At 62.2% G+C, this 49,407-nt stretch carries 51 protein-coding genes and 2 tRNA genes; 19 read left to right on the top strand and 34 right to left on the bottom strand.

The genetic code is table 11. The features are described 5' to 3' along the window. Positions 1-615: 615 nt before the first annotated feature. The 5 genes from DC522_RS21690 to DC522_RS21670 form a co-directional block, all read right to left on the bottom strand. Positions 616-1,839 carry a Wadjet anti-phage system protein JetD domain-containing protein gene (locus tag DC522_RS21690; protein ID WP_116530708.1) on the bottom strand — a complete coding sequence of 408 codons (1,224 nt, stop codon included), beginning with the start codon at positions 1,837-1,839 and terminating at the stop codon, positions 616-618. Between the two features lie 3 nt (positions 1,840-1,842). Then, positions 1,843-5,304, bottom strand: a complete 3,462-nt coding sequence (locus DC522_RS21685) for an SbcC/MukB-like Walker B domain-containing protein (RefSeq protein ID WP_245444409.1) — start codon at positions 5,302-5,304, stop codon at positions 1,843-1,845. Continuing rightward, positions 5,304-5,993, bottom strand: coding sequence for a DUF4194 domain-containing protein (locus tag DC522_RS21680; protein ID WP_116530706.1), 690 nt, complete (start codon positions 5,991-5,993; stop codon positions 5,304-5,306). The genes DC522_RS21685 and DC522_RS21680 overlap by 1 nt, the downstream gene beginning before the upstream one ends. A 1-nt stretch (position 5,994) precedes the next feature. Further along, the gene (locus DC522_RS21675; RefSeq protein ID WP_245444407.1) at positions 5,995-7,575 is read right to left on the bottom strand and encodes a Wadjet anti-phage system protein JetA family protein; all 1,581 of its coding nucleotides are present in this window, start codon (positions 7,573-7,575) and stop codon (positions 5,995-5,997) included. A 611-nt stretch (positions 7,576-8,186) separates the two neighbouring features. Further along, a tRNA-Ser gene (locus DC522_RS21670) sits at positions 8,187-8,276 on the bottom strand. Positions 8,277-8,552: 276 nt separating this feature from the next. Between DC522_RS21670 and rplU the strand changes: the two genes are divergently transcribed. From rplU to proB, 5 genes are all read left to right on the top strand, one after another. Then, positions 8,553-8,945: a 50S ribosomal protein L21 gene (rplU, locus tag DC522_RS21665; RefSeq protein WP_116530710.1), complete on the top strand. Its 393-nt coding sequence runs from the start codon at positions 8,553-8,555 to the stop codon at positions 8,943-8,945. A 36-nt stretch (positions 8,946-8,981) separates the two neighbouring features. Beyond that, positions 8,982-9,248, top strand: a complete 267-nt coding sequence (gene rpmA / locus DC522_RS21660; RefSeq protein WP_047191304.1) for a 50S ribosomal protein L27 — start codon at positions 8,982-8,984, stop codon at positions 9,246-9,248. Between the two features lie 177 nt (positions 9,249-9,425). Beyond that, complete coding sequence (locus DC522_RS21655; protein ID WP_116530705.1) at positions 9,426-10,076, top strand: GNAT family N-acetyltransferase; 651 nt, start codon at positions 9,426-9,428, stop codon at positions 10,074-10,076. A gap of 103 nt (positions 10,077-10,179) precedes the next feature. Then, entirely contained in the window at positions 10,180-11,217 is a 1,038-nt protein-coding gene (obgE, locus tag DC522_RS21650; protein WP_116530704.1) for a GTPase ObgE, read from the top strand. After that, the gene (gene proB, locus DC522_RS21645) at positions 11,214-12,329 is read left to right on the top strand and encodes a glutamate 5-kinase (RefSeq protein ID WP_116530709.1); all 1,116 of its coding nucleotides are present in this window, start codon (positions 11,214-11,216) and stop codon (positions 12,327-12,329) included. The genes obgE and proB overlap by 4 nt, the downstream gene beginning before the upstream one ends. Here proB and DC522_RS21640 read toward each other — a convergent pair. Next, positions 12,299-13,171 carry a DUF72 domain-containing protein gene (locus tag DC522_RS21640; protein ID WP_116530703.1) on the bottom strand — a complete coding sequence of 291 codons (873 nt, stop codon included), beginning with the start codon at positions 13,169-13,171 and terminating at the stop codon, positions 12,299-12,301. The two genes, proB and DC522_RS21640, sit on opposite strands and share 31 nt — an antisense overlap. Positions 13,172-13,265: 94 nt before the next feature. Between DC522_RS21640 and DC522_RS21635 the strand changes: the two genes are divergently transcribed. From DC522_RS21635 to DC522_RS21605, 7 genes are all read left to right on the top strand, one after another. Further along, positions 13,266-14,507 carry a glutamate-5-semialdehyde dehydrogenase gene (locus DC522_RS21635; protein WP_245444415.1) on the top strand — a complete coding sequence of 414 codons (1,242 nt, stop codon included), beginning with the start codon at positions 13,266-13,268 and terminating at the stop codon, positions 14,505-14,507. Then, the gene (locus DC522_RS21630) at positions 14,504-15,160 is read left to right on the top strand and encodes a nicotinate-nucleotide adenylyltransferase (RefSeq protein WP_116530701.1); all 657 of its coding nucleotides are present in this window, start codon (positions 14,504-14,506) and stop codon (positions 15,158-15,160) included. Before DC522_RS21635 ends, DC522_RS21630 begins: the two co-directional genes overlap by 4 nt. Positions 15,161-15,313: 153 nt before the next feature. Beyond that, complete coding sequence (rsfS, locus tag DC522_RS21625) at positions 15,314-15,643, top strand: ribosome silencing factor (protein ID WP_244470453.1); 330 nt, start codon at positions 15,314-15,316, stop codon at positions 15,641-15,643. A 15-nt stretch (positions 15,644-15,658) separates the two neighbouring features. Then, a complete protein-coding gene (gene rlmH / locus DC522_RS21620; RefSeq protein WP_116530699.1) occupies positions 15,659-16,153 on the top strand; it encodes a 23S rRNA (pseudouridine(1915)-N(3))-methyltransferase RlmH in 495 nt (164 codons plus the stop codon). Between the two features lie 3 nt (positions 16,154-16,156). Further along, complete coding sequence (locus tag DC522_RS21615) at positions 16,157-17,515, top strand: murein hydrolase activator EnvC (RefSeq protein ID WP_116530698.1); 1,359 nt, start codon at positions 16,157-16,159, stop codon at positions 17,513-17,515. Beyond that, the gene (locus DC522_RS21610) at positions 17,515-18,828 is read left to right on the top strand and encodes a S41 family peptidase (protein WP_116530697.1); all 1,314 of its coding nucleotides are present in this window, start codon (positions 17,515-17,517) and stop codon (positions 18,826-18,828) included. The genes DC522_RS21615 and DC522_RS21610 overlap by 1 nt, the downstream gene beginning before the upstream one ends. A 334-nt stretch (positions 18,829-19,162) precedes the next feature. Next, positions 19,163-19,702 carry an RNA pyrophosphohydrolase gene (locus tag DC522_RS21605; protein WP_116530696.1) on the top strand — a complete coding sequence of 180 codons (540 nt, stop codon included), beginning with the start codon at positions 19,163-19,165 and terminating at the stop codon, positions 19,700-19,702. A 549-nt stretch (positions 19,703-20,251) separates the two neighbouring features. Here the strand turns inward: DC522_RS21605 and DC522_RS21600 are convergent. Next, positions 20,252-20,443, bottom strand: coding sequence for a hypothetical protein (locus tag DC522_RS21600; protein ID WP_116530695.1), 192 nt, complete (start codon positions 20,441-20,443; stop codon positions 20,252-20,254). Positions 20,444-21,156: 713 nt separating this feature from the next. Here DC522_RS21600 and DC522_RS21595 point away from each other — a divergent pair. Continuing rightward, positions 21,157-21,420, top strand: a complete 264-nt coding sequence (locus tag DC522_RS21595) for a hypothetical protein (RefSeq protein ID WP_116530694.1) — start codon at positions 21,157-21,159, stop codon at positions 21,418-21,420. Between the two features lie 126 nt (positions 21,421-21,546). On the opposite strand, the gene DC522_RS21590 is transcribed toward DC522_RS21595, so the two are convergent. From DC522_RS21590 to DC522_RS21580, 4 genes are all read right to left on the bottom strand, one after another. After that, a complete protein-coding gene (locus tag DC522_RS21590) occupies positions 21,547-22,389 on the bottom strand; it encodes a DUF1194 domain-containing protein (RefSeq protein ID WP_116530693.1) in 843 nt (280 codons plus the stop codon). 51 nt (positions 22,390-22,440) lie between these two features. After that, a complete protein-coding gene (locus DC522_RS21585) occupies positions 22,441-22,881 on the bottom strand; it encodes a cytochrome c (protein WP_116530692.1) in 441 nt (146 codons plus the stop codon). A gap of 274 nt (positions 22,882-23,155) precedes the next feature. Continuing rightward, the gene (locus tag DC522_RS34340) at positions 23,156-23,659 is read right to left on the bottom strand and encodes a hypothetical protein (protein WP_133239336.1); all 504 of its coding nucleotides are present in this window, start codon (positions 23,657-23,659) and stop codon (positions 23,156-23,158) included. Positions 23,660-23,810: 151 nt separating this feature from the next. Further along, a tRNA-Leu gene (locus tag DC522_RS21580) sits at positions 23,811-23,895 on the bottom strand. A gap of 152 nt (positions 23,896-24,047) precedes the next feature. Between DC522_RS21580 and DC522_RS21575 the strand changes: the two genes are divergently transcribed. Together DC522_RS21575 and DC522_RS21570 are read left to right on the top strand one after the other, a co-directional pair. After that, entirely contained in the window at positions 24,048-24,629 is a 582-nt protein-coding gene (locus DC522_RS21575; protein ID WP_116530691.1) for a YqaA family protein, read from the top strand. Positions 24,630-24,641: 12 nt separating this feature from the next. Continuing rightward, complete coding sequence (locus DC522_RS21570) at positions 24,642-25,145, top strand: disulfide bond formation protein B (protein WP_116530690.1); 504 nt, start codon at positions 24,642-24,644, stop codon at positions 25,143-25,145. 7 nt (positions 25,146-25,152) lie between these two features. On the opposite strand, the gene DC522_RS21565 is transcribed toward DC522_RS21570, so the two are convergent. The 12 genes from DC522_RS21565 to DC522_RS34335 form a co-directional block, all read right to left on the bottom strand. After that, positions 25,153-25,722 carry an HNH endonuclease gene (locus DC522_RS21565; protein WP_116530689.1) on the bottom strand — a complete coding sequence of 190 codons (570 nt, stop codon included), beginning with the start codon at positions 25,720-25,722 and terminating at the stop codon, positions 25,153-25,155. Positions 25,723-25,857: 135 nt separating this feature from the next. Further along, positions 25,858-26,739, bottom strand: a complete 882-nt coding sequence (locus DC522_RS21560; RefSeq protein ID WP_116530688.1) for a 3-hydroxybutyryl-CoA dehydrogenase — start codon at positions 26,737-26,739, stop codon at positions 25,858-25,860. An 85-nt stretch (positions 26,740-26,824) separates the two neighbouring features. Beyond that, complete coding sequence (locus tag DC522_RS21555; RefSeq protein WP_116530687.1) at positions 26,825-27,766, bottom strand: electron transfer flavoprotein subunit alpha/FixB family protein; 942 nt, start codon at positions 27,764-27,766, stop codon at positions 26,825-26,827. 15 nt (positions 27,767-27,781) lie between these two features. Beyond that, a complete protein-coding gene (locus DC522_RS21550) occupies positions 27,782-28,531 on the bottom strand; it encodes an electron transfer flavoprotein subunit beta/FixA family protein (protein WP_116530686.1) in 750 nt (249 codons plus the stop codon). 236 nt (positions 28,532-28,767) lie between these two features. Further along, complete coding sequence (locus tag DC522_RS21545) at positions 28,768-29,517, bottom strand: rhomboid family intramembrane serine protease (protein ID WP_116530685.1); 750 nt, start codon at positions 29,515-29,517, stop codon at positions 28,768-28,770. Between the two features lie 122 nt (positions 29,518-29,639). Then, on the bottom strand, positions 29,640-30,215 hold the full coding sequence (locus DC522_RS21540; protein WP_116530684.1) for a cob(I)yrinic acid a,c-diamide adenosyltransferase: 576 nt from the start codon (positions 30,213-30,215) through the stop codon (positions 29,640-29,642). 26 nt (positions 30,216-30,241) lie between these two features. Then, a complete protein-coding gene (locus DC522_RS21535; RefSeq protein WP_116530683.1) occupies positions 30,242-30,832 on the bottom strand; it encodes an acyloxyacyl hydrolase in 591 nt (196 codons plus the stop codon). Positions 30,833-30,938: 106 nt separating this feature from the next. Continuing rightward, positions 30,939-31,130: a twin transmembrane helix small protein gene (locus tag DC522_RS21530; protein WP_116530682.1), complete on the bottom strand. Its 192-nt coding sequence runs from the start codon at positions 31,128-31,130 to the stop codon at positions 30,939-30,941. Between the two features lie 95 nt (positions 31,131-31,225). Further along, positions 31,226-33,790, bottom strand: coding sequence for a TIGR02302 family protein (locus DC522_RS21525; RefSeq protein WP_116530681.1), 2,565 nt, complete (start codon positions 33,788-33,790; stop codon positions 31,226-31,228). 177 nt (positions 33,791-33,967) lie between these two features. Continuing rightward, a complete protein-coding gene (gene lysA, locus DC522_RS21520; RefSeq protein WP_116530680.1) occupies positions 33,968-35,236 on the bottom strand; it encodes a diaminopimelate decarboxylase in 1,269 nt (422 codons plus the stop codon). 9 nt (positions 35,237-35,245) lie between these two features. Continuing rightward, positions 35,246-35,488 carry a lipoprotein gene (locus DC522_RS21515; protein WP_116530679.1) on the bottom strand — a complete coding sequence of 81 codons (243 nt, stop codon included), beginning with the start codon at positions 35,486-35,488 and terminating at the stop codon, positions 35,246-35,248. A 152-nt stretch (positions 35,489-35,640) separates the two neighbouring features. Beyond that, positions 35,641-35,895: a hypothetical protein gene (locus tag DC522_RS34335; RefSeq protein ID WP_133239335.1), complete on the bottom strand. Its 255-nt coding sequence runs from the start codon at positions 35,893-35,895 to the stop codon at positions 35,641-35,643. Between the two features lie 387 nt (positions 35,896-36,282). On the opposite strand from DC522_RS34335, the gene DC522_RS21510 reads away from it, so the two are divergent. Beyond that, positions 36,283-36,750, top strand: coding sequence for a TlpA family protein disulfide reductase (locus tag DC522_RS21510; RefSeq protein WP_371680169.1), 468 nt, complete (start codon positions 36,283-36,285; stop codon positions 36,748-36,750). Here DC522_RS21510 and DC522_RS21505 read toward each other — a convergent pair. The 8 genes from DC522_RS21505 to purC form a co-directional block, all read right to left on the bottom strand. Further along, positions 36,747-37,064, bottom strand: coding sequence for a hypothetical protein (locus tag DC522_RS21505; RefSeq protein WP_133239334.1), 318 nt, complete (start codon positions 37,062-37,064; stop codon positions 36,747-36,749). The two genes, DC522_RS21510 and DC522_RS21505, sit on opposite strands and share 4 nt — an antisense overlap. Before the next feature lie 204 nt (positions 37,065-37,268). Continuing rightward, on the bottom strand, positions 37,269-37,604 hold the full coding sequence (grxD, locus tag DC522_RS21500) for a Grx4 family monothiol glutaredoxin (protein WP_116530676.1): 336 nt from the start codon (positions 37,602-37,604) through the stop codon (positions 37,269-37,271). A 106-nt stretch (positions 37,605-37,710) separates the two neighbouring features. Further along, positions 37,711-37,947 carry a BolA family protein gene (locus DC522_RS21495; protein ID WP_116530675.1) on the bottom strand — a complete coding sequence of 79 codons (237 nt, stop codon included), beginning with the start codon at positions 37,945-37,947 and terminating at the stop codon, positions 37,711-37,713. 12 nt (positions 37,948-37,959) lie between these two features. Beyond that, the gene (gene purL / locus DC522_RS21490) at positions 37,960-40,170 is read right to left on the bottom strand and encodes a phosphoribosylformylglycinamidine synthase subunit PurL (RefSeq protein WP_116530674.1); all 2,211 of its coding nucleotides are present in this window, start codon (positions 40,168-40,170) and stop codon (positions 37,960-37,962) included. Positions 40,171-40,193: 23 nt separating this feature from the next. After that, complete coding sequence (gene purQ / locus DC522_RS21485; RefSeq protein ID WP_116530673.1) at positions 40,194-40,892, bottom strand: phosphoribosylformylglycinamidine synthase subunit PurQ; 699 nt, start codon at positions 40,890-40,892, stop codon at positions 40,194-40,196. Positions 40,893-41,017: 125 nt separating this feature from the next. Then, the gene (gene purS, locus DC522_RS21480; RefSeq protein WP_116530672.1) at positions 41,018-41,257 is read right to left on the bottom strand and encodes a phosphoribosylformylglycinamidine synthase subunit PurS; all 240 of its coding nucleotides are present in this window, start codon (positions 41,255-41,257) and stop codon (positions 41,018-41,020) included. Positions 41,258-41,383: 126 nt separating this feature from the next. Beyond that, positions 41,384-41,899 carry a hypothetical protein gene (locus DC522_RS21475; RefSeq protein ID WP_116530671.1) on the bottom strand — a complete coding sequence of 172 codons (516 nt, stop codon included), beginning with the start codon at positions 41,897-41,899 and terminating at the stop codon, positions 41,384-41,386. Between the two features lie 50 nt (positions 41,900-41,949). Next, a complete protein-coding gene (purC, locus tag DC522_RS21470; RefSeq protein WP_116530670.1) occupies positions 41,950-42,744 on the bottom strand; it encodes a phosphoribosylaminoimidazolesuccinocarboxamide synthase in 795 nt (264 codons plus the stop codon). Between the two features lie 239 nt (positions 42,745-42,983). Between purC and DC522_RS21465 the strand changes: the two genes are divergently transcribed. Continuing rightward, complete coding sequence (locus DC522_RS21465; RefSeq protein WP_116530669.1) at positions 42,984-43,307, top strand: DUF1476 domain-containing protein; 324 nt, start codon at positions 42,984-42,986, stop codon at positions 43,305-43,307. 64 nt (positions 43,308-43,371) lie between these two features. Further along, positions 43,372-44,145 (top strand): HpcH/HpaI aldolase/citrate lyase family protein, encoded by a 774-nt coding sequence (locus DC522_RS21460; RefSeq protein ID WP_116530668.1) that lies wholly within the window; start codon positions 43,372-43,374, stop codon positions 44,143-44,145. Between the two features lie 69 nt (positions 44,146-44,214). Here DC522_RS21460 and DC522_RS21455 read toward each other — a convergent pair whose 3' ends face one another. Then, a complete protein-coding gene (locus DC522_RS21455; RefSeq protein WP_116530667.1) occupies positions 44,215-44,862 on the bottom strand; it encodes a DNA-3-methyladenine glycosylase in 648 nt (215 codons plus the stop codon). 32 nt (positions 44,863-44,894) lie between these two features. On the opposite strand from DC522_RS21455, the gene gluQRS reads away from it, so the two are divergent. Then, complete coding sequence (gene gluQRS / locus DC522_RS21450) at positions 44,895-45,773, top strand: tRNA glutamyl-Q(34) synthetase GluQRS (protein ID WP_116530666.1); 879 nt, start codon at positions 44,895-44,897, stop codon at positions 45,771-45,773. Here the strand turns inward: gluQRS and DC522_RS21445 are convergent. Together DC522_RS21445 and DC522_RS21440 are read right to left on the bottom strand one after the other, a co-directional pair. After that, positions 45,770-46,687, bottom strand: a complete 918-nt coding sequence (locus DC522_RS21445) for an AEC family transporter (protein ID WP_116530665.1) — start codon at positions 46,685-46,687, stop codon at positions 45,770-45,772. The two genes, gluQRS and DC522_RS21445, sit on opposite strands and share 4 nt — an antisense overlap. 5 nt (positions 46,688-46,692) lie before the next feature. Beyond that, positions 46,693-48,732 (bottom strand): M23 family metallopeptidase, encoded by a 2,040-nt coding sequence (locus tag DC522_RS21440; RefSeq protein WP_116530664.1) that lies wholly within the window; start codon positions 48,730-48,732, stop codon positions 46,693-46,695. Positions 48,733-49,407: the final 675 nt, after the last annotated feature.

The following is a 49,407-nucleotide window of genomic DNA, read 5'->3' as shown; positions in this document are numbered from 1 at the left end:
CCAAAATGGCGTGCCGCCGCCCGGCAGGAGTGGCCGGCTTCCACAACCGCCACCACGCGCACCCGCAGATCGAGAGAATAGCTCTGGGTCATGATCCACCTCCCGTCCGAGAAAGTGAATCACAGCTCCGTCCCGCGCAGAAGCCCAGGAATCTAATTTTTAGTCCGATGCTCTAGCACGGCCCTTCGGGTCGCCTGAACGATGCTCTCATTGTAGGAGAAAGCATCGGATGGGTCCCAAAAGTGCAAGTCCACTTTTCACGTCCGAGGCTGTAAATCTTTGAAAACGCCGGATTATTACGTAGCCGCTTTCGCCGCTTCCAACTTATCCCTTATTCAAAGCCTTCGGGAGAAGGGAGGGCAGGGTTAGGCTCGCTTAAATCTCAAGAACCAAAAAGTATTCTGACGAGACCGTTCACACTGCAACGTACCGACCGGCGACCATCTACGCTGGGGCGAGGCGTGCGCTGAAACGCAAGGAGCATACCCGTTAAAAGCGAGCATTAATAGATACACCAAAAATCTATTCCTATATCTAGGAACGTGTCGCGCCCGCGATACCCGCTTCGTTCGTGACAGGTAGGGGCCCCAACGCAGCAGAACGCCTTGCGATGAATCAGAGCAAAGCCACGTCCTCAGAAGTGTCCGACTTAGCAACGGAATTCCGATGGTCTTCAGAATTAGGAAGCATTGGATCGACCTCTTCCTGTTCCATCACCTTGGCGTCCGGCCCGGCTAGATAGTCCACCAGATCGGAGATCATCGATCCTGCAGCCTCACCGACGCGCAACTGCGAGGCGCGGGATGGCTCTTCGCCATAGGCCTCAGCAAGTTCTCGGCACATGAGGTGGGGCCGAAGTGGCCGACCGGTGGCACGCTCGATAGTTCTGAAGATCCAGGTTCCGTCGGGATCGATATCGGACCAGTGGAGAAACGGGACCTCGCCGGGAAGTGCCGCTGCGACGGCATTGAGTGCGCGCTGGGTCGCGAGGGAGGGATAGCCCCCGACATAGATGGTCAGCCCTGTCCGGTCATGGTCGGCCTCAAGAACGTGTCGGTTGAAGCTCGCGAAGTTCTCGATCGTGAGGACATAGGATGGTGTTTGCTTGAACCCGACCCGCCCGATTTCTCCCGGTGGCACACCGAGATATGGCAACGACAGCGGGATTGGGATGCCATTGAGGGTGAGCGCACCGGCAAGGAGTAGCGGTGGGCCGAACCGTTCTAGCCCCAGGGTGGCCAGCGCGGCCCTCGGGCTCGCCGCCGCGGGAAGGTCGATGGCCGCCCCGACGAGCCTAAGGACTGCGGCTTCCAACCTCTCGAGCGCCTTGCTGTTCCCGGTCGTCTTGCGCGAGAAGGTCCGGTAGTCGAGCCCGAGATGGCGTCCGTCCACGATCGCCTGCGCGAGCACGACGGCCGTCCGCACCGCCTGCACGTCATCAGGCCCGAGATTGCACCAGGTCCGCTTGCGAGACCACGCATCCGGCGCTGCGAGAGCCGCGTCGCGGACCGCCGGATGAACATCGAGGTCTTTGAGCATTTCCGACCGTGCGCGGTCCGCCATCTCGTGGGACGGTTCGCGTCCAAGGTGCGCATACAGGGCATCTGCATCGGTCAGCCTGACCAGCTTGAGCTCGTCACGCCTCCGCCCAGTCCCATAGACAAGGGCCACACAGCCCGCACGCTCGGCAGCGGCAATGGCCTTCATGAACGCGTCGGCTGCGATCACGGTCGGGAACGCCGTATGGTCCGGATAGGCGAACGGGGCCTCGGTTCCGCCCTCCCGTCGGTCGAGCAGGTCGTGGAGCAGTGCCGCTGCGTCGGTGAACTTGCGGGCCACGGCCTATTCCGCCGCTATCAGGCCGGCGATCTGCTCGTCGGTCAGGTGCTCGGGATTCATGGCGAGGATCTCCTCGCGGGCCCGTCGGCCGACATGGATGACGTCCGTGGTCGACTGCTCCCCGATGCGGTCCACCTCCACGAGGGTTTCCATGTAGCCCATGATCGCGGCCTTCTTCTCGAGCGGGGCCGCAACAACCACCTGGAGCCCGAGATCCTCGTAGAAGGCCATCATTGCGCGCTGGTTCTTGCCGTCCATCTTCGAGAAGGCCTCGTCGAACAGCGCCGGCGACATCCCCTTCGGGCGTCCCCTAGCGTTCCCTCCGCTACCGTAGACGGCGGCGAGGGACGCCCCAATGGCCACATAGAGGGGAACCTGCTGCTCCGCACCCGAGCCTGTGCCCCGGCGCGTCTCCCAGCGGGTCCGGGCTTTTGTGTGGATGTCTTCCATGTGGATCTCGAAGGCGTAGAAGTTCCGGTAATCCTCGAAGGACGAGAAGTCCTTGTCTGGATCCTCCAGCAACTGTTCGACCGCCTTGATCGTATCCTTGTGCGGAAAGTCGTCGGGTACGTCGGCCCTGAACAGCATGTCCAGGGCATCGTCCGAGATTCGGCTGATCTCGATGACCTTCAGGACTGGGTGGAACTCGGCTTCGGCAGTCCGATGGAACGAGTATCGCTCGTTGTGGAAGGGGTGGTCACGAAGGCTCCGATTCAGCGCCTCGAGATCCCTTTCCATCTTCGACACGCGCATGTTCAGGGCATTCACGAATTCGCCGCGGAACAGGGTCGAGGCCCGCTCGGCTGCCTCGCGGGCTCTATCCTCGTAGCGGCGGAGCTCGTTGCCCTCAATGTCTTCAATGAGGAGGTCCATCCAGGGCTTCACCTCCTTGAGCAACGAACTCTCGGGGCCGACTTGGCCGCTTACGCCGAACTCGTTGAAGTAATCGCGCAGGGCTCCCCGGGCCGCTAGTTCGGCCCTATGATTTAGATCCCGCACCCGTTCGGATGCCTCGGCGGCTTCGTACGCCACCTTTCGGTGAACGGATGCCGCCTGCCGGGCGTACTCGGCGGGCGGAAGGACGGCATGTGCATTCCGCTTCCGCGCCGCTACCATCCGTTCGCGGTATGCGGCCGCGCCTTGGCAATAGGCAAACAGCTTGCGCTCTTCCCCGTAGAGCTTCTGAGCGAGCTTCAGGTTCATCTCGGATCCGTCGGTGGATTCCGCAGCCTTCAGGGTTCGCTCGCCGCTCAGGATCGCAACCTCGTATTCCCTGGTGCGGTCCTGGATGGCCTCCAACTGTGCCTTCTTGCGCCTCAGGAAGTCCTGCTGCACCTTAAGGCGCTCCCTCAGCCCACCATCGCCTTGGGCATCGATGGCATCGATCCTCTCGACGACGCCGATCCTTTCCTGCGTCCAACCATAAATCCTGACGAGCATGTCCGAGAGCCAAGTCCCATCTTCGTGCTGCGTTACGTCCGCTAAGGCACCCATGGCACGATCGAGGACCTTCTCTTCCTGCCGGAGTTTCGACAGCCTCTCCGCCTTTTCGGTGAAAGCATCTTGCATGTGGCGGAACCGATCCGCCTGCGCCGCCTTCCCGATTTTGTGGTCTCTCGCTTCGATGACTCGGTGGCTGCGGACGAGTCCGTCGTCGTAGAGGCCGTCCTGCATGAGGGCGCGGCCCGGTAGATTGAACTCGTCGAGCGTCCTGGCGAGGCGCACATTGCCGTAGCGCCGCTGGAGGAACGCCATGGCATCTGGGTCCTGCGTCCTGAACAGTGACGGGAACGTGCCAGGCTTGGGGACCTCGCGGAACTCCTCGAGCTTGTTCAGGCTGACCAGGGAGGCGCCCCGGTATTCGCGGCGACCCTCCCGGAAGACCGCCGTGGCATCCCTGATATGACGGCGCTCGACGAAGATCGCCTCACGATCGCGCCCGAGCAGGGCCTCGGCGGCCGCCACCCATTCGGGATCGATGATCTCGACAAGATCGCAGAGGGGTCGCGCATCCATTCCTGAGCTCTCGAGCCTGCGCATCAGGAGCCTAGTCTCGTTACCGAGATAGGCGGCCGAACCCCGTTCGCGGGCCTGCTCAAGCGCCTGTCGTAGCTCGGTGACTTCCTTATCCAGCGTGACGATCTCCGCGGAGATTTGCCGGCGGAGCGCCTCGATCCTTCCCAGAATGGCCGGAGCGACCTCCCGGACGGCGCGTTCGGCCTCGCGGAGCTTGCGCTGATCAGAATTCGGGACCGCTGCGGCTGCCGCATCGCAAAACGCCCCCAAGATATCCCCCTCGGGGACGACCCGAGTGAGTGGCACTAGGGCGGTCGCTAACTGAAGACGCCTGCGGATGTCCGCATGCGCCATCGCGCTCTGATCGTCGATGTGCTTCAGGTTCTGCTCCCACTGATCCCGGCCCGATTTCGCAGCATGCATCGCGATGGCGCTCATCAAGCGCTGGATCTCCTGGTCGGCCTCCCGGATGCCCTCAAGAGCAAGATCCTTATCCTCCCGCTCGGCCTCGATGTGCCACCTCGCCGCCGCGATCTCCTCGCGGACGGCCCGGTTGGCGGCGCGCGCCGCGAGCCACCGCGCCCTCCGCGCTAGCCAATCCTCGAGGGCCCTCCGGTCGAGGGTCTCCGCAAAGGTCGTGATGTGCTCCCGCAGCCCTTTCAGCGCTTCAAGCTTCCGGCGCATCGTGACGATGGTCGCGCTCACCCCACGGTAGGTCTCGATTGAGCTGCGCAGCTCGCCGATCCGGATCGGGTTGTCCTCGAGGATGAAACGGCGGACGAACTCAGTCGCCGAGTACCCCTGGTTCAGCGACATGGCGTTCACAACCGCCTTCAGCAGTGCGGCCGCACTCTGCTCCGCGTTCGGGAGGCTGGGCACGAGCCGCCGCATGTACTCCCGGACGAAGTCGGTCGCCTTCTCGCGGTGGTTGATGAAGTTGGCGGCACCGACGTCGGCGACGATGCGGGCCTTCACATCGTCCCATGCCGCCGTGTAACGGCCATCCGGCCGTTGCTCCGTGAAGTCGGTCGTGGTCAGGAGCTTCCCAGTCACGACGAAGCGTCCGAGCACCGTCTCCGAGGTGTCCGTGCTGCGGGCCTCCAGGGCCAGGCCGATCGTGATTGGCGGCCTAATCCCGTCCGGGTCCTCGAAGCCGAGCGCAACGTAGGTCAGGGCCTCCTGACGGCGGGTCTCGCCGTCGCCCAGGGTGCCGAGGCAGTAGCCGAGCACCGAGCGCTTCGAGGAGGAGCGCCCCCTGCCACTCTCACCCGCGACGGCGTTCAGGCGCAAGTAGGTGCGGCTCGCCCCGGAGAGTACGACCTGCACCATGTCGAGGATAGTCGACTTGCCCGAGCGGTTCTCGCCGAGGATCCCGAAGTTGCCCCAGACCTCAATGTCCTCCGCATCGAAGAGGTGCCAGTTCACCATCGTGAGACGTCGCAGCTCCATCACGCATCCTCCTCGTGGCCGGTATCCGTATCAGAGGAAAGGGCGGCCATCAGGGCGGCGCCCGATGGCCTGCGCACCAACGCCTCCTCGGCCTTTACGTAGCTCTCGAGGCGGTTCAGGGCGTCGGAGCCGCTCACGAGCTTGATCATCGGCCGGATCTCGACCTCACGGTCCTGGGCGTCGCGATCGAGATCCCCGATCGCGATTAGTTTCCGGGCCTCGGCCTCCCGCAACAGGTCGAGGAACCGCGCGGCCGGGATCGCAGGCTTGCCCGCCGCTTGAACCAAATCCCGATAACGTTCGTGCAGGACGTTGACCGTGGTGAGCGCCGTCGCCCGGTCGAGAAGATTGCCGAGGTCGGCTTCCTCCTGCCAGTGGCTGCCGAGGACCAGCACTACAATGGTCTCGTCCAGCTTCAGCCTCGGCACTGACGAGGGATCGTCGTCATCGAGGAGAATACCGACCCATTGCTCCTCGGCATTGCGGTGGACCCGGTATCCAAGGCTGTCAAACAGCTCGTCGGCAACGCGGCGGAAGCGGGCGTCGGTGAGCGTGTTGTAGACTGTGGCCGCGCCGCGGTCCCCGGAATACGCGAACTGGTTTCGCAGGAGATAGCGGCAGGCCTTGCGGAGATCGGTCGCCTTCTCGGCACCGAAGGTTGCCTCGACCTGCTCGAACTCACTCAGCATCTCAGTCCCTCTTACTCTGGCGGTCGCCGCGATGGCGGACCACGAAGTTGCTGCACCGGAGCCACTCGCTGTCGTGTGGCTCGGAACCAGGCAGGTACTCGAACTCGAATTCGCAGGAGAGGAGGGGAGGGACCTCCTTCGTCAGCGCGTAACGCCGTGCGGCATCAAAGGCCAGGAAGTCGTCGACGGTTTGGATCTCGATGAACCGGGCCTCGGTCGTGTGGTAGGGCAGCGTGACCCGCTCGAGAAAGCACTTCACGCGCTCCGGGGACGGCGAGACGCGCTCGAGGTAGTCGGCCCGCATGCGCTTGCGGAATTCATAGATGGGATCGTGGGGGCGCTTCGCGAGCGGCTTGGCCTCAATCGGCTGCCGGGCTTGGCGCTGCGGCGCGAGCTGTCGTTCCGACCAAGGCGTGGCGACGGGTTCGATCGTGACGGGCACGGTAGCGCGCGCGTAGCGGTCGGGACTAGCAAGCAGCAGCGACTCCATGCGGGTAACGAGGTCGCGTGCGCGGGAGGCGAAACCGCGCTCGCCCTGCTCCGCATACTTGACAGTGTTCCTCAACCTCGACTCGAGAGCGCGGCGGAACTGCGCGATACGCTCGAACATGTCGCCGACGGTCTCGAACGTACCCTCGATCGAGAGAAGATCGCTCACCGCTTCGTCCCGGGCGGCCTGCAGGTTGGACGAGACCCCGATCTCCACGTAGCCGTCCACGACGATGGCAAGCACGTCCTCGGTGTAGGCTATTCGGCGCGCTGTCGAGACGATCTGATCTCGGAAACGATAGGGATGGTTGAAGGTGAGGATTGCCTGGAAGTCCTTTAGGATCAACTCGCCTATGAATTCCTCGAAGTAGGTGTCCATCTTCTGACGCAAGTCCTGCGACTCCATCAGCGACTTCCGGATGCGCTTCAGGTCGGAGAGGATTGCGCGCAGAGTCTTCACGAACTGGTCGGCCTGCACCCTCGCCTCGCGAAGCGCATGGACGGCCGTCGATCTCTCCCTCTCAGAATTCCTCATCGCGGACAGCCTCTCCACGAGTTCGAGGCTGGTCTTGATGTGGACGACCAAGCCGCCGAACCGCTGCGAGACGTCGGACTTGAGGCTCGAGAGCCGCTGCACGACGAGCAACGCGCCCATCGGCATGTCGACCGTGACCTTGAGGCCGTACTCTTCCTCCTCAAGCCAGCCTGTTCGGACCAGCCCCTGGTAGACTTGGTTGGCCGCCCTGAGGACCCGGTCGCCCGTCTCGCCGCCGTTCCCGGCAAACCTCAGTCTGCGGCGGCCCTTCGAGACAACCTCGGGAAGGCCCTCGCCGGGATCCTCGCCGTCGAGAAGCAGCTCGGGCCGGCGCGCGACGAGGTCGTAGATGGCGTGCGTGACCTCCTGCGGGGTAGGGAAGACTGCACCGGACGAGAAGAAGCGCTCGTGCACCTCAAGCAGCGCCGCCTCGTAGAGGTAGCGGTGCTTGCGCGAGAAGATCAGGAACGCGTCGTCGCTGAGATAGCGGAAGAGCGACATGGGTTCTGTTGGCCGGGTGATGAGGCCTGCGGGTGAAAGCTCCTGCTCGTCCGGCATTCTTTCTGTTGACCCGCTCCGGCATACACTTCGCCGTGGCGCGGGAGGCGCAATCCGATGTCGGCGATATGTGCGGCTACCCGGGTCATATTGGAACAAATAGGAAACAAGGCCAAGCTTGTCAACTCGAGATCCACTACCCCTTTCGAGATCGGGCGGTGTCCCCAGGCGACACGGCTGAGGGCGGGATGCCACACGGGCAAGAGATCTAGAAAGAGGTGTGAACTTCGCAGGGAAGCCAAGCATCCAGACGATGTTCCCGGCTGAGATGGCGGTGAGCCAGACCCAATAACTGTTTACCTCGCCGCGCCGACCAGTCACGGCGAGCCTTTGTGCGGAGCGAGAGAAGCCGGAGACGAACCCAGAACGTCGCTTTTGGTACAAGACCGAAGTACGTTGAGCGTCCTTAATGCGGAGATAAGCAGAGTTTTTTCGCACCTCGGCGAATTTAGACCGTAGGGCGAACAAAACAGTCCATTGTCAGGCCGCCCACGTACGCGGTGTGAATCAACCCTCAGGAATGAATAGCCTCAAACCAAATTAGGGAAGGAGGGTTGTAGGGAGGGTAGGGGCTAAATGGGACAGACAAGTTACTGCCCGAACTAGGGATTTGGCGGAGAGGGGGAGATTCGAACTCCCGATACGGTTGCCCGTATGCCGCATTTCGAGTGCGGTGCATTCAACCACTCTGCCACCTCTCCGGGGTGCGAAGGCCTCGGGGCCCGCTGGTTGAGGCCGGGTGGATATCATGGGCTTGATGGCTCTTCAAGCACCTTGAAGGATGTTTTTGCGGCCTTTTTGGTTGACAAAGCTCGGGGCAACCCGTAGGTAAGCGTCCTCTATGAGCGGGTACGAGTGCCTGCTCGTATCCATGCGGCTGTGCCAAGCGGCCGTGAAACGAAGCCGGAAACTGCCAAAAAGCCAATCCTGCGGGCCGAAAGCCTCGTTGAGATTTGGGTTTGAACACGAGGATCAAGATGTTCGCAGTGATCAAGACCGGCGGCAAGCAGTATCGCGTTGCCGCCAACGACGTCATCACCGTCGCCACGCTCGCGGGCGAGCCGGGCACCGCCGTCACGTTCGACCAGGTTCTCATGGTCACCAACGACGGCACGACCCAGGTGGGCGCCCCCCTCGTCGAGGGCGTGACCGTGGCCGGCGAGGTGGTGGAGCACACCCGCGGCGAGAAGGTCATCTCCTTCAAGAAGCGCCGTCGGCAGAATTCGCGCCGCAAGCGCGGGCATCGCCAGGACTACACCGTGGTGCGGATCACCGAGATCCTCTCCGGTGGCGCGAAGCCCAAGAAGGCGGCCGCTAAGAAGACCACCAAGGCTGCGGCGGAAGACGCTGCGCCGGCCACCGCTGAATAAGCGTCGGCAACTGACACAGAACACGGGAGTAAACCTATGGCTCACAAAAAAGCAGGCGGTTCGTCTCGCAACGGTCGCGACTCCGAAGGCCGTCGTCTCGGCGTCAAGAAGTTCGGCGATCAACAGGTTGTCGCCGGCAACATCATCATTCGTCAGCGCGGCACGAAATGGCATGCGGGCGCCAACGTTGGCATGGGCAAAGATCACACGCTCTTTGCTACGGCTGACGGTCGCGTCCGATTCCTTACGCGTCAGGGCCGAGCATTCGTATCGGTCATTCCGGCCCAAGAGGCCGCAGAGTAAACGGCGAGAGCAAAACGAAGGAGCTCCCGCCGGCATCACACCGACCCGGCGGATCTAAAGCTCCAAACAGGCCCAAAAAGCCAAGCTCAGATCCGAGAACCAACAGGGGAGGTGGGATGTCCACCTCCCCTTCGTGTTTTCCGGGCCAAGGAGGCCCATTCGGATCGGAGCAAGAGCATGTTTCCCGACCTCACCCGTGACGATGTTTTCCGTCTCGAGACCCGCCGCCTGTGGCTGCGTTGGCCTCGCCTTGCGGATGCACAAGCCGTCGTACGCCTTGCCGGTGAGAAAGCTGTCGCGGACATGACGGCCCGAATTCCGCATCCGTACCACCCGGAACAGGCCGAAAGGTTCATCTTCCAGGCCCGGCGGTCCAATGCGAACGGCGAGGGCCTGCAGCTGGCGATCACCCCCAAGGGCAAGCCCAACAGCCTCATCGGCATGGTGGGCGTCGGCCCTGACCCCGAGACGGGCAAGCCCAACCTCGGCTATTGGCTCGGTATGCCCTCATGGGGCCAGGGCTATGCCACGGAAGCGGCCCGCGCGTTGATCGATGCTTTCTTCGCCTTTGGCGAGGGGGACCAGATCACGGCCTGCGCCCGGGTGATCAACCCGGCCTCCCGGCGCGTGCTGGAGAAGTGCGGCTTCGCCTATCAGGGCGCGGGGCTCACGGAGCTGCCCGCCCGGTGCGGCCTCTATCCGGTCGACCATTTCCGCCTCGACCGGCGGACCTGGGAGAGCCTGAAGGCCTGGGGCCATACGGGTTTCATCCCCGAGCCTGCCTCGGTCGAGGTCGAGATGGACCGCTCCATCTCGCTCGCGAGCTAAGCAGGGGCCATAAAATCCTGAGGCGCTCCCGGAAACCATTCGGGAGCGCTTCTCTTTTGTACGCGTTGCCCGCGACCATGTTGTCCCCTAAAGGATACGGGTTATGAAATTTCTCGACCAAGCCAAGATCTATATTCGCTCCGGCAATGGCGGCGCCGGCGCCGTGTCGTTCCGCCGTGAAAAGTTCATCGAGTTCGGCGGGCCGGACGGCGGCGATGGCGGCCGCGGCGGCGACGTATGGGCCAAATGCGTGGAGGGGCTGAACACCCTCATCGACTATCGCTATCAGCAGCATTTCAAAGCCAAGACCGGTGGTCACGGCATGGGCAAGAACCGCGCCGGCGCCAAGGGCGCCGATGTGGTGCTGAAAGTCCCGGCCGGCACGGAGATCCTGGAGGAGGATGGCGAGACGGTCATCGCCGACATGACCCATGTGGGCCAGAAGGTGCTGCTCGCCAAAGGCGGCAATGGCGGTTTCGGCAATGCCTATTTCACCACCTCCACCAATCGCGCGCCGCGCCGGGCCAATCCGGGACAGGAGGGCATCGAGCGCACGATCATCCTGCGCCTGAAGCTGATCGCGGATGCGGGCCTGGTGGGGTTGCCGAATGCAGGAAAGTCGACATTCCTCGCCACCGTCTCCTCGGCAAAGCCCAAGATCGCGGATTACCCATTTACGACGCTCCATCCGGGTCTCGGCGTCGTGCGCATCCATGGTCGCGAGTTCGTGCTGGCCGACATTCCGGGGCTCATCGAAGGCGCGTCGGAAGGCGTCGGCCTCGGCGATCGCTTCCTGAGCCACGTGGAGCGTTGCCGCGTGCTGCTGCATCTCGTCGAAGGGACGAGCGAGGATGCGGGCGAGGCCTACAAGACCGTGCGCCACGAGATCGAGGCCTATGGCCATGGGCTTGCCGACAAGCCTGAGATCGTGGCTCTCTCGAAGGCCGATGCGCTCGATGAAGAGACGCTGAAGGAGCAGCTCAAGAAGCTGAAGAAGGCCTGCAAGCGCACGCCTCTCGTGGTCTCCTCCGCATCGGGTCAGGGCGTGCAGGAGGTTCTGCAATCTCTGCTTGACGTAATCGACGAGGCGAAGGCCGAGGAGCAGGAAACCGTCGAGACCCAGGAAGAGTGGCATCCGTGAGTCCGCAACTCAGCCAGTTTCGCCGCGTCGTTCTGAAAGTCGGCTCCGCGCTTCTCGTCGATCGCGCACGCGGGCGTTTGAACCATGCGTGGCTTGCGGCACTTGCCGAGGACATTACCGATCTCCATGCGAAGGGTGCTGATGTTCTCGTCGTCTCCTCTGGCGCCATCGCCATGGGGCGTACGGTTCTGGGTCTCCCGTCCGGCCCCTTGAAACTGGAGGAGAGCCAGGCGGCTGCCGCCGTCGGTCAGATCGCGCTCGCGCGTACCTGGTCGGAGGTGCTCGCCCATCATGGCATCACGGCGGGCCAGATTCTGGTGACGCCCTCCGATACGGAGGAGCGGCGGCGCTATCTCAACGCGCGTGCAACCACGCTGAAGCTGCTCGACATGCGCGCCGTGCCTGTGATCAACGAGAACGACACGGTGGCGACCTCCGAAATCCGCTACGGCGACAATGATCGTCTGGCCGCGCGCGTCGCCACCATGATCGGTGCGGATCTCCTGGTGCTGTTCTCCGATATCGACGGGCTCTACACCGCGCCGCCTGCGTCCGATCCAAACGCTCAGCATATTCCGGTGGTCGAGCGCATCACGCCTGCCATCGAGGCGATGGCGGGAGGCGCTGCTTCCGAACTCTCGCGCGGCGGCATGCGCACGAAGATCGAAGCCGGCAAGATCGCGACCTCCGGCGGGACGCACATGATCATCGCCGATGGCCGCGCAAAGAATCCACTGAAGCGCGTGGCTGAGGGCGGACGCTGCACGTGGTTCCTCACGCCATCGAATCCAGTGACCGCGCGCAAGACCTGGATCGCCGGGGCGCTCGAGCCGCGCGGCACGCTGGTTGTCGATGAGGGCGCTGCGCGTGCCCTCAAGGGCGGTGCGAGTCTCCTGCCTGTCGGCGTGCGTCGCATCGAAGGGACGTTTCATCGCGGCGATGCGGTAACGATCCGCGACGAGAATCGCGTTCTCGGGTGTGGCCTTGTGGCTTACGATGCGGATGAAGCCGCGCGCATCATCGGTCGTCCGAGCCGTGAGATCGAGACGATCCTCGGCTATGTCGGACGCACCGAGATGGTTCACCGGGACGACATGGCGCTGAGCGACTGATCATCCCTCAGGGCTTTGAGCAAAGTTTGAGCGTCGCCGGGCGCGGCGCTTTTGATGTCATTGTCGAAATAGACGTAAACATCACGCCCGTTCTGCCGCCACTCTGCGATCTGGTGGGCCCAGTTCTGCAGCGTCGCTTCGCTGTAGCTTCCGGAATAGCGTCCATTGGTGCCGTGACCTCGCACATAGACGAAATCGGCTGTGACCACCCATGGCGCGGGCGCATCGGCGTGATCGGACAGGCAGAGCGCTGCGTTGTGGTCGCGCAAGATGCGAAAAGTCGTTTCCTCGTACCAGCTCGGATGGCGGAACTCGAAAGCGATGCGCCGATTGGATGGCACGAGCGACAGGCATTGCGCCACCCGCTCACGCGTCTCGTCATTGGCCTTGAGCATCGGCGGAAGCTGGAACAGGACGGGCCCGAAGGTGTCGCCCAGGCCCTCCATCCGGCCGAACACGAGATCGATGCTCTCCTCAATGTCCTTGAGCTTTTTCATATGCGTGATGAAGCGTGAGGCTTTCCAGGCGAAGAGAAAACCGTCGGGCACGCTCTCCCGCCATGCTTTGACGGCCGGTTCGGTCGGCAGCCGGTAGAAGGAATTGTTGATCTCCGCCGTATCGAATTGCCCGACGTAGTAGGACAGGAAATCCTTGATCTTTAAGTCTTTCGGGTAGAAAGGTCCGTGCCAGGATCGATAATGCCAGCCTGAGGTTCCCACCCGGATCTCGGGGTGTGGCGCATCGGGCCGTATGGAATAGCTTGGCCCCGGGGCGGTCCGGCGTGCTATGGATCGCGGATGGTAGGTTTCCCTCTGAAGATCAGAGGGTTGGGACTTGGACATGGATGACACTCAAGCCTCGAGCGCAAATTCGCTCGCTGAACACCTCAACGCGTCAGGTGCGGCTTCGGTTGGGAATCCGGACGTTCCGACTCTCATGGCCGATCTGGGCCGCCGCGCCCGTGAAGCCGCCCGGCGCGTCGCTCTGGCTTCGGACGAGCAGAAGAACACCGGCTTGTGCGCCATGGCTGCCAGCATCAGGGGGCGCGCATCAGCCATTCTTGCGGCGAATGCCGAGGATCTCGCCGAAGCAAAAGCCAAAGGGCAGACCTCTGCCTTCATCGACCGCCTCACCTTGAATCCTGAACGCTTGGAAGCCATCGCCGCTGCGGTGGAAAGCGTTGCCGCTTTACCTGATCCGGTTGGACGCGTGCTCGCGAAGTTCGAGCGTCCCAATGGATTGCAGATCGAGCGCGTGGCGACACCGCTGGGCGTGATCGGCGTGATCTTCGAGAGCCGCCCGAATGTCACGGCGGATGCGGGTGCGCTTTGTCTGAAAGCCGGCAATGCCGCAATCCTGCGTACGGGCTCTGAGAGCTTCCGTTCCGCGCTGGCCATTGCCGAGGCGATGAGCGAGGGCTTGGAGAAGGCAGGCTTGCCTGCCGATGCCATTTGCCTGGTGCCGACGCGAGATCGTGCGGCAGTGGGCGCGATGCTCTCGGGTCTCAATGGCAATATCGATGTCATCGTGCCTCGAGGCGGCAAAAGCCTCGTGGGGCGCGTGCAGGAAGAGGCGCGCGTGCCTGTCTTCGCGCATCTTGAAGGCATCTGCCATGTATTCGTGCACGAGAAGGCCGATCTCGAGATGGCCAAGAAGATCGTGCTGAATGCCAAGATGCGCCGCACCGGCGTATGCGGTTCAGCGGAGACGCTGCTCGTGGACCGCGCCTGCGCTCCAACGCATCTCAAGCCGCTCGTGTCGATGCTGCTCGATTCAGATTGCGCCGTGCGGGGTGATGATACCACGCAAACCATCGATCCACGCGTGACGGCTGCGACGGAAGAGGATTGGCGCACCGAATACCTCGATGCAATCATCTCCGTGCGCGTCGTTGACGGTGTGGATGAAGCCATCGCACATGTCGAGACCTACGGCTCGCATCACACCGATTCCATCGTGACGGATGATCCGGCAGCTGCGGAGCGCTTCCTGGCGGAGGTGGATTCCGCCATCGTGCTCCACAATGCCTCAACGCAGTTCGCCGATGGCGGCGAGTTCGGATTCGGCGCCGAGATCGGCATCGCCACGGGCCGCATGCATGCGCGCGGTCCCGTGGGCGTGGAGCAGCTGACCTCGTTCAAATATCGTATCCGCGGTTCGGGTCAGACGCGTCCGTGAGTTCTCCCCCCTCCCGTTTCCGAATCAGGCCGTCGGGTCTTGCTCGCCTGCCGCTGGCTGCACCCGGCATGCGCATCGGGCTTTATGGCGGCTCCTTCAATCCCGCCCATGCGGGGCACCGGCATGTGAGCCTGATGGCGCTCAAGCGCCTGCAGCTCGATCGCCTCTGGTGGATCGTGACGCCCGGCAATCCTTTGAAGGATACGGGAGAGCTTGCCTCCACCGCCATGCGCGTGAGGCAGGCAAAGGAGATGGCTGACGATCCGCGCATCGATGTGACGGCTTTCGAGGGGGAGATCGGCGCGCGCTACACCATCGATACGCTTAGCTATCTCAAGCGGCGTTTCCCGGGTGTGCATTTCGTGTGGGTCATGGGGGCCGACAATCTCGCGGGATTCCATCGCTGGCGCGGCTGGCGGCGCATCGCCCGTATGATGCCGATGGCCATCATCGACCGCCCCGGCTGGACCCTGAAGGCGACGCGCTCCCGTACTGCCGTTGCCCTCTCGGCAGGCCGAATCGACGAGGGCAGGGCACCGGCTCTGGCAGGCCTCGAGCCGCCCGCCTGGGTCTTCCTGCACGGGCCGCGCTCGCACCTTTCCTCCACCATGCTCCGGAGGGTGGGGCGAACTTCTCCTTCCGGGGGACGTTGAAAAATGGGGGCGTTCGATCTTATCTTAAGGGTCGGCGCCATCCTATGAGCGCTGCTTAGAAAGGGCTTGAACCTGAACCGACTGAACTCTGTCGAAGCGGACACGAACACGCTTCCCCCTCTCTCCGGAGCGACTGCTCCGCAGGATGAGGATATCCGGGCCGTCGCCCTGGCTTCCATCGAGGACATGAAGGCCGAAAACACGGTCGAGATCGACCTGGCCGGTAAGACCTCGCTTGCAGACACCATGATCGTCACATCGGGCCGTTCCCACCGTCACGTGGGCGCGATTGCCGACCGTCTGGTCAAGGACCTCAAGGACAAGGGGTTCGGCACTCCGCGCGTGGAAGGCCTGCCTGCCTGCGATTGGGTGCTGATCGACGCTGGCGACATTCTCGTTCACATTTTCCGTCCCGAGGTGCGTGGCTTCTACAACCTCGAGAAGATGTGGGGCGCCGATCGTCCTCAGGATCGCGCGAGCTAGAGAAGGCCTGCACCGTTGCGACTGAGCTTGCTGGCCGTGGGCCGTCTCAAGAGCGGCCCCGAACGGGAGCTGGTCGAGCGATACAGGCAGAGGGTCGAAGGCATGGGCCGGGCCTTGGGTCTGGCCGGGCTCGACATTGTCGAGCTGCCGGAGAGCCGAGCGCGCCGGGATGACGACCGCCGCGCGGAAGAGGCGGCTGCGCTTCTGGAAAAGGCCGGATCCTCCGTGCTGATCGTCTTCGACGAGCGCGGCAAGAGCCCCTCCAGCGAAGCTTTCGCCGAGCGAATCAGGCAATGGCGCGACGAGGGCCGCTCTGGTGTGGCCTGCGTCATCGGCGGGCCTGACGGGCTCGATCCCAAGATCCGCCAGCGGGCTGAACTGGTGGTTTCCTTCGGTGCGCTCACTATGCCGCACCAGATCGTCCGGGCGCTCGTGGCCGAGCAGCTTTATAGGGCGCTGACAATCATTGCCGGGCACCCTTATCATCGCGCCGGTCACGATGATTCCTGACGAATGATCCGTTCCCGAACCGTTCTCCCCCGCAGGGCCTTGGGTCTTGCCACATTATTGCTGGCTGTGTCCGCCCTGGGTCCCGTGCAGGCCCAGCAGGCGCCTGCGCCTGCGGCCGGGACGTCCCTGGTTGCGCCGGAAACGTTGGAGGAGAAGCAGAAGCGCCAGAACGACCTCAAGGTTCTGGAGGATGCGATGGCTGCGAACGCCGAGGCCCAAAAGCGCCTCCAGGCGGAAATCAACGAGATCAGGACGGACCGGGCGAAGCTCAATGCCACGTTGATCGAGACCGCCGGTCGGGTCCGGGACACGGAGGACCGCATTCGTGGCCTGGAGCAGCGGCTTCAGACCCTTACCGCATCGGAAACGGCGATCCGCCGCTCGCTGGAGAGCCGCCGGGGCGTGATCGTCGAGGTTCTGGCCTCCCTCCAGCGCATGGGACGCCGCCCGCCGCCCGCCGTCCTGGTGCGGCCGGAGGACATGCTCGAGGCGGTGCGGGCTTCCATCATGCTCGGGGCGGTGCTCCCGGAACTTCGGGTCGAGGCCGAGATTCTGGCCTCCGATCTTGCCGAGCTGGTGCGTCTGAAGGAGGCTATCGCCACAGACCGGTCCACCCTCAACACCGAACTCGGCGCTCTCAACGGCGAGCAGCAGCGCCTGACGGCTCTCATGGCCGCCCGCCAAAGCCGCATGGTTGAGGTGGAGCGCAGCATGGGGGCCGAGCGGGACAAGGCGGCGGAACTCGCCCGCCAAGCCGGCACTCTCAAAGAGTTGATCGACCGGATGGAGACGGAGATCGCAGGTGCCCAGAGGGCCGCCGAGGAGGCGCGCAAGGCCGCGGAGGCGCAGGAGCGCGAGGCCAAGGAGCGTTTCGCCCAGGCAGCCTTCCGCGATCCGGCGAGGCTTGCGCCGAAAATTCCGTTCTCCGAGGCCAAGGGCCTGCTGCCCAAGCCGGTCAGCGGTGAAATTGCGCTGGATTTCGGCGCGGCAGACGGCTACGGCGGAACGACGCGCGGCATTTCGATCACGACCCGTCCGAAGGCGGCTGTTGTATCACCGGCGGACGGCTGGGTGGCCTTCGCGGGGCCCTTCCGATCCTACGGTCGTCTCTTGATCATCAATGCGGGCGGGGGATATTATGTTCTTCTGGCCGGTATGGACCAAATCAACGTCGATGTCGGGCAATTCGTGCTCGCAGGTGAGCCAGTCGCAACCATGGGGGATGCTCCTCTCATGAGTTTGACCGGCGGTGCCATAGAAAAGAACAATCCCGTCCTCTATGTTGAGTTCAGGAAAGACGGCGGTTCGATCGACCCAGGTCCCTGGTGGGCGAAATCGCAAAGCGAAAAGGTTCGCGGATAATGCGCAAACTCTCCCTATTGATTCTCGGTGTGGCTATCGGCGCAGGCAGCGCGACCATGGTGTCGCAGACGAGCCTGATGTCCTCGGGTGCGGTTGCCGCCTCGGCCGATACGTACCGACAGCTGAGCCTTTTCGGAGACGTCTTCGAAAAGGTCCGCACGGATTATGTTGAAAAGCCTGAAGAAGCGAAGCTCATCGAGTCGGCCATCAACGGCATGCTGACCTCGCTCGATCCGCATTCGAGCTTCATGGATTCCAAGAGCTTCCGCGATATGCAGGTTCAGACCCGCGGTGAGTTCGGCGGTCTCGGCATCGAGGTCACCATGGAAGAAGGCCTCGTGAAGGTGGTGACGCCGATCGACGATACGCCTGCTTCCCGCGCCGGCGTTCTGGCGAATGACGTCATCACGCATATCGACAACGAGCCCGTTCAGGGTCTCAACCTGAATCAGGCTGTCGACAAGATGCGTGGCCCGGTCAATTCCTCGGTCACGCTGAAGATCCAGCGCAAGGAAGCCAAGGATCCGATCGAAGTGAAGCTCACCCGTGAGACCATCAAGGTTCGCCCGGTGCGTGCTCGCGTCGAGGGCGATATCGGTGTTCTGCGCGTCACGCAGTTCAACGAGCAGACTTATGAGGGCCTGCGCTCGGGCATCGAGAAGCTCACCCAGGATATCGGCGCCGACAAGGTGGCGGGCTTCGTCATCGACCTGCGCAACAATCCGGGTGGTCTGCTCGATCAGGCCATCATGGTGTCAGATGCCTTCCTCGATCGCGGCGAGATCGTCTCGACCCGCAGCCGCAATGCCGAGGACACGCAGCGCTTCAGCGCCAAGGCAGGCGATCTGGCAAAGGGCAAGCCTCTCGTCGTGCTCGTGAACGGCGGCTCGGCTTCCGCGTCCGAGATCGTGGCCGGTGCTCTCCAGGACCACAAGCGCGCGACGGTGCTCGGTACCCGCTCCTTCGGCAAGGGCTCGGTACAGACCATCATCCCACTCGGCGGCAACGGCGCCGTTCGCCTGACGACGGCGCGCTACTACACGCCGTCCGGCCGCTCGATCCAGGCCAAGGGCATCGATCCGGATGTCGAGGTGCTGCAGGATGTGCCTGAGGAGCTGAAGGGCAAGGACGAGACCAAGGGCGAAGCCGGTCTTCGCGGTCACCTCCAGAATGGTGGCGAGAAGGAAGAGCGCGGCGGTTCCTCCGCTTACGTTCCGCCGGATCCGGCCAAGGACAAGCAGCTGCTCGCTGCCTACGACCTGCTCCACGGTGTCCGCAAGGGTGCTGCCAACACCACGACGACCCCGAACTAAAGTTTGAAGGCTCTGCTGTTCTTCTCAGCAGCGTGACGGAAAAAAGAAGCCTGGCGGTCGATCACCGCCAGGCTTTTTCATTGAGCCTTTGACAACCGCGCGTAACGGCTTGTGCCGGCTCTTATGACGCGGCACTCCCCAGCGCATCGCGCGGAAAGTTGGACCCGGTTTTCGCGCGATGCGCTCGTTAAAAGAAAGCATCGGATAGATCCCGAAAGTGGGCTCCACTTTTAGGTCCGATGCTATAGCCTTGACCTTTGGAACCATCGACAAAAGCCGGCGATATTCCAGATGATCGGCAAACGTGGGGGCGAGGCAAGGGAGTGAGTGTCTGATGAGAAACGCCAAAAGCCCGCAGAGCAGGAAGGAATTGCCCTATCGCTCCTGCGTCGGCGTCATGCTGCTGAACAAGCAGGGCCAGGTTTTCATCGGACGCCGTCACTCCGATTCTGGCGATCATGTTGCCAATGGCTATGCGTGGCAGATGCCTCAAGGCGGGATCGATCCCGGCGAGGATCCTTATCGGGCAGCCCTGCGCGAGTTGTACGAAGAAACCAGCGTGCGCTCCGTCAGCCTCTTGGCGGAAGCGCCTGAATGGTACTCCTACGATCTGCCCTCCATAGTGGCAGGTCGCGCTTGGCGTGGCCGCTATCGGGGACAGATCCAGAAATGGTTCGCTTTTCGGTTCGAAGGCAACGACAGCGAGATCAACATCACTCAGCCCGGCGGTGGTCATCACAAGCCGGAATTCGACGAGTGGCGCTGGGAAGACATGCATCGTCTGCCGGAACTGATCATTCCCTTCAAGCGTGGTGTTTACGAGAGCGTGGTTGCAGCGTTCAGCCATCTGGCGGCGCAGGAAACGAAAGCCTGAGCATGGGTTGAGTTTGCAAAGATTCCCAGCCCCTTTGCAGGAACAGAGCCTGCGTGAAGCCGTTATTCCGACGCTTTTCCAGAACTGTCGAGCTCAGTCTTGCCGAAGCCGTCTTTCAATCCCGATCCGCGCAATCCTTTGATCAATGATTTCCGGATCTTTCTTGATCCCGGATTCCTCGTTGCATTGTTTCTCGGCTTGTTGCTGCTCGCTTGCGTGGGCGGCGTTATTCTTTACGCGAACATCAAATACGGAATCTCACCGTTCTAAGCATCGGGCCCAAGAGTGGAATGCACCTTTTGGGTCCGATGCTTTCTTTCAATGAGCGCATCGTTGTCAGTCATTCGGATCCTGCAAGGATTCCCTGAATGCCGCAATGAATCGTCCGCGATCAGGTGGTGATCGTGGAGCCCAAGACCCACCGGATTGTGACGGTACCGAGCGTCGCGGCTGACGTCTTTCGAAAGGGTTGATACAGCAGCGCCCGTGGCGGGATGTCGTCACGGGCGTTCTTCTATGGCAGCGAGAATTTTTGCTTATCTCGAAAAATCAGGCTGCGTACGGGAACTCGTGCTTGTGCACCTTCCGGGCTTCCGGTTCTTGCCGGGGCAGCATCGCAATGGCTGCGCGGGCATAACGGCGGAATTCCTCCTTCAGGATTTCGGGCTCGGCTTCCCAAATCAAGGCATCGTCCTCGGCTTCATAGAGGGCGCGAGCGACATATTCGACTTCTTGGTTCATGGTAATGCCCCTTGTAACAAGGTGATTGATTCTTGCGGCATCCCTGCAGCCTGCTTCTTGGTCTTGATGCTAGCAGGAGTCAGGGGCTTGGCCGTTCGACGGGGATCATTTGCGCCAAAGGTTCCCGATTTGGCAAAGGTGCAAAAGGGGTAGCTCAACAGTTCTAGGCCGTTCGCTCGGGGCACTCTCAGTCTCAGAACGAATTGGGTTTTTCGGATAGGAGCCCGCCGCTGATTCCGGTGGGCTCAAAAGCAGACGTGCTTCGAGCCAGAGATGATGATCGGGGCCTCACCTCAGAGAATGAGGTCCGGATTCTCGCCGAAGGCGAGTTAACAGGGCTATCCTCGTTGCCCTCTATACCGTCAGCCGGCGTAGTGCCAGCTAAACCAGGCGGCCCGGTAATGATCTGGTCAGGGCTCAGCTCCTCATCCTCAATCTGGACGCTGCTATTGAGGTCGAGCCTGAGCACGCCGCCATGGGATATGAAATGCCACGCTTTGTACCGCGGTCCGGTTGAACTCGCCTCAGCGTCGCAATGCCTTGTGCTGCCTCGGCGAAGGCTCGCACAGCATGCGGAACGCATGCGGGTCCTGCATGTTTGTTTCATGAGGCTTCCAAACAGGGGAGCCGGGTATGCAACGAACTTCGAGAATGACGCGAACATTTGGATAGAAGGCGGTTCGTGGCCTCCTGTCCGGCTCGGAGGTTCTCCCATGGCGAAGAAATCTCAGGACACGAAACCGCAAGAGGGCGCGGCATCGGAAAAAAACGCTACCGCGGTCGATTATGTACGCACGAAGCAGGAACTCGATGCGGCTGAGGCAAAGCGACGGGCGGAAGCGGACATCGCCGCGGCGCATCGAGCAGGAGCCGGTCCTTCGTCACCTGCGAAGAGTCATCCGAAAGTGCACAGGAACGAAGAGGAAGGACCGATAGAGGATACGTCCGGTGAACCTGTCGTCGAGGACGAGCCGTAGCGTCTTGCGGCCAGAGGGTCGGGTTAGAGAACGCTAACATCGCCTCTTCGCGGGTATTTGGAACGAGGCTGCAAGACGCATCACGAATGCGGCCCCGCTACTCATGAGCGCAAGCGTAACGCTCACCTACAATTCCTGTCCGATGCCGGTTACGGGTGGGTGAGGCTCAGGGGCCAGCTCATCCCAGAGACTGTCACTGGTGTCGCAGTCGGTTCGCGGTTGTTCCCGTACAGGCTGAACCGGCGAGTTGGGCATCTCCATACCTGCGATCTCGCGAACAATCTTGTTCCTGGTCTCGGTTAGTAGCCGCTTGCGTTCGCGGACCGGGATTATGAAAGCGCCTGAGCCTCCAATCACGCAGTCGCGATAATATGCGTCTATCGCCGCATTTTCCCGCCGATCAGGGGTCTTGAGCAGGATGGGGAGGCCATTGATGGTGACACCTCGCGCAATGGCATCGTCGCGAGCCTCCGTCACGAGGCGTCCCTGGTTATTCGAGCCATCCCCCGAGATGTCGATCACCTGCCGTGCGGCCCGAAAGTGACCGGATGAAAGCAGGGCCATGCTGAAGTCGATGGCCTGTGAGATCGAGGTGCCTGCCGCACGGTTAATAGGGGTGTGGGCGAGCCGGTCGGCGAAGGAGATGCTGTCCTTGGGATCGTCCAGGACGACCCACGGCACGACAACCCTCTGGAAGTGCGGATGAGCTCCCGCCCATTCCACGTAGGTCACCGCGATGCGCCCGAGCATGCCGGTGCGAATTGCCTGATGGATCAAGGGGGAGCGGAACGCTTCGACATAGCCCTGCCTCTGGAGGACCTGCTCGTCCGAGTCCATGGAGGGGGAAACATCGACGGCTAGGACAAGAGCGAGATCAACCTCGGTCGGAGCGCGGTGCCAAGCAGGGGTAAGGGTCAGAAGTCCCGTGACGAGAACGGGGAGCGGCCACAACATATTGGGATGTCGCATGGCGCCCCTCCCGGCGAAAGCACTCTGTCTCTTCAGCCCCCAGCTGCCTAATCAGGTTTCCTTCTTGCGATAGGTCTCATGACAGCCGCCACAGTTCTGGCCGACCCTCTGGATCGCACCCTGCAGGCTGGTCTGATCCGTGATGGCGGTCTGAGCCGCCTTGGCATCCTGTTCGAGCTTGGTCGCACGGGCGTCGAAGTCGGCTTTTCGCTCCCAGATGACCGGGAGGGCATCGGTCTTGCCCTGCTGCGAGTTCGCCGGGAACAGCATCGGGATCTGCTGAGCGTTCTGCTCAATCCTTTGGAGAGCGGCCCGGGCTTGCGTCGCGTTAAACGGAACCTGTCCTCGGGACATCCCGCTTAACAGGCGCACCTGCTCCTGATTGCTTTTCATCAACTCTTGGCGCTGCCGGATCGGATCGCCCTGCTGGGCCCAAACTCCGAACCCGCTCACCATCGACACAGTGATTGCGGCAATGACTGCTGGTCGCATGACGGCCCTCCCTTCTGTCAGAAAGGATGTCGCTTCACCAGCGGCGGGGCCATATGAAACTTAGGGTTAGAGCAGGTTATTCGGCTCAGGTGCCGTGTCCTATGTCTTCCTGTCGATCTCCACAAAGCATACGTTATACGACAACATTGCCATATGCCGACATAGGAGGCCAAATATAAAGAGGCCCGACAAGAGAGGCCAAATTCAGCAATAACATTAGAATAGTGTGCTCAAGCGGAATGACCTCGAACCGGATTCGAGCAATTACAATTGTTCAGCCCGCATATCTTTTCTGAAAATAATCTGTAGCTAAGCTGGTGGTCAGTTTCTCAACAGCAGGCGCAGTTAAGTGAGATTGGATTAATTTAATTATTGCGGGTGAGCTTGTGATATCGAACTCGCCCCACTTCCCAGGATAATTCTTATCATCATCTTCATCTAATATTTCAAATCTGAGTAAAAAATCGCAGGATGCTGGATAATAAGCGCTATTAACATAAGTATCGCCGTTTCGCTCGGCATATAAAATTTCTTCGGAAGATATTATTCTTTCAAGCTCTTCCCATGTTGTAGGAGAACTGGAAGTCACATAGCCATCATGTTCATGCCAATCATCAAAATAGTTCATAGCCTGATTAGAATATATTTTCTTAAGGATGCCTACAATTTCAGATAACGCTTCTTGTAATTGCTTTATAGGTAATAGGTCGTCCGCATGAAGCGTCAGCTCAAAAGGCTTTTTGCCTGTTCTCCATAGTGCTTCAAGGGTTGTGTCCATGTTGTTCTAGAGCCGTTTATGCTATTGTGCTTATCTAATTTCAGGCATCAAGGCTTGAATTGGGTGTAGTGCATGCACTGAAATCTAGAGCCAGCGCCAACCCTTTATCCGACGCGGACTTGAACTATTTTTAAAATAGCCAATTTCGATATGGTGCCCCTGGCCGGGATCGAACCAGCACTCCTTGCGGAACTCGATTTTGAGTCGAGCGCGTCTACCAATTCCGCCACAGGGGCAAGGACCTGCGAAGTACCACGAGGGATGAAGCCCGGTCAATCAGTGAGATGTGAAGCCACGCCGCAAGGCTTGCCTCTCGCTATTCCGGCCGGCTTGTGCTCAAAGAGGCCTTAGCGCGCAGCCCTGTTGCCCATGAAATTGCTGGGATCCCATGCTCAGACGCCTCTACGACTGGACCCTTTCCCTCGCGGCCCGGCCTTCGGCCCCCTACGCGCTGGCGGCCGTATCCTTTGCGGAAAGCTCGTTCTTTCCCGTTCCGCCGGACGTGATGCTCGTGCCCATGATGCTGGCGCGGCCCGACCGCGCCTGGTTCTATGCGCTGATCTGCACGATCACCTCGGTCCTGGGCGGCATCCTGGGCTACGTGATCGGTCTGGCTCTCTACGATTCCATCGGAGCCTGGCTTTTCCAGCTCTATGGCCTCACGGAGGGCGCGGAGACGTTCCGCCACGCCTATGCCACCTACGGCCACTGGGTGATCCTGCTGAAGGGCCTCACGCCCATTCCCTACAAGCTCGTGACGATCACGTCCGGCTTTGCGGGCTACCACCTTGGCTGGTTCATCCTGCTCTCGGTCCTGACCCGCGGCGCGCGCTTCTATATGATTGCCCTGCTGATGAGCAAGTTCGGGCCGCGCATCAAGTCGATCATCGACAACAACTTCAATGTGGTGGCGACTCTGGCCATCGTTGCCCTCATCGGCGGCTTCGTGGCCTTCCGCTATCTGTTCTAAAGGGGTTCGGCGATGAGCCTTCTTCGCCTTAACATGCGCCAAGCCGCTCTCGCGATCGTCCTCGGCGCTGCGGCCACCATCGGCGGCGCGCTCGTATTCGAGCACGTCTTCGGTTACGTGCCCTGCAAGCTGTGCCTCATTCAGCGCAATCCCTATTACATCGCCATGCCACTGGGGCTCGTGGCGGCCTTTCTGGCGCCGCGCTGGACGCGCCTGGGCCTGTGGCTCGTCGCTCTCGTCTTCCTCGTGAGCGCGGGGCTTGGCGCCTATCATTCGGGCGTCGAGTGGGGCTTCTTCGCAGGGCCCAGCGATTGCGGCGGCGGGGCCGGGGCAGGCGCGGGCAATGTGAGTGATTTCCTCAATCAGCTGCAGAACACGCGCGTGGTGAGCTGCACCGAGGCCGCATGGCGGTTTCTCGGGCTGTCACTGGCCGGATGGAACGTGCTGATCTCGCTTGGCTTGGCGGCTTTCGCGGCCAAGGCCGCGGCGGATAAGGGAATTGCGATCGGGCGGTGAGAGCTTCTTAAGGTTCCAGCTCGCTGTCCCAGTAGAGATAGTCCATCCAGCTTTCGTGAAGGTAGTTCGGCGGGAAGAGCCGTCCGTTCGAGTGCAGATCGTGGACGGTGGGGGCGAAGGGGTGCTGGCGAGGCCACATCTCCACTTCGCGGGGCATCTTGTCCCCTTTTTTCAGATTACAGGGAGCACAGGCGGCGACGACGTTTTCCCAGGTGGTTTGTCCGCCCTTGGAGCGGGGGATGACATGGTCGAAGGTCAGATCATCGCGAGCGCCGCAATATTGGCAGCTGAAACGGTCGCGCAGGAAAACGTTGAAGCGGGTAAAGGCGGGGTGTCGCGAGGGCTGAACGTAGGTCTTGAGAGAGATGACTGAGGGGAGGCGGACTTCGAAGCTCGGACTTCGCACGACCTTATCGTATTCGGAGACGATGTTGACCCGATCCAGGAACACCGCCTTGATCGCATCCTGCCAACACCAGATGGACAAGGGATAATAGCTCAAGGGCCGGTAATCGGCGTTGAGAACAAGGGCCGGACAGGCCTCCGGCCTCACAACAGGTTGGACGTGGATCGTCACATCACCTCCTCTTCAAGAAGAGTAGTCCCGTCTATTTAGACTATAGACATTGTGACGCTGTTGTGAAGCGCGCACGCGGGACGTTTGTGACGCACTTGGCCTGATTTCGGTGAACAACCTTTCAGGCAAGGCCCTTTAGCGGGTCGGAACCGGGTGCTCGCCGCGATAATCGTAGAAGCCGCGCTTGGTCTTGCGGCCGAGCCAGCCGGCCTCGACGTATTTTACGAGAAGCGGGCAGGGGCGATACTTGGAATCGGCCAAGCCTTCGTAGAGCACCTGCATGATCGACAGGCAGGTATCGAGGCCGATGAAGTCGGCGAGCTGCAACGGGCCCATGGGGTGGTTCGCGCCAAGGCGCATGGCCGTATCGATGGCATCTACCGAGCCCACGCCCTCGTAGAGCGTGTAGATCGCCTCGTTGATCATCGGCAGCAGGATACGGTTGACGATGAAGGCCGGGAAATCTTCCGAGGCTGTCGCGGTCTTGCCGAGCTTGCCGATGAATTCCTTGGCGGATTCGTAGGTGGGGTCATCAGTTGCGATACCGCGGATCAGCTCCACGAGCTGCATCACCGGCACCGGGTTCATGAAGTGGATGCCGATGAACTTTTCCGGCCGGTCCGTGGATGCGGCAAGGCGGGTGATGGAGATCGAGGACGTGTTTGTCGCGACCATCGCATCCGGGCGCAGGGAGGGGCAGAGATTGGTGAAGATCTTGCGCTTCACCTCCTCGTTCTCGGTGGCGGCCTCGATCACGATGTCGCAGGCAGACAGGTCGTCATAACCGAGCGCAGGCTTGATGCGTTCGAGCGCAGCCTGACGGTCGGCATCGGTGATGGCACCCTTGGCGACCTGGCGGGCCATGTTGCCGGTGATGGTGGCGAGACCCGCATTAATGCGTTCCTCCGAGAGATCGTTGAGCCGGACGCTGAAGCCCGCGAGCGAACAGACATGAGCAATGCCGCTGCCCATCTGCCCCGCGCCGATCACGCCAACCGTTTTGATCTCAATGCCCATCTGACTTTGCCTGCCATCCATTCCCAAAGTGTCCGGGCGAGCCTTCCCGCCCGGATCGCAATCATCGTACTTATTCCTGGACCGATTAACCGGCTTTGGTCAACTCATCCTTCAGTTCAGGAAGGATCTGGAAGAGATCGCCGACAAGGCCGTAATCGGCCACCTGGAAGATCGGCGCCTCCTCGTCCTTGTTGATCGCCACGATCACCTTGGAATCCTTCATACCAGCCAGATGCTGAATGGCCCCTGAAATCCCGACCGCAATGTAGAGGTCGGGCGCCACCACCTTGCCGGTCTGGCCCACCTGCCAGTCGTTGGGCGCATAGCCCGCATCCACCGCGGCGCGCGAGGCGCCCATGGCGGCGCCGAGCTTGTCGGCGATCGGCTCGATGTAGGTCTTGAAGTTCTCGGCCGAACCCAGCGAACGACCGCCGGAGATGATGATCCGGGCCGAGGTCAGCTCGGGCCGGTCGGACTGGGCGATCTCCTCGCCCTTGAAGCTCGACACGGCCGGATCGGCGGCGGCATTCACCGTCTCGATGGGGGCCGAGCCCCCTTCGCCCGCTGCCGGGAAGGCGGCGGTGCGCACGGTGATCACCTTCTTGGCGTCGGTGGCCTGCACGGTCTGGATGGCGTTGCCCGCATAGATCGGCCGCTCGAAGGTATCGGGCGCCACCACCTTGGTGATGTCGGAAACCTGCATCACGTCGAGGAGCGCCGCCACCCGCGGCATGATGTTCTTGCCGTTCGAGGTCGAGGGCGCCACCAGGGCGTCATAGGAGCCCGCGAGCGACACGATCAGCGCCGCGGTCGGCTCGGCGAGGTGATGCTCGTAAGCGGGGCTATCTGCGAGCAGCACCTTCTCCACGCCTGCGAGCTTCGCGGCGGCTTCCGCCGCCGCACGGGCATTGGCGCCGGCGACCAGCACGTGCACCGGCGCGCCCAAAGCCGTGGAGGCCGAGAGCGCCTTGTGGGTCGCGTCCTTGAGGTGAGCGTTGTCGTGCTCGGCAATCAGCAACGTGGTCATTGTTCTTGTTCTCCCTTAGAGCACGCCGGCTTCGGTCTTCAGCTTCTGCACTAGTTCGGCCACGGAGCCGACCTTCACGCCGGCCTTGCGGCCGCCGGGCTCGGCGGTCTTGAGCACCTTCAGGCGCGGGGCCACGTCGATGCCGAGCGCCTCAGGGCTCGTCTCGTCGAGCGGCTTCTTCTTGGCCTTCATGATGTTGGGGAGCGAGGCATAGCGCGGCTCGTTGAGGCGCAGGTCCGTGGTGACGATGGCGGGCAGCTTCAGGCCCACCGTCTGCAGGCCGCCATCGACCTCGCGGGTCACGTCGACCGAGCCCTCGCCGACATTCACCTTGTAGGCGAAGGTGCCCTGCGGCCAGCCCAAGAGCGCGGCGAGCATCTGGCCGGTCTGGTTGGAATCGTCGTCGATGGCCTGCTTGCCCATGATCACGAGATCGGGCTGTTCCTGCGCGATCACGCCCTTGAGGATCTTGGCGACGGAAAGCGGCTCGATGGCGGCGTCGGTCTTCACCAGGATGCCGCGATCGGCGCCCATGGCCAGCGCGGTGCGGATGGTCTCGGCCGCTTGGCTCGGGCCGATGGAGACGGCGACGATCTCGGTGGCCTTGCCCTGCTCTTTGAGGCGCACGGCCTCCTCGACGGCGATCTCGTCGAAGGGGTTCATCGACATCTTGACGTTGGCGAGGTCCACGCCGGAGCCGTCCGGCTTCACGCGGATCTTCACGTTGAAATCAACAACCCGCTTCACGCACACAAGAAGCTTCATTCGTCTGTCCTCAATTGAAGGTCAGGTCCGGATATGGCCCATGACAAGCTCTCCGGACAGATAGGAAAAAGGCGGATGGGACCCTAGAGCATCGGACCCAAAAGTGGAATCCACTTTTGGGATCAATCCGATGCCCATTTTAAACAGCGCATCGTTCTTAGCGGAAAACCGGATCCACTTTTCGCTGACGCGGCCCTCCGGGTCCGCACGATGCGCTAGCCTTCAGCCTTCGAAAGTCAACGCGGCGTCTGCAATTCTTGCGCCGCGGCGCGAGCCAGAACCGGATCGTAGCGGTGGCGCATGAGGGGGATGAGAATAGCGCCCGTGACGAACCCGCCAAGATGGGCAAACCAGCCCACCCCTTCGTCGCTGCCGAGAATGGCGGAGACGAGCTGCACGGCCAACCAGAAGCCGATCGCCCAGTAGGCCGGAAGCCGCAATGGAATTCCGCCGAGGAAGAGCGCCCAGATCCGCACACGCGGATAAAGGATCACATAGGCCGCGACCACACCCGCCACGCCACCAGAGGCGCCGATGAGGGGGCGCTGCGGCGTGGGCAGCATGAAACTCTCCGGCGTGCCCGTGCCCACGAAATAGAAGGAGGCGATGGCGTGCACGAAACTGGCTATGGCGCCGCAGAGCACGAAGAACACGAGAAAGCGTAAGTGTCCCATCGCGTCTTCCACGTTGTCGCCGAACACCCAGAGAAACAGCATGTTGCCGATCAGGTGAAACCACGATCCGTGCAGAAAGATGTTGGTGACGAGCGTCATCCAGACCGGCACGAAGGGATAGCCCTCGGGCAGGCTCTCGAAGCCGAAGAGAACGGAGGGGATGAGGCCGAGGCCACCCACCATTTCGTCTTGGCTCAGCGGCCCGGAAACGAACACAAGATGGATGAGGGTGCAGGCCACGATCAGTGACCGCGCCACGATCGGCGTCTTCAGGTGCTGGAGGGGGACGCCGTCGTGAAGCGGAAGAAACATGGCCGCTCCTATAGCATCGAACCCAAGAGTGGCATCCACTTTTGGGAGTATTCGCTGCTTGTTGCTTGTCCTAAGCGCATCGTTGGGTGCGCAAAACCGGGTCCACTTTTCCGCATGATGCGCTACCGGTTCTGGCCCGGAACCCAGAGGACGTCCAAGGCGCCCTTGTCGTTAACGTAGCGTGAGGCAACAAAAAGAAAGTCGGAGAGCCGGTTGAGGTATTTCACCGCCTCCGGAGATATTTTCTCGTTCGGCTTCTGCATGAGCTCGACCACATTGCGCTCAGCCCGGCGGCAGACGGTGCGGGCGAGATGCAGGGCAGCGGCGGCCGGTGTGCCGCCTGGCAGGACGAAGGAGCGAAGGGGCTCAAGATCCGCGTTCAACTCATCGATTTCCCGCTCCAGGCGGTCCACCTGACCTTGTGTGATTCGCAAAGGCTCATAGGGAAGGGGTTTGTCGGTCTCGACAGTGGCAAGATCGGCGCCGAGATCGAAGAGATCGTTCTGAATCCGGTTCAGCATCGCATCGATAGGCAGCTCTTTCGTGTGAAGGCGAACCATACCGATGCAGGCGTTGGTTTCGTCCACCGTGCCGAAGGCTTCGATGCGCAGATCGTGCTTGGGGCGGCGTCCGCCGGCGGCCAGGGCTGTCGTGCCCTTATCCCCGGTGCGGGTGTAGATGCGATTGAGAACGACCATGAAGGGTCCGGGTTTCGAGGATTCGATTAGAACGAATACCCAACCCGTGCGCCAACATTCGTCAAGCCCCGATTGTCCGAGCAAGCCCCGGCATTAGAGAGATGCTCGATGGTGGCCATCACGCTCCAGTTGGCCGAGAGACGCACGCCGACGGAGCCGGATTCACGGAACAAGGGCGAGCAACCCAGGGCCTGACGGTCCGAGAAGGGGTCGTTGACCTTGTCCTTGCCGTCGTGGAAGGCACCACCCAGACTGCCTTCCACGAAGACGTCAGGCGTGACGTCAATCGTCCAGGTGAGACCCGTATAGGCGAAGCTTGTCCGACCATCGACGTTCAGGCTGCCGCCGAAATGTGGACGGGGAATGAAGTAGCTCGTGAACAGATCCGACGCTGTGAAGGGCTTCGCGAGCAGAATTTCGCCGGTGAGATTGGCCGATCCGTCCTCACCCTCAGGGCCCCAGGGGTCCTGCGCCGAAAAGCCGATGCGGAATTCGGAGAGAAGACTCGGCTGGGTCGAGGCGGTGGAGAAGGGCTTCCTGGCGTCGGCAGCAAGAAGGCTTGTTGATCCTGCGAGCAGGACCAGAAGGCTCAAGCCTAGGGCTTTGCTGGCGCGCATTTTAAGAGAATCCACCGCTCAATGAATGAGGCCATCAGGCTACGCCCGCTATGGCTAATGTTCTCTTAATACAAACCGTGGCGAAAAAGTGTCAATATCGGGAAGGCTAAGCGGCTCTCCACCAGATCACACCCATGATGGCGATGATGGCGAGAAACTGAAGCAGCACACGCATTCTCATGAGGTGCTGCGACCGGTTGGCGCTGCCGCCGCGAAGCATGTTGATGAGGCCGAGAAGCAGCACGAAGGCAACGGCCAGAACGGCAATCGGGACAATGAGATCGGCAAAGCTGGTCATCGGGATTCCACAGACGGATAAAGGGTCCGAATCGCCGGACCCTTGCACAGGAAAGGGCTCAATCGCTTGAAGCCGGTCCCGTCTTAATCCTAAACTTAGTTCCTGCGAAGCAGGCGCTCGAAGTAATCGAGCTCTTCCTGCGGCCGCGTCGGGTCGCCGAGCTTGCGTCGAAGCTCTTCCAGGATGCGCTGAGCCCGTTGGGCCGGGGATTCGTTGACGTTAGGGACGCCATCTCGCGTATTGTCCACGTAGCCCCTGTTCCGGGTGGGACGGCCTAAAGGATCGTTGTTCTGCTGTCCGGCCTGACCCTGACCCTGCGGTTCGCCCTGACCGGGCTGATCGCCCGCCTGCTCATTGCCCTGGCCTTGCTGCATCTGTTGAGCCATGCCCTGCATGCCGCGGCGGAGGTTTTCGAGCGCACGCCCTTGAGCATCGACGGCAGGTCCGTCCTGTCCCTGGCCGAGAGCTCCTTCAGCCTCGCGCATGTCCTGCTCGGCTTCGCCGAAGCCCTGCTCGCTCTGCATGCCCATGCCTTCCATGCGCCGCTGCAATTCCTGAAGCCGCTCACGGAGCGCCTGCTGCCTCTGCCGGAGGCCTTGCTGGTCCGGGGTGCCGTTCTCGCCCTGCTCCTGGCCTTCGCCCTGCTGGCCTCGCTGGCGCTGTCCTTGCTGACGCTGGCCTTGCCGCTGTCCCTGGCGGGGAGCGTTGCGGTCGCCCTGCTGCATGCGCCGGTTCTGGCCCTCGCGGAACGTTTCGTCACGCAGGTGCTGCTGCTCGCGCGCCATGTCTTCGAGATCGCGCATGGCCTGGTTCATCTCCCGCGAGAGCGGGTCGGTCATGCGGCTGTTGGGCTGCGCCGTCTGAAGGTTTTCGAGGATGTTGCGCAACTGCTCGAGAAGGCGCTGGGCCTCCGCCATGTCGCCGCGGCGCATGGCGTCCTCCATCTGCTGCAGCATCCGGTTGAGATCGTCCTGCGTGATCATCCGGTCGGGAGCACGCTGGTTCTGATTCTCGGCCTGCTGGTTCTGCTGCATCCGCTGAGCGAACTCGCGCAGGAACTTGTCCATGGCCTGACGCAACTCGTCCGTGAGACGCCGGATCTCCTCATCCGTCGCCCCGCGCTCCATGGCCTCTTTCAGGCGTTCCTGGGCAGCACGCAGCTCCCGCTCCGCATCGGAGAGGTTCCCGTCCTCGATCTGCAGCGCCATGGACCAGAGCCAGTCGGCGACTTCAAGCAGCGCCTCATCGGTCTTCGCGACACGCAGGCGCTCGGCGGCTGTGCGCAGACCCATGAACACGCCCCATTGCGGCGTGAATTCCTCAGGAGCGATCAAAAGGGAATCCAATGCGATCTGCACGCGCTTGCGGTCATCGGGAGCGAGCACGAGATTGCGTCGCTGCTCGACGAGGGCCTTCGCGAGCGGGTTGGTGAAGGGGCGCTGCGGCAGGGTGAGGGTGATGGTTTCGCTCGTCGCTTCCTGGCCCGCTTCGTCCTTGGCCTTGAGCCTGATGGTCACCGGCGCGCCAGCCCAGGGATGATTCGTGAGGTCAACCGGAGAGCGGGTGTCGGGAGCATTCTCCTCATGGCTCGGAAGAGACAGGGTGAGCGACGGGGCCGGAACCAGGGAGCGGCCCTTGCTGCCGTCGGCCTTCTCCACCAGGCCTTCGAGGGAGGTAATGCCGTAATCGTCCTTGCCCTTGTAGATGAGGGTGAATGTGCCGCGCGCATTGATCTCGGGTGGAGCGGTAAAGGCGACCTCAGGCATGCGGTCGGGAATGGCTTCCAATTTCAGCGTGACGCTGTGGGCGAAGCCTGTGCTGACGGTCAGCTCGGTGCTGCCGTCGAGCGTATAGCGCTCCTCGCGCAGGTCCGCGCGCTGGTTGCCCTTGGGCGGCAGAGGAGTCAGGGCCTTCCCCGGCTTGATCTCCGCCGTGCCGTCGCCGGCGACGCGAATGACGACGGTGGAGCGGATCGGCGCGCGGAGGTCCTGGCCCTTGGCCAGATCGATCATGAGCGGGGGCGTGCGGGTGTAGAGCGGCGGATCGATCCAACCGTCGATGCGGAAGGCGGGCGCCGAGGCCGAGGCCTCCCGCCAGTCGAAGGCCGCCTTGAGGCGCGAGCCGATCTCGGGGCCCGCCACGAAGGCGCTGGTCACAAGTGCAAGAATGCCTGCCGCCCGAAGCGCATAACGGTCGCGCCGGGGCATGTCGGGACGGGGCGGGGCGACCCGCATCCGGCCGATGGCCTCTTCAGCCCGCTTGCGATGAAGCGACCAGAGGGCCCGCGTGCCGGGATCGGTGGCGCCGAGCGCCAGGGAATCGTCGAGCACGCGCGCAGGGCCGTGGCTCAGGCCGGTGTCTCGGTCGAGGCGGTCGAGAGCGCGCGTGCGGCTGGGCATTCGCAGCCGCAGCAGGGGCCACAATGACAGAAGGAAGGCGGCCGTGAAGAGACCCAGCCCTACCGAGCGCCAGAAGGGCGCGATATCGAGCCAGAGGCCGAACCAGGACAGCGTGAGGAAGAGAAGAACGATGGCGAGCGGCAGCCACAGCCGGGGCCAGGCATCCTCCCACCACAGCGACCAGCGCGCATGCGTGATCAGGCGCCCGAACCTCTTGCTCAGGTTGCTCTGCGCAGGCGACGGGTTCGGGCCTTCGCTCATGCCAAAAGTCTCCGCAGCACGTTCGTGCTAACGCCCCCTTCGTGAAGCTAGCACGACATGCCCGGATGACCAGCCGTCAAATGGGCACAAAGCGCCGCAAGGGGGATTTCCCGCCTCACATCCTCGTCAGTGACAGGACAACGGCGGAGCATGATCCCCGGTTCGAAGCCGAGAGCCTTAAGTCAGCCAGCCCGGAACCCGGTCGAGTCCGATCAGCTCCCCATAGGTCGGGCGCGGGCGCACCACCGCGTGATCCTCGCCGCGCACGAGCACCTCGGGCACGAGCAACCGCGTGTTGTAGGTATTGGCCTGGACCGCGCCATAGGCGCCTGCCGTCATGACGGCGATGAGATCGCCGGGCTTCACCGCCGGCATGTCGCGGGACAGCGCGAGATAGTCCCCCGTCTCGCACACGGGGCCGACCACGTCGGCGACGATGTGCGACGTGCTGGGCGAAGGCTCCACCACGGGCTTGATGTTATGGAAGGCATCATACAACGTCGGGCGGATGAGATCGTTCATGGCGGCATCGACGATGACGAAGGTGCGGTCCGCACCTTCCTTCACATAGATGACCCTGGCGATCAGCACGCCCGCATTGCCCGCGATCAGACGGCCCATCTCGAAGACGAGCTTGAGGCCAAGATCCTTCGTGTGGCGCTTGATGATCTGTGCATAGGCCTGCGGGTCGGGCGGCGGCGCATTGTCCTCCCGATAGGGCACGCCGAGACCTCCGCCGAGATCGATATGATGGAGCTTGTGCCCATCCGCCATCAGGTCGCGGGCGAGTTCGGCCAGAAGCGCGGTGGCGTTGTCATAAGGCGTGAGATCGGTGATCTGGCTGCCGATATGCATGTCGACGCCGGTGATCTCGATACCCTTGAGTCTGGCGGCGCGGGCATAGACCTCGCGGGCGCGGGAAATCGGAATGCCGAATTTGTTCTCGGACTTGCCCGTCGAGATCTTCTTGTGCGTCTTGGCGTCCACGTCCGGATTGATACGGATCGAGATCGGCGCGCGCCGTCCCTTTGAGAGCGCGACTTCGGAGAGCGCTTCGAGTTCGGGTTCGGATTCGACGTTGAAGCAAAGGATGTCGCTGTCGAGGGCAAAGGCCATTTCGGCCTTCGTCTTGCCGACGCCGGAGAACACCACCCGCTCGCCCGGCACGCCTGCTGCGAGCGCGCGACGCAGCTCGCCTTCCGAGACGATGTCCATGCCGGCACCGAGGCGCGCCAGCGTTTTCAGCACCGCCTGATTGGAATTCGCCTTCATGGCGTAGCAGACGAGAGCGTCGGTATCCGCGAAAGCCTCGGCAAAGACGCGGTAATGCCGCTCGAGGGTTGCGGTGGAATAGCAGTAAAATGGGGTTCCGACCTCGTCTGCGAGGCGGCGCAAGCTGACATCCTCCGCGTGGAGGACGCCGTCGCGATAAGAAAAATGGTGCATCAGGCGGCCTTACAGCAGCGGATCGAGGATAAAGGGCTTGTCGGGAATGGTATAGCCGCGGGTCGCTCTTGAACGAGGCGTGCCGACAGGGGAGGGCAGGGTGGCCTGATCGGCAGCCCTCTGCTGCTGCGCCTGGGGAGCAGACCCATCCGGCGGCGGCTCGAGCGCGCCGCGACGGCCGCAGGCCGAGAGGCTAAGAACGAGAGCGCCCGCAACAAGAGCTATGCGGACGAGAGACAGGCTGGACGACATCGAGAGGCTCCGAAATGCGATGCACCATAACGGCAAACCTCTAGCAGAGGCGAGAGGGAAGTTAAGGAAGCCGGCCAGAGTTCACGGGGATAAAGTCTTGCAGCTGCAGAGATAGAGCAGGTGAGAGGCGGGGTAGGCCCCCGCCTCGTCGATCAGAAATAATGGAAATCTGGGATAATAGGTTGGGCGTATCGTATGCCTGAAGAGCTTGAAGAATTCCAGAATCCTGGTTCATACCACCAGTAATCTGCGGGATTTTTGAAGTATTTATGGTTATTCTCTTCGAGGGTCGTGTACAGGAAATCAGAATTTCCCCAGGCTCCCTCTTTGCCGCCTACGTAGCGGGGGCCTGAATAGAAGTCCGGCTCTTTTGTAGTGTCGCTAGGTTTTGCACGCTTTAGTGGCATGTTCACTCCTCATGTTTGATCTGTAATAACGTACAGACAAGATCCATTTGGAGCGCCAATTTCGTTCTTCAACCTACTAAATGAAACAAAGTCTACAAAACTCTAAGTTGATTTATGTATAGTTTAAGTTGCATACGGCTTTTGGAGCCCCAACGTCCTTCGTAAACTGAGCAGCTTGCAGAAAACGCTGTGATACATAACATTAGGAAAATGCCTTTTTACCATCACCGCCATTCCCGATCGATTGCCGCTGTCCTCCTCGTCTGCGTGATGGGAGGTGCCGCTATCTGGTATTCTTTTGGTGGAACTAGCCACAACAGCACCGCAAGGGAATGCCAGACGGCGGTGGCGACAGGAGAGCGGCTACAGCCTTTTGCAAAGGGAGAGATGGCGGCGATTAACGTCGACAGCACGCCCCAGCCGCCACCGGAGGTTGCGTTCAATGGCCCGGAAGGACAGCCGATGAGTCTGTCCGATTTCAAGGGCAAGACGGTCCTCGTCAATCTCTGGGCGACGTGGTGCGTGCCCTGCCGTCAGGAAATGCCGGCTCTCGACAAGCTCCAGGCGGAGCTGGGCGGCGCCGATTTCCAGGTGGTCGCCATCAACGTGGATACGCGCAACCCTGAAAAGCCGAAGGCCTGGCTGCAGGAGAACGGTATCAAGAACCTGGCTTACTACGCCGACCCGGCGGGCAAGCTGCTCCAGGTCCTGCAGAAGTCGGGCCACGTGGTCGGACTGCCGACGACTTTTGTCGTCGATGCGTCGGGTTGCGAGATCGCGCTCCTGAAGGGCCCGGCGGAATGGGCTTCGCCCGATGCGTTGGCCTTTATCCGCACGGCGCTGGGACGCTCTTAGACCCGGAAAGCGCCTTCGCCGTCAGGGAGGCCGAACTCGCCGGAAAAAGCGGGCTTCGAAAGACGCCAGGGACGGTCCATGGCTTTCCGGGCCTCACCCTTCTGCAGCAAGCGTGGCGTGCCGTCGGCGAGAATCTCCTCGATCACGAGAAAGCCGAGACGCTGCAGCGTCAGGCACGCCATCTTGGTGGCGACATCGTCCGCCCGCACAGCGAGCGAACCGGCCGCATAGACCCGCTCCAGAAGGGTTTTGGGATGATGCGTCACCGCCGCGCGCGGCTTGAAGGCGACGACATTCGTCTCCGGCTCGAACATGAAATTGGCCCCCGTCTCAAGCCGCCGCATTCTGTTGTTATGGCAGCGGCCTTTGAAAAAGAACGAAGAGCCATTGTTCCGGAAACGGGACTGTTGAAGGAATGCGACATAACACGCTTCCCGTTCGGGTCGAGCGTGACGCTCGAGGCAACAAAAAAGCGGGGCTCAGCCCCGCCTTCATGTGGTTGGTCCAATGAGGGCCGATCAGGCGCTCTGCTGAACCTGGATGCCCTTGTCGGCGAAGAGCTGCTGCAGTTCCCCGGCCTGGAACATCTCGCGGGTGATGTCGCAGCCGCCGATGAACTCGCCCTTCACGTAAAGCTGGGGAATGGTCGGCCAGTTGGAATAGTCCTTGATGCCCTGGCGGATGGTCTCGTCCTCGAGCACGTTGATGCCCTTGTAGGGCACGCCGAGGTAGTTGAGGATCTGGACGACCTGGCCCGAGAATCCGCACATGGGGAATTGCGGCGTGCCCTTCATGAAGAGCACGACGTCGTTGGACTTCACTTCGTTATCGATGATCTGGTTGGCGTCAGCCATGGACTTCTCCTGTGTCCCATAGCATTTTCCGCAAAAGTGGCTCCGATTCTGCGCAGAAAATGCGAAAGAAAAAGATTTTGGGCGGTCAAGGCGCCGGGTTCGTGTCTCAATTGTCGGGTGCCTGCGTCGTCAATGCAAGGGCATGGAGCGCGCCACCCATGCGGCCTTGCAGCGCTGCATAGACCATCTGGTGTTGCTGGACCCGGGATTTGCCCTTGAAGGCCGAGGACGTGACGGTGGCGGCATAATGGTCGCCATCACCCGCCAGATCCTTGATCTCGACGACCGCATCCGGCAGGGCGGCCTTGATCATGCTCTCGATATCGCGTGCATCCATTGGCATGGATCAAACTCCTTAAGCCTTGCCGGCCATGTAGTCGGGCAGCCAGGATTCGTGAGCCGCCTTCAGCTGCTTCACGGATATGGCCTGCTGACCCGGCAGAATCAACGAATCGCCGCCCGTGAGCCCCAGCGTCACAGCCGGAATGCCAATCGCGCCGGCTTCGTAGAGGATGTCGGCGGCCACGTCTTCATCGACGGCGATGAGATAACGCGCCTGATCCTCGCCGAAGAGGAAGGCGTGGAGCGGCATGTTCTCGGGGATGGCTGTGATTTCGGCACCCACGACGCCTGCCATCGCCATCTCGGCGAGCGCGAGCGCGATGCCGCCGTCGGAGCAATCGTGCACCGTCTTCACCTGACCGGAGCGGATGAGCTGGCGGATAAAGTCGCCGTTGCGTTTCTCTGCTGCGAGATCGACGGGCGGCGGAGCGCCTTCCTCACGGCCGCAGACGTCGCGGAGATAGATCGACTGGCCGAGCCAGCCCTGCGTGGCGCCGATGAGGACGATCGCTTCGCCCTCGTTCTTGAAGGCGATGGAGGCATTCACCGTCACGTCGTCGATGAGGCCCACGCCGCCGATGGCGGGGGTGGGGAGAATGCCCTGGCCGTTGGTCTCGTTGTAGAGCGAGACGTTGCCGGACACGACGGGGAAGTCGAGGGCGCGGCAGGCCTCGCCGATGCCTTTCAGGCAGCCGACGAACTGGCCCATGGATTCAGGCCGCTCGGGGCTTGCGAAATTGAGATTGTCGGTGATCGCGAGCGGCAGGCCGCCGACCGCCGTGATGTTGCGCCAGGCTTCCGCCACCGCCTGCTTGCCGCCTTCGAAGGGATCGGCCTCGCAATAGCGCGGCGTCACATCGGTGGTGAGCGCAAGGCCCTTCGGCCCGTCCTCCACGCGCACGATGGCGGCATCGCCGCCGGGCGTCTGCACCGTGTTGCCGAGGATGAGGTGATCGTACTGCTCCCATACCCAGCGCTTCGAGCATTGGTCCGGCGAGCCGACGAGCTTCAGAAGCGCTTCGGCCTCCGACATCGGAGCCTTCACGCTCGAAGGTTCGATGACAGGCTGCTTCGGGCTTTCCACCCACGGACGGTCATAGACCGGAGCCTCGTCGCCGAGTTCCTTGATCGGAAGATCGGCCTTCACCTCGCCCTGGTGCTTGATGACGAAGCGCAGGGTGTCGGTGGTCTTGCCGATCACAGCGAAGTCGAGACCCCATTTGTGGAAGATGGCCTCTGCTTCCTCTTCCATGCCGGGCTTGAGCACCATGAGCATGCGCTCCTGACTCTCGGAGAGCATCATCTCATAGGCCGTCATGCCTTCCTCACGGCAGGGCACCTTGTCGAGATCGAGCTCGACGCCGAGATTGCCTTTCGCGCCCATCTCGACCGCAGAGCTGGTGAGACCGGCAGCGCCCATGTCCTGAATCGCGATCACCGCGCCGGACTTCATGAGCTCAAGGCAGGCTTCGAGCAGCAGCTTCTCGGCGAAGGGGTCGCCGACCTGCACGGTGGGGCGCTTTTCTTCCGACGCATCGTCGAACTCGGCGGAAGCCATCGTCGCGCCGTGAATGCCGTCGCGGCCCGTCTTGGAGCCGAGATAGACGATCGGATTTCCGACGCCGGTGGCCTTCGCGTAGAAGATCTCGTCCGAGCGCGCGAGGCCGACCGCCATCGCGTTGACGAGAATATTGCCGTTGTAGCGCTTGTCGAAGCCGACGCTGCCGCCGACCGTGGGAACGCCGAAGGAATTGCCGTAGCCGCCAATGCCCGCGACGACACCGGAGACGAGGTGCGGCGTCTTCGGGTGATCCGGCTCGCCGAAGCGCAGGAAGTTGAGCGATGCAATCGGGCGCGCGCCCATGGTGAACACGTCACGCAGGATACCGCCCACACCCGTCGCCGCGCCCTGATAGGGCTCGATGAAGGACGGATGGTTGTGGCTCTCCATCTTGAAGATGCAGGCCAGCCCATCGCCGATATCGATCACGCCAGCGTTCTCGCCTGGGCCCTGAATCACCCATGGCGCTTTCGTCGGCAGGCCGCGCAGATGGATGCGCGAGGATTTGTACGAGCAATGCTCGTTCCACATGGCGGAGACGATGCCGAGCTCGGTGAGCGTCGGCTCGCGGCCGATCAGCTTCACGAAGCGATCGTACTCGTCAGGCTTCAGCCCGTGCTCCTTGACCAGCTCCGGGGTGATGGCGACGTCATTGCGGATCATCAGTGTCTCGTCTCTTGAAGAAATCAGGCAGCGCGGGGGAAAGACGACACGAGGCTCTCGAACAGGCCACGCCCATCGGTGCCGCCCACGAGGTCTTCGATCAGGTTTTCCGGATGAGGCATCATGCCGAGCACGTTGAGTTTGTCGGAGTAGATGCCGGCAATCGAGTTCATGGAGCCGTTGCGGTTGGCATCGGCCGTCACATGGCCGTGCGCATCGCAATAGCGGAAGGCGACGAGGCCTTCACCCTCGAGCCGCTTCAGCGTCTCCACATCCGCCGTGTAATTGCCTTCGCCATGCGCGACGCAGACATCGATGGCCTGCCCCGGCGCATAACGCTTGGTGAAGGCCGTGTCGTTGCGCTCGACTTTCAGGAACTGGCGATGGCAGATGAACTTGAGGTTCGCGTTGCGCATCAGGATGCCGGGCAGAAGCCCCGATTCGCAGAGGATCTGGAAGCCGTTGCAGATGCCGAGCACCAGGCCGCCGCGCGCCGCATGGGCGCGGACTGCATCCATCACCGCGGCACGGCCCGCGATGGCGCCGCAGCGCAGATAGTCGCCATAAGAAAAGCCGCCCGGCAGGACCACGAGATCCGTGCCCTTGGGCAGCTCGTGTTCGGCGTGCCAGACCTTCTCGACCTGCGAGCCGGCCTGCTTGAGAGCCCGCACCACATCGCCTTCGCGATTGGAGCCGGGGAAGACGATGACAGCGGATTTCATCTTTTCATCCTTCTATCGTCATGGCCGGGCTCGTCCCGGCCATCCACGCCTTGAGGCGCGGGAAAAACGTGGAAGTCACGCCTTTGGCGCGCCCTTCGGGTCCGGATCAAGTCCGGGCATGACGGTCAGATCAGTTCGACGCGGTAGTTTTCGATCACGGTATTCGCGAGCAGCTTCTCGCAGGCCGCCTTCAGCGAGGCCTCGGCCTGGGCCTTGTCGGCGGTTTCCAGCTCGAGGTCGAAGACCTTGCCCTGGCGCACGCCGGCGATGCCGTCCACGCCGAGGGATTTCAAGGCCCCTTCAATGGCCTTGCCTTGGGGGTCGAGAACGCCGTTCTTCAGGGTGACGGTGACGCGAGCTTTCATGGGAGGCCTCGGGCTGTTGAGATTTGCCCCACGCCATAAAGCCATTAGCCGCAAGAAACAACGCCTTCGGAGCATGATCCGGTGAAGTGGTCGCCGGTTCACCGCAAGATCATGCAGAAACTCGGCTCATTTGCCCAATTCACGAGCAGCGACCTCATGGGCGGTCTGCCGCACGACCTCGGCGGATTGGCCAATCGCCAGGACGACCTCCAGATCCTCGCCGGAGCGCTTGCCCAGGGCGGCGCCGAAGGCAGGAGGCTTCTTGCCGTCCATGGGGGCGAGGGTGATCGTGAATCCGGGATAAGGACCATCTTTCAGGCGATCCACGGAGATGTCCGTTCGCACCGGCTTGTCCTGGTCTGCAGGGGAGCGAAGGGCGCGAGCGAGGCGCTCCGGGTCCTTGAGCAGGGCTTCCGTGATCTGCGCGTCCTTTCCTTTCAGGCGGATGACGCTGACGGCCAGTCCCGGGCTGCAGGAGGGGGGCGCGCAGAAGGAGAGGGCGATGGGCTCGGCCCGATCCTCGGCGAGCCATTTGCGTAAAGGGAGGGCATCCCAGGAGGTGTCGGAGGGCAGGCCTGCGACGGTGCGAGGGATGTAGTCGCAGCTCGCCAGGCCGATGCCGAAGGCCAATCCCAACAACAATGCCCGGCATCGAGCCGGGCATTGGAGTGTCCTGATGAACGACGGGACGCTCACTGCACGAGGCGCGGGCCGCCGGTGATGATGCTCTCGTTCTCGGCCAGGATGCCGAGGCGGCGAGCCACTTCCGTGTAGGCTTCCACCAGCCCGCCCATGTCGCGGCGGAAGCGGTCCTTGTCGAGCTTGTCCTTGGACTTGATGTCCCAGAGACGGCAGGAATCCGGGGAGATCTCGTCGGCGACCACAATGCGCATCAGCTCCCCTTCCCAGAGACGGCCCGTCTCCAGCTTGAAGTCGACGAGGCGGATGCCGACACCGAGGAAGAGGCCGGACAGGAAATCGTTAACGCGAATGGCGAGCGCCATGATGTCGTCGATCTCCTGGGGCGAGGCCCAGCCGAAGGCAGTGATGTGCTCTTCCGAGACCATCGGATCGCCCAGCTCATCGTTCTTGTAATAGAATTCGATGATAGAGCGGGGCAGCTGCGTGCCCTCCTCGAGGCCGAGCCGCTTGGCGAGCGAGCCTGCCGCCACGTTCCGCACGACGACCTCGAGGGGGATGATCTCCACCTCGCGAATCAGCTGCTCGCGCATGTTCAGGCGGCGGATGAAGTGGGTGGGGACGCCGATCTCGTTCAGATGCTGGAAAATGTATTCCGAGATCCGGTTGTTGAGCACGCCCTTGCCGTCGATCACTTCATGCTTCTTGGCATTGAAGGCAGTCGCATCATCCTTGAAGTGCTGAATGAGCGTTCCGGGTTCGGGGCCCTCATAGAGGACCTTCGCCTTGCCCTCATAGACGCGACGGCGACGATTCATAGGCGTATACCGTGGTTTGAGAAAATCCATTTTGCCGTGGGCTCTCCTGGCTAGACATGGTGCAGATCCGCGGCTGGCGTAGGCGCGGCTTTAGACCAGCGCTCCGCTTGAGGGCAACCTATCCGATCAAGGGGACGAGCACAACGCGCAGAGGAGGGATCAGGGCCTGGAGCCCCTTTTGAACACCTTCCTTTAGATGGGGATGGCATGGCGGCGGCGCGAGTGCGCCCATATATCGCATGAAGGGGGCACCCACGGGAGGATCCTTCATGACCCTTTTCAACGAGCGCGAAAACGCTTTCGAGAAACAATTCACCCATAACGAGGAGCTTCGCTTCAAGGCCACGGCCCGCCGCAACAAGCTCCTGGGGCTCTGGGTGGCAGAGCGCCTCGGCAAGACCGGACCTGAGGCTGAGGCCTATGCCAGAACCGTCGTCCAGGCCGATTTCCAGGAGCCGGGGGATGCCGACGTGCTGCGGAAGATCCGGCAGGATCTCGAAAGTGCCGGGAAGGCCATAGACGAAGCCGAGCTTAGCGCTAAGGTGCAACAGCTGACGGACCGTGCCATTGCGGAGATCAAGGCGGGGTCATAAACCCCGCCTGCCGTTTAATCTACGCTCCGGCCAAACAGAAACGCCATTACAAGAAAAGAGCATCATGCTGACCAATCCATCCTTTCCCGACCTCCTCAAAGGGGACACGCCCCTGCTCACGGCCTGGTGCGGCATTCCTGAGCCCTCCGTTCCGGGGCTTCTCGCGCGGGAGGAGTTCGATGCGGTGGTGATGGATATGCAGCACGGCTCCATCGACTTTGCCGCCGCTCTCCGGGCCGTGCCGCTGATCGCAGCGGCGGGAAAGCCGGCACTCGTGCGGGTTCCGGTGGGCGAGTTCGCCTCTGCCTCGCGCTTCCTGGATGCCGGGGTCTCGGGGGTGATCGCACCTATGATCAACACCATCGAGGATGCTCGGCGCTTCGCCTCCTTCATGAAGTTCCCGCCCGTGGGCGCGCGGAGCTGGGGCGCCTATGGCGCGATCTCCCTCTCAGGGCTGGAGCCGGCGGAGTATCTGCGCCAGGCCAATGATCTCACCGTCTCCTTCGCCATGGTGGAGACTCGGGAGGCGCTCGCCATTCTCGACGACATCTTGGAGGTCCCCGGTATCGACGGCGTCTTCATCGGCCCGGCGGACCTCTCCATCGCGCTGTCGGGCGGCAAGGGCGTGGACCCGTCCAGCCCAGAAGTCGACAAGGCCCTGGACCACGTGCTCGCCCGGGTGAAGGCTGCCGGCAAGATTGCCGGTATCTATGCGCCCTCGGGCGCGCGCGCCGGCGAGCTCGCCCGCAAGGGCTTCAACATGGTGTCCATCGGCAGCGACATCAGCATGTTGCGGGCCGGCGCCCAGGCCTCGCTGGCCGCGGCCCAGCAGGGCTAGAGCATCGGACGTGAAAAGTGGATTCCACTTTTGGGATTGGATCCGATGCTCCCTTCTAGAGAGAGCGCATCACGTGACGGGGCTGCCCTCCCGCGCCTTGGCCACGCGGTAATAGGCCCAAAGCACCTTGGCGGCCACACCCCGCCAAGGCCGCCAGCGCTCCGCAAGAGCTGTCAGCGCCTTCGCGTCGGGCCGCACGTCCAATCCATACGCGATCCGGGCAGCCTCCTGAACGGCGAGGTCCCCACCTGGAAAAGCGTCGGGATGGCCGAGGCAGAAGAGCAGGTAGATGTCCGCCGTCCAGGGGCCGATACCCTTCACCTGGGTGAGGAGATTGTGAGCTTCGTCGGCAGGCAGTTCATGCAGCCGATCGAGCGGCAGTAATCCCTCGGCAATTGCGGCGGCGGCTGTACGGATCGTCCTGACCTTCATGGCCGAAAGGCCTGCCGCACGTAGCTCTTCGTCTGAAAGGCTCAAAAAACGTTCTGGGCTCGGTGGATCGAGGATCACCCTCAGCCGTCCCCAGATCGCCGCGGCGCTCGCCGTCGAGACCTGCTGCCCGACAACGATCCAGGTCAGGCCCTCGAAGCCCGGCGGGCGCTTGCGCAGCTTCGGAGTCACGCCCTCGGCAACGAGACCCGCCATCACGGGATCGGCGTCGGCAAGAGCTTTCAGACCCCTCTTGAGAACCGCGTCCGTTTCGAGGAGGGTGGCCATCAAATCTGTTCCTTGCTCCTTGAAGGCCGTCCGTGACGAAGCCCGTATTCCGATTTGCTCCCAGCCCCAACGGACGGCTTCATCTCGGCCATGCCTATTCGGCCCTGCTCAACGATGCACTCGCCCGCCGGCTCGATGGCCGCTTCCTGCTGCGCATCGAGGATATCGATATCACACGCTGCCGTCCTGAATACGAGAGGGCGATTTACGAGGATCTCGCGTGGCTCGGTCTGGAGTGGGAAAAACCGATCCGCCGCCAGTCGGAGCACTTCGCCGATTACGGCGGCGCCTTCCGGACGCTGAAGGGGAAGAGGCTCGCCTATCCCTGCTTCTGCTCCCGCAAGCACATCGCGGATAAGGTTGAGGCAGTCGAGGCGGAGGGCGGCAAGGCTTGGCCGCGTGATCCTGACGGCGCTCCCCTTTATCCGGGCACCTGCAAGGGGCTTTCTCCCGAGGACGTCGCGAGAAGGATCAGCGCTGGCGAGCCGCATACATGGCGGATCGACAGCGAGGCCGTCCGGGAGTTTCTTTCCGGTCCTTACACCTTCACGCGTTTTTCTCTCGGTGGCGATGAAGAGATTGTCGAGGTCGATCCCTGGCGCTGGGGCGATGCCGTGATCGTGCGCAAGGATGTGCCGACGAGCTATCATCTCTCCGTCGTCGTTGACGATGCGCTGCAGGGCGTCACCCATGTGGTGCGCGGCCAGGATCTCGAGGCCGCAACCGATCTGCACGTGCTCCTGCAGAAACTGCTCGGCTTGAGTACGCCGCTCTACCACCATCACGGGCTGATCCTCGGTCCGGGCGGGGACAAGCTGGCAAAGAGTAGAAGGTCGGAAGCCCTGTTCGAGTTGCGGGCGCGCGGCGTGACGGCTGCCGAGATCAAGCAAAGGCTCGGCTTTGCGCCTTAGCCGACACCCAGCACGTAGAGCCACAGCAGAGTGGTGCCGAGCGCCAGAGCCGTCGAAAGCGTCACCGCGCTTGAGGCCAAAGCGACGCCCTCGTTGTAGCGCTCGGCGAAGAGATAGGCGTTGATGCCGGAGGGGCACGATGCGAAGAGCACGGCCACTCCCGCCCAGACAGGCGGCATCTCGAACACGTAGTTGGCGAGGAGAAGCACCACGAGTGGATGCATAATTAGCTTGAGAACGGAAATGACCGTCGGCAACTTCCAGCCCATCTTCATCCCGTAGCGGCGAAGTGCGATGCCCATGGAAATCAGAGCGCAGGGAACGGCCGCGCTCGCAAGCAGATCCACGATCTGCCAGAGCGGCGCCGGAACCGCATGAGCGATGGGGCGAAGGGCTGAGCCTGCCAGAATGCCGATGACGATCGGATGCGTGGCCAGTCGGCGCAGGATGACGAGAGGAGAAGCCTGACGTCCTTCCGCCAGCACGGTGGCGAGCGTCATGGTCACGGGCAGATGCACTGCGAGCAGCAGAAAGAGCGGCACCGCGCCCTCGTCGCCATAAACCTTGAGGATCATGGGCACGCCCACGAAGACGGTATTGGCTTGGCCCGCCGAGAAACCGGCCACGACGCTCGACACGCCCTTGATCCCGAAGAAGCGCCTGCCGATCGTGGTGGCGAGTACCCATGCCACGGCCACGCCCACGAAGTAGGCGATCCAGTAGCCCCACGGCTGCACCTCCGGGATCTCGGCCTTCACGAGGGTGCGGAAGATCAGGCATGGCACGGAGAGGGTGAAGACGAATTCGGAGAGACCCTCGCCCATGCGCTCTGACACGAAGCCCGTCTGGCGCGCGATATAGCCGATCCCGATCAAGCCGAAGACCGGAAAGACGATCATCACCAAGTCAAGCATGAGGATCAGCGCAGGTCTGCGCGCTGGGAGAGGCTCGCCGATGCGCCCGCATGGGCCATGAGCTCGTCCACCTGTTCGCGCTGGCGCTTGAAATCGGCAAGGCTGCGGCCGTCGAGCTCGCGCCCCTGAGGCAGGCGGATCTTCAGAGGATCGACGAAGCTGCCGTTGATGATGACCTCGTAATGGAGATGCGGGCCGGTGGAGAGGCCTGAGTTACCCAGGTACCCGATGACCTGACCCTGCCGCACTTTTCTGCCGGGCGCGATGTCCTTGGCAAAGCCCGACATGTGGGAATAGGCGGTCACGTAGCCGTTGGTGTGCTGCAGCTCCACGCGGCGGCCATAGCCTGAATCCCACTCCGCCTTGATCACCGTGCCGTTGCCGGCGGCAATGATCGGCGTGCCGATCCTGTTGGCCCAGTCGACACCCGTATGCGGGCGTGAATAGCCGAGAATCGGATGGAAGCGCGAGCCGAAGCCCGAGCGCAGGATACCGTCCGAGATGGGCTTACGGATCAGGAACTTCTTGAGGGAGCGTCCGGTCGTGTCGAAGTAATCGATGGTGCCGTCATCGCCCTGGTAGCGATAGACGCTGCGCGATTCACCGCCCACCGTCAGCGCGGCATAGAGAACTTCCGGCGACCCACCATCGTCATCCGTACCGAAGAAGACCTCGAAGGTGTCCCCCTGCGAGACGCGGCGCTGGAAATCGACGTCGTACCCGAAGATGCGCACGAGCTCGTCCACGGTTTGACGGGGAAGGTCGTTCTTGAGGGCAGTCTCGTAGAGGCTCTCGTAGAGGCGGATGCCGCCGCGTTCCTCGTCCTCGCTGACACCTTCCTCTTCGGGGGCCTGGTTGCCCCTGCTGTCGGAGGGATCCACCGGAGGCGTCACGGATACGAAGATGCCGCGGTCATTTGTGGCGGCAATTCCTTCGATCCCTTTTTCACCAAAGGCAATGACGCGCACGATCTGCCTGGGGTCGCCCAGGCGCGGACCGGGCGCGATGAGAATGCGAAGGCGCTGGCCTTCCGTCATCGCCGCAACCTGCATCCGTGCCGACAGGGCCGTGGTGATCGCCGTGATCTGCTGCGGGGTCGCTCCATAGCTGCGCAGGATCGTCTCCAGCGTCTCGCCCTTCCGGAGCACGACATCGCGCTCCTCGATCAGGGGTGCGATGGCCTTCTGTTCGATCTTGGGCAGCTCGGTGACGTTCTCGGGCATGACCCGGACTTCGATCGTGCTGAAGGCGGTATCGACGACACGGGCATAACCCAAGGCATCGCCGAGCCCATCGGGCTGGCGCAAGGTGCGCGACAGCATCTGCTGAGCCGGGATCGGAACGGAGGTGCGACGCCCCGTTTCGCCCGCAACGCGGCGCTCCTCTTCCAGGATGGCCATGACATCGTTGTCGGTCAGAGACGGCGCGCTGGCTTCGATGGCCATGGCGGCCAGGTCCCGCCGTACCACGGAGACATCGGCGTCCGAGATTTCAGGCACCTGGTCGATCTTTTCCTGCGCATCCTCAGCAAAGAGGCGCAGGGGATTGAACGGCGGAATATCGGAGGTGTAGGTGCCGGCCGTCAGGGAGAGGTTGGTGGCAACCCGCACGAACTGCCGGACCTTGATGGCCTCGCGATCACCATTGCGGATTGTCATGGGGGCTTTGAAGCTCTGCTTCGCGGACGCCGTCAGCTCCGTCATGTTCAGCTTGTCGCCCTTGCCGGCAACATTCGAGGCGCGCTCTTCTTCTCTCCCGGATTGGGGTTGGGCATTGAGGGCCGCACGCTCGGGAGGCTGAGCGGATGTGGTCGCAGCCTCGATCGCAACATGGATCGAGGCGCCAATCAGAACTGCGCCGGTGACCCCCGTCAGGATACTGGCGCCGAGCCAGCGCAGGTTGATGTCCCGCTTGTCCACTTCCGGGGCCGTCGCACCGTTGGAGCTCAGGGCCGGCTCATGGCCGAGTTCGACTCCGGGCGACCGGCGCAGGACTTCCCGTCGGGAAGCCCTCGGCAGGCTATCATCTGGAGGAACATGGCTCATGACGATCTTTATCGCGGTCGATGATTATCTTAACTGCATAGGTGCTGAAGGCGCTCTAGCACAAGAGAGGTCAACGGCACAGGCTTAACAGACCAAGCTCGAGTGGAACTGTCTCTCCGACACGACGCACCGTCGAGAGCGCTGCTTCAATCCTCACTGTGTCCGCAGTGAGGCAAGGCCTCTCGAATCCTGTGAAGTGGCCGTGTCGAAGGCCGGGCCCGCGTGTTTTCCGGAGGCCGTCAAAAAACTTTCATGATCGTGTTGACACCGGAAAGAGGACGGGCTTATAACCCGCCCATCGACGCCGCCGCTGATTGCGAACGGCGCCAAGACCTCCTCAGAAAGCGGGCTGGTTGGCCTGACGCAAGTCGGGACAAAGCGTACGTCCTGAAGAGGCCTCATCTTCGGATGAGGGTTGGCTCGGTTCTCGGGTTTCTCGAAAACGGGGTTGACAAACAAAACGAATGATCCTAAATCAGGTTCATCGCGGCGCTGCCAGGAAATGGCGGCTCCGATGTTTCCCTGACAGGTTGGCGGCTCAAGCCGGGTAGCACCGGACTGAGGCGCTGTTGCCTTCGGAAACTGCATCTTGTGATGCTGCTCTTTGACAGGTGAAGACAGAAAGAGAAGCGTAGGCGGCGGTGTCCTTGCGCTGGTCTTCGGACCAGACGGAAC

Origin of the sequence: Microvirga sp. KLBC 81 (assembly GCF_003075415.1) — a bacterium.
Classification (GTDB): domain Bacteria; phylum Pseudomonadota; class Alphaproteobacteria; order Rhizobiales; family Beijerinckiaceae; genus Microvirga.
This window is presented reverse-complemented; position numbering and strand designations above follow the sequence as displayed.

Bases quoted from the DNA above. Each gene is read 5' to 3' on its own strand.
- DC522_RS21540 (WP_116530684.1), bottom strand. From the start codon at position 30,215: ATGGTCGTTCTCAATCGCATCTACACCCGCACCGGGGATAAGGGCACG.
- DC522_RS34335 (WP_133239335.1), bottom strand. From the start codon at position 35,895: ATGCCACTAAAGCGTGCAAAACCTAGCGACACTACAAAAGAGCCGGAC.
- purQ (WP_116530673.1), bottom strand. From the start codon at position 40,892: ATGAAATCCGCTGTCATCGTCTTCCCCGGCTCCAATCGCGAAGGCGAT.
- DC522_RS21655 (WP_116530705.1), top strand. From the start codon at position 9,426: ATGTTTCCCGACCTCACCCGTGACGATGTTTTCCGTCTCGAGACCCGC.
- DC522_RS21635 (WP_245444415.1), top strand. From the start codon at position 13,266: ATGGCCGATCTGGGCCGCCGCGCCCGTGAAGCCGCCCGGCGCGTCGCT.
- DC522_RS21445 (WP_116530665.1), bottom strand. From the start codon at position 46,687: ATGCTTGACTTGGTGATGATCGTCTTTCCGGTCTTCGGCTTGATCGGG.
- DC522_RS21605 (WP_116530696.1), top strand. From the start codon at position 19,163: ATGAGAAACGCCAAAAGCCCGCAGAGCAGGAAGGAATTGCCCTATCGC.
- rplU (WP_116530710.1), top strand. From the start codon at position 8,553: ATGTTCGCAGTGATCAAGACCGGCGGCAAGCAGTATCGCGTTGCCGCC.
- DC522_RS21465 (WP_116530669.1), top strand. From the start codon at position 42,984: ATGACCCTTTTCAACGAGCGCGAAAACGCTTTCGAGAAACAATTCACC.
- DC522_RS21675 (WP_245444407.1), bottom strand. From the start codon at position 7,575: ATGCCGGACGAGCAGGAGCTTTCACCCGCAGGCCTCATCACCCGGCCA.
- DC522_RS34340 (WP_133239336.1), bottom strand. From the start codon at position 23,659: ATGGACACAACCCTTGAAGCACTATGGAGAACAGGCAAAAAGCCTTTT.
- DC522_RS21685 (WP_245444409.1), bottom strand. From the start codon at position 5,304: ATGGAGCTGCGACGTCTCACGATGGTGAACTGGCACCTCTTCGATGCG.
- purS (WP_116530672.1), bottom strand. From the start codon at position 41,257: ATGAAAGCTCGCGTCACCGTCACCCTGAAGAACGGCGTTCTCGACCCC.
- DC522_RS21595 (WP_116530694.1), top strand. From the start codon at position 21,157: ATGGCGAAGAAATCTCAGGACACGAAACCGCAAGAGGGCGCGGCATCG.
- DC522_RS21590 (WP_116530693.1), bottom strand. From the start codon at position 22,389: ATGCGACATCCCAATATGTTGTGGCCGCTCCCCGTTCTCGTCACGGGA.
- DC522_RS21505 (WP_133239334.1), bottom strand. From the start codon at position 37,064: ATGTTCGAGCCGGAGACGAATGTCGTCGCCTTCAAGCCGCGCGCGGCG.
- DC522_RS21460 (WP_116530668.1), top strand. From the start codon at position 43,372: ATGCTGACCAATCCATCCTTTCCCGACCTCCTCAAAGGGGACACGCCC.
- DC522_RS21680 (WP_116530706.1), bottom strand. From the start codon at position 5,993: ATGCTGAGTGAGTTCGAGCAGGTCGAGGCAACCTTCGGTGCCGAGAAG.
- grxD (WP_116530676.1), bottom strand. From the start codon at position 37,604: ATGGCTGACGCCAACCAGATCATCGATAACGAAGTGAAGTCCAACGAC.
- DC522_RS21600 (WP_116530695.1), bottom strand. From the start codon at position 20,443: ATGAACCAAGAAGTCGAATATGTCGCTCGCGCCCTCTATGAAGCCGAG.
- DC522_RS21515 (WP_116530679.1), bottom strand. From the start codon at position 35,488: ATGTCGTCCAGCCTGTCTCTCGTCCGCATAGCTCTTGTTGCGGGCGCT.
- lysA (WP_116530680.1), bottom strand. From the start codon at position 35,236: ATGCACCATTTTTCTTATCGCGACGGCGTCCTCCACGCGGAGGATGTC.
- DC522_RS21530 (WP_116530682.1), bottom strand. From the start codon at position 31,130: ATGACCAGCTTTGCCGATCTCATTGTCCCGATTGCCGTTCTGGCCGTT.
- DC522_RS21440 (WP_116530664.1), bottom strand. From the start codon at position 48,732: ATGAGCCATGTTCCTCCAGATGATAGCCTGCCGAGGGCTTCCCGACGG.
- DC522_RS21525 (WP_116530681.1), bottom strand. From the start codon at position 33,790: ATGAGCGAAGGCCCGAACCCGTCGCCTGCGCAGAGCAACCTGAGCAAG.
- DC522_RS21575 (WP_116530691.1), top strand. From the start codon at position 24,048: ATGCTCAGACGCCTCTACGACTGGACCCTTTCCCTCGCGGCCCGGCCT.
- DC522_RS21615 (WP_116530698.1), top strand. From the start codon at position 16,157: ATGATCCGTTCCCGAACCGTTCTCCCCCGCAGGGCCTTGGGTCTTGCC.
- DC522_RS21510 (WP_371680169.1), top strand. From the start codon at position 36,283: ATGGCGGCGATTAACGTCGACAGCACGCCCCAGCCGCCACCGGAGGTT.
- DC522_RS21545 (WP_116530685.1), bottom strand. From the start codon at position 29,517: ATGTTTCTTCCGCTTCACGACGGCGTCCCCCTCCAGCACCTGAAGACG.
- DC522_RS21585 (WP_116530692.1), bottom strand. From the start codon at position 22,881: ATGCGACCAGCAGTCATTGCCGCAATCACTGTGTCGATGGTGAGCGGG.
- DC522_RS21495 (WP_116530675.1), bottom strand. From the start codon at position 37,947: ATGCCAATGGATGCACGCGATATCGAGAGCATGATCAAGGCCGCCCTG.
- DC522_RS21550 (WP_116530686.1), bottom strand. From the start codon at position 28,531: ATGAAGCTTCTTGTGTGCGTGAAGCGGGTTGTTGATTTCAACGTGAAG.
- purL (WP_116530674.1), bottom strand. From the start codon at position 40,170: ATGATCCGCAATGACGTCGCCATCACCCCGGAGCTGGTCAAGGAGCAC.
- DC522_RS21570 (WP_116530690.1), top strand. From the start codon at position 24,642: ATGAGCCTTCTTCGCCTTAACATGCGCCAAGCCGCTCTCGCGATCGTC.
- DC522_RS21535 (WP_116530683.1), bottom strand. From the start codon at position 30,832: ATGCGCGCCAGCAAAGCCCTAGGCTTGAGCCTTCTGGTCCTGCTCGCA.
- DC522_RS21640 (WP_116530703.1), bottom strand. From the start codon at position 13,171: ATGTCCAAGTCCCAACCCTCTGATCTTCAGAGGGAAACCTACCATCCG.
- DC522_RS21610 (WP_116530697.1), top strand. From the start codon at position 17,515: ATGCGCAAACTCTCCCTATTGATTCTCGGTGTGGCTATCGGCGCAGGC.
- DC522_RS21555 (WP_116530687.1), bottom strand. From the start codon at position 27,766: ATGACCACGTTGCTGATTGCCGAGCACGACAACGCTCACCTCAAGGAC.
- purC (WP_116530670.1), bottom strand. From the start codon at position 42,744: ATGGATTTTCTCAAACCACGGTATACGCCTATGAATCGTCGCCGTCGC.
- rpmA (WP_047191304.1), top strand. From the start codon at position 8,982: ATGGCTCACAAAAAAGCAGGCGGTTCGTCTCGCAACGGTCGCGACTCC.
- DC522_RS21455 (WP_116530667.1), bottom strand. From the start codon at position 44,862: ATGGCCACCCTCCTCGAAACGGACGCGGTTCTCAAGAGGGGTCTGAAA.
- DC522_RS21560 (WP_116530688.1), bottom strand. From the start codon at position 26,739: ATGGGCATTGAGATCAAAACGGTTGGCGTGATCGGCGCGGGGCAGATG.
- obgE (WP_116530704.1), top strand. From the start codon at position 10,180: ATGAAATTTCTCGACCAAGCCAAGATCTATATTCGCTCCGGCAATGGC.